Annotated in this window: 50 protein-coding genes and 2 pseudogenes (1 of these 52 only partly in view); 24 read left to right on the top strand and 28 right to left on the bottom strand. The window is 62.5% G+C overall.

All coding sequences use genetic code 11. The features are described from left to right. The 7 genes from tssE to tssA form a co-directional block, all read right to left on the bottom strand. Positions 1–353 carry the 5' portion of a type VI secretion system baseplate subunit TssE gene (gene tssE / locus AB4Z20_RS15430; RefSeq protein ID WP_018611748.1) on the bottom strand. It extends 160 nt beyond the left edge of the window, so the window shows 353 of its 513 coding nt (coding positions 1–353); it begins with the start codon at positions 351–353; its stop codon lies off the left edge, out of view. After that, complete coding sequence (locus tag AB4Z20_RS15425; RefSeq protein ID WP_442090178.1) at positions 347–796, bottom strand: hypothetical protein; 450 nt, start codon at positions 794–796, stop codon at positions 347–349. The genes tssE and AB4Z20_RS15425 overlap by 7 nt, the downstream gene beginning before the upstream one ends. Further along, positions 793–1,248, bottom strand: a complete 456-nt coding sequence (locus AB4Z20_RS15420) for a type VI secretion system amidase effector protein Tae4 (RefSeq protein ID WP_253470431.1) — start codon at positions 1,246–1,248, stop codon at positions 793–795. The genes AB4Z20_RS15425 and AB4Z20_RS15420 overlap by 4 nt, the downstream gene beginning before the upstream one ends. An 81-nt stretch (positions 1,249–1,329) precedes the next feature. Then, complete coding sequence (locus AB4Z20_RS15415) at positions 1,330–1,818, bottom strand: Hcp family type VI secretion system effector (protein ID WP_003206927.1); 489 nt, start codon at positions 1,816–1,818, stop codon at positions 1,330–1,332. 222 nt (positions 1,819–2,040) lie between these two features. After that, on the bottom strand, positions 2,041–3,537 hold the full coding sequence (gene tssC / locus AB4Z20_RS15410) for a type VI secretion system contractile sheath large subunit (protein ID WP_003206925.1): 1,497 nt from the start codon (positions 3,535–3,537) through the stop codon (positions 2,041–2,043). A 2-nt stretch (positions 3,538–3,539) separates the two neighbouring features. After that, the gene (tssB, locus tag AB4Z20_RS15405; protein WP_003206923.1) at positions 3,540–4,046 is read right to left on the bottom strand and encodes a type VI secretion system contractile sheath small subunit; all 507 of its coding nucleotides are present in this window, start codon (positions 4,044–4,046) and stop codon (positions 3,540–3,542) included. An 80-nt stretch (positions 4,047–4,126) separates the two neighbouring features. After that, positions 4,127–5,164: a type VI secretion system protein TssA gene (gene tssA / locus AB4Z20_RS15400; RefSeq protein ID WP_014340885.1), complete on the bottom strand. Its 1,038-nt coding sequence runs from the start codon at positions 5,162–5,164 to the stop codon at positions 4,127–4,129. Positions 5,165–5,579: 415 nt separating this feature from the next. On the opposite strand from tssA, the gene tagH reads away from it, so the two are divergent. The 12 genes from tagH (at position 5,580) to tagQ (ending at position 23,021) form a co-directional block, all read left to right on the top strand. Beyond that, complete coding sequence (tagH, locus tag AB4Z20_RS15395; RefSeq protein ID WP_442090177.1) at positions 5,580–7,148, top strand: type VI secretion system-associated FHA domain protein TagH; 1,569 nt, start codon at positions 5,580–5,582, stop codon at positions 7,146–7,148. A gap of 68 nt (positions 7,149–7,216) precedes the next feature. Beyond that, entirely contained in the window at positions 7,217–7,723 is a 507-nt protein-coding gene (gene tssJ / locus AB4Z20_RS15390) for a type VI secretion system lipoprotein TssJ (RefSeq protein ID WP_214510130.1), read from the top strand. A 15-nt stretch (positions 7,724–7,738) separates the two neighbouring features. Then, on the top strand, positions 7,739–9,073 hold the full coding sequence (gene tssK, locus AB4Z20_RS15385) for a type VI secretion system baseplate subunit TssK (protein ID WP_253470427.1): 1,335 nt from the start codon (positions 7,739–7,741) through the stop codon (positions 9,071–9,073). Positions 9,074–9,079: 6 nt separating this feature from the next. Then, on the top strand, positions 9,080–10,390 hold the full coding sequence (locus AB4Z20_RS15380; RefSeq protein WP_253470425.1) for a DotU family type VI secretion system protein: 1,311 nt from the start codon (positions 9,080–9,082) through the stop codon (positions 10,388–10,390). Beyond that, entirely contained in the window at positions 10,387–13,887 is a 3,501-nt protein-coding gene (gene tssM / locus AB4Z20_RS15375) for a type VI secretion system membrane subunit TssM (protein WP_442090176.1), read from the top strand. The genes AB4Z20_RS15380 and tssM overlap by 4 nt, the downstream gene beginning before the upstream one ends. Next, entirely contained in the window at positions 13,884–14,537 is a 654-nt protein-coding gene (tagF, locus tag AB4Z20_RS15370; RefSeq protein WP_003206910.1) for a type VI secretion system-associated protein TagF, read from the top strand. The genes tssM and tagF overlap by 4 nt, the downstream gene beginning before the upstream one ends. Continuing rightward, a complete protein-coding gene (locus AB4Z20_RS15365) occupies positions 14,538–15,269 on the top strand; it encodes a PP2C family protein-serine/threonine phosphatase (protein ID WP_053190086.1) in 732 nt (243 codons plus the stop codon). Then, positions 15,266–18,364 (top strand): serine/threonine-protein kinase, encoded by a 3,099-nt coding sequence (locus AB4Z20_RS15360; RefSeq protein WP_442090175.1) that lies wholly within the window; start codon positions 15,266–15,268, stop codon positions 18,362–18,364. Before AB4Z20_RS15365 ends, AB4Z20_RS15360 begins: the two co-directional genes overlap by 4 nt. Then, positions 18,364–19,080 carry an ABC transporter ATP-binding protein gene (locus tag AB4Z20_RS15355; protein WP_024619024.1) on the top strand — a complete coding sequence of 239 codons (717 nt, stop codon included), beginning with the start codon at positions 18,364–18,366 and terminating at the stop codon, positions 19,078–19,080. Before AB4Z20_RS15360 ends, AB4Z20_RS15355 begins: the two co-directional genes overlap by 1 nt. Then, entirely contained in the window at positions 19,080–20,276 is a 1,197-nt protein-coding gene (locus AB4Z20_RS15350; protein WP_253470419.1) for an ABC transporter permease, read from the top strand. Before AB4Z20_RS15355 ends, AB4Z20_RS15350 begins: the two co-directional genes overlap by 1 nt. Beyond that, a complete protein-coding gene (locus tag AB4Z20_RS15345; RefSeq protein ID WP_253470417.1) occupies positions 20,269–21,996 on the top strand; it encodes a formylglycine-generating enzyme family protein in 1,728 nt (575 codons plus the stop codon). The genes AB4Z20_RS15350 and AB4Z20_RS15345 overlap by 8 nt, the downstream gene beginning before the upstream one ends. A gap of 86 nt (positions 21,997–22,082) precedes the next feature. Further along, positions 22,083–23,021, top strand: a complete 939-nt coding sequence (gene tagQ / locus AB4Z20_RS15340) for a type VI secretion system-associated lipoprotein TagQ (protein WP_253470416.1) — start codon at positions 22,083–22,085, stop codon at positions 23,019–23,021. 727 nt (positions 23,022–23,748) lie between these two features. Here tagQ and AB4Z20_RS15335 read toward each other — a convergent pair. After that, positions 23,749–24,131: pseudogene (locus AB4Z20_RS15335) on the bottom strand (DUF6124 family protein). 524 nt (positions 24,132–24,655) lie between these two features. Between AB4Z20_RS15335 and AB4Z20_RS15330 the strand changes: the two are divergent. Continuing rightward, positions 24,656–25,033, top strand: a complete 378-nt coding sequence (locus AB4Z20_RS15330) for a helicase (RefSeq protein ID WP_442090174.1) — start codon at positions 24,656–24,658, stop codon at positions 25,031–25,033. A 166-nt stretch (positions 25,034–25,199) separates the two neighbouring features. Here AB4Z20_RS15330 and AB4Z20_RS15325 read toward each other — a convergent pair whose 3' ends face one another. The 6 genes from AB4Z20_RS15325 to exbB all read right to left on the bottom strand — a co-directional run bounded on the left by AB4Z20_RS15325 (position 25,200) and on the right by exbB (position 32,187). Further along, entirely contained in the window at positions 25,200–26,597 is a 1,398-nt protein-coding gene (locus tag AB4Z20_RS15325; RefSeq protein ID WP_253470415.1) for an aminoacyl-tRNA deacylase and HDOD domain-containing protein, read from the bottom strand. A gap of 79 nt (positions 26,598–26,676) precedes the next feature. Then, positions 26,677–28,752, bottom strand: coding sequence for an ATP-dependent DNA helicase RecG (recG, locus tag AB4Z20_RS15320; RefSeq protein WP_253470414.1), 2,076 nt, complete (start codon positions 28,750–28,752; stop codon positions 26,677–26,679). A gap of 9 nt (positions 28,753–28,761) precedes the next feature. Next, a complete protein-coding gene (locus tag AB4Z20_RS15315; protein ID WP_072343175.1) occupies positions 28,762–29,682 on the bottom strand; it encodes a hydrogen peroxide-inducible genes activator in 921 nt (306 codons plus the stop codon). 319 nt (positions 29,683–30,001) lie between these two features. Continuing rightward, on the bottom strand, positions 30,002–30,757 hold the full coding sequence (locus AB4Z20_RS15310) for an energy transducer TonB (protein ID WP_442090173.1): 756 nt from the start codon (positions 30,755–30,757) through the stop codon (positions 30,002–30,004). After that, on the bottom strand, positions 30,754–31,182 hold the full coding sequence (exbD, locus tag AB4Z20_RS15305) for a TonB system transport protein ExbD (RefSeq protein ID WP_003206888.1): 429 nt from the start codon (positions 31,180–31,182) through the stop codon (positions 30,754–30,756). The genes AB4Z20_RS15310 and exbD overlap by 4 nt, the downstream gene beginning before the upstream one ends. A gap of 6 nt (positions 31,183–31,188) precedes the next feature. Next, a complete protein-coding gene (gene exbB, locus AB4Z20_RS15300) occupies positions 31,189–32,187 on the bottom strand; it encodes a tonB-system energizer ExbB (protein WP_442090172.1) in 999 nt (332 codons plus the stop codon). 188 nt (positions 32,188–32,375) lie between these two features. Here exbB and AB4Z20_RS15295 point away from each other — a divergent pair, with 188 nt between their 5' ends. Then, complete coding sequence (locus tag AB4Z20_RS15295) at positions 32,376–33,233, top strand: SDR family oxidoreductase (RefSeq protein ID WP_258689902.1); 858 nt, start codon at positions 32,376–32,378, stop codon at positions 33,231–33,233. Between the two features lie 56 nt (positions 33,234–33,289). Here AB4Z20_RS15295 and AB4Z20_RS15290 read toward each other — a convergent pair whose 3' ends face one another. Further along, a complete protein-coding gene (locus tag AB4Z20_RS15290) occupies positions 33,290–33,415 on the bottom strand; it encodes a hypothetical protein (protein WP_320389623.1) in 126 nt (41 codons plus the stop codon). A 64-nt stretch (positions 33,416–33,479) separates the two neighbouring features. Here AB4Z20_RS15290 and AB4Z20_RS15285 point away from each other — a divergent pair, with 64 nt between their 5' ends. Further along, entirely contained in the window at positions 33,480–34,379 is a 900-nt protein-coding gene (locus AB4Z20_RS15285; RefSeq protein WP_253470404.1) for a DMT family transporter, read from the top strand. 51 nt (positions 34,380–34,430) lie between these two features. Here the strand turns inward: AB4Z20_RS15285 and AB4Z20_RS15280 are convergent, their stop codons facing one another. The 6 genes from AB4Z20_RS15280 to AB4Z20_RS15255 all read right to left on the bottom strand — a co-directional run bounded on the left by AB4Z20_RS15280 (position 34,431) and on the right by AB4Z20_RS15255 (position 39,723). Beyond that, positions 34,431–35,171 carry a hypothetical protein gene (locus AB4Z20_RS15280; RefSeq protein WP_253470402.1) on the bottom strand — a complete coding sequence of 247 codons (741 nt, stop codon included), beginning with the start codon at positions 35,169–35,171 and terminating at the stop codon, positions 34,431–34,433. 55 nt (positions 35,172–35,226) lie between these two features. Then, positions 35,227–35,607 (bottom strand): RidA family protein, encoded by a 381-nt coding sequence (locus tag AB4Z20_RS15275; RefSeq protein ID WP_003206880.1) that lies wholly within the window; start codon positions 35,605–35,607, stop codon positions 35,227–35,229. A 24-nt stretch (positions 35,608–35,631) separates the two neighbouring features. Next, complete coding sequence (spoT, locus tag AB4Z20_RS15270; RefSeq protein WP_053190083.1) at positions 35,632–37,737, bottom strand: bifunctional GTP diphosphokinase/guanosine-3',5'-bis pyrophosphate 3'-pyrophosphohydrolase; 2,106 nt, start codon at positions 37,735–37,737, stop codon at positions 35,632–35,634. 60 nt (positions 37,738–37,797) lie between these two features. After that, positions 37,798–38,061: a DNA-directed RNA polymerase subunit omega gene (gene rpoZ, locus AB4Z20_RS15265; RefSeq protein ID WP_003177259.1), complete on the bottom strand. Its 264-nt coding sequence runs from the start codon at positions 38,059–38,061 to the stop codon at positions 37,798–37,800. 167 nt (positions 38,062–38,228) lie between these two features. Next, positions 38,229–38,849, bottom strand: a complete 621-nt coding sequence (gene gmk / locus AB4Z20_RS15260) for a guanylate kinase (protein WP_003206877.1) — start codon at positions 38,847–38,849, stop codon at positions 38,229–38,231. A gap of 10 nt (positions 38,850–38,859) precedes the next feature. After that, positions 38,860–39,723 (bottom strand): YicC/YloC family endoribonuclease, encoded by an 864-nt coding sequence (locus AB4Z20_RS15255; protein WP_253470400.1) that lies wholly within the window; start codon positions 39,721–39,723, stop codon positions 38,860–38,862. Positions 39,724–39,998: 275 nt separating this feature from the next. Between AB4Z20_RS15255 and rph the strand changes: the two genes are divergently transcribed. The 3 genes from rph (at position 39,999) to gltS (ending at position 42,692) form a co-directional block, all read left to right on the top strand. Then, complete coding sequence (rph, locus tag AB4Z20_RS15250; RefSeq protein ID WP_003177262.1) at positions 39,999–40,721, top strand: ribonuclease PH; 723 nt, start codon at positions 39,999–40,001, stop codon at positions 40,719–40,721. Positions 40,722–40,752: 31 nt separating this feature from the next. Then, positions 40,753–41,121: a DUF4870 domain-containing protein gene (locus tag AB4Z20_RS15245; protein WP_013694558.1), complete on the top strand. Its 369-nt coding sequence runs from the start codon at positions 40,753–40,755 to the stop codon at positions 41,119–41,121. Positions 41,122–41,483: 362 nt separating this feature from the next. Continuing rightward, positions 41,484–42,692, top strand: coding sequence for a sodium/glutamate symporter (gltS, locus tag AB4Z20_RS15240; protein ID WP_442090171.1), 1,209 nt, complete (start codon positions 41,484–41,486; stop codon positions 42,690–42,692). Positions 42,693–42,787: 95 nt separating this feature from the next. Here the strand turns inward: gltS and AB4Z20_RS15235 are convergent, their stop codons facing one another. Beyond that, positions 42,788–43,567, bottom strand: a complete 780-nt coding sequence (locus AB4Z20_RS15235; protein WP_013694557.1) for an exodeoxyribonuclease III — start codon at positions 43,565–43,567, stop codon at positions 42,788–42,790. An 83-nt stretch (positions 43,568–43,650) separates the two neighbouring features. Here AB4Z20_RS15235 and pyrE point away from each other — a divergent pair, with 83 nt between their 5' ends. Beyond that, the gene (pyrE, locus tag AB4Z20_RS15230) at positions 43,651–44,295 is read left to right on the top strand and encodes an orotate phosphoribosyltransferase (RefSeq protein WP_018602506.1); all 645 of its coding nucleotides are present in this window, start codon (positions 43,651–43,653) and stop codon (positions 44,293–44,295) included. Between the two features lie 197 nt (positions 44,296–44,492). On the opposite strand, the gene argB is transcribed toward pyrE, so the two are convergent. The 4 genes and pseudogenes from argB to coaBC form a co-directional block, all read right to left on the bottom strand. Then, entirely contained in the window at positions 44,493–45,398 is a 906-nt protein-coding gene (gene argB / locus AB4Z20_RS15225) for an acetylglutamate kinase (protein ID WP_003206871.1), read from the bottom strand. 27 nt (positions 45,399–45,425) lie between these two features. Further along, positions 45,426–46,829: pseudogene (locus AB4Z20_RS15220) on the bottom strand (phosphomannomutase/phosphoglucomutase); the annotation flags it as partial. A gap of 251 nt (positions 46,830–47,080) precedes the next feature. Continuing rightward, positions 47,081–47,536: a dUTP diphosphatase gene (dut, locus tag AB4Z20_RS15215; RefSeq protein WP_135847774.1), complete on the bottom strand. Its 456-nt coding sequence runs from the start codon at positions 47,534–47,536 to the stop codon at positions 47,081–47,083. Between the two features lie 4 nt (positions 47,537–47,540). Continuing rightward, entirely contained in the window at positions 47,541–48,749 is a 1,209-nt protein-coding gene (coaBC, locus tag AB4Z20_RS15210; protein ID WP_003206865.1) for a bifunctional phosphopantothenoylcysteine decarboxylase/phosphopantothenate--cysteine ligase CoaBC, read from the bottom strand. A gap of 145 nt (positions 48,750–48,894) precedes the next feature. On the opposite strand from coaBC, the gene radC reads away from it, so the two are divergent. Then, the gene (gene radC / locus AB4Z20_RS15205; RefSeq protein ID WP_013694555.1) at positions 48,895–49,569 is read left to right on the top strand and encodes a RadC family protein; all 675 of its coding nucleotides are present in this window, start codon (positions 48,895–48,897) and stop codon (positions 49,567–49,569) included. A gap of 121 nt (positions 49,570–49,690) precedes the next feature. Here the strand turns inward: radC and AB4Z20_RS15200 are convergent, their stop codons facing one another. Continuing rightward, positions 49,691–51,277: an ABC transporter substrate-binding protein gene (locus AB4Z20_RS15200; protein ID WP_253470393.1), complete on the bottom strand. Its 1,587-nt coding sequence runs from the start codon at positions 51,275–51,277 to the stop codon at positions 49,691–49,693. Between the two features lie 437 nt (positions 51,278–51,714). On the opposite strand from AB4Z20_RS15200, the gene rpmB reads away from it, so the two are divergent. Further along, positions 51,715–51,948, top strand: coding sequence for a 50S ribosomal protein L28 (rpmB, locus tag AB4Z20_RS15195; RefSeq protein WP_003177273.1), 234 nt, complete (start codon positions 51,715–51,717; stop codon positions 51,946–51,948). Positions 51,949–51,959: 11 nt separating this feature from the next. Further along, positions 51,960–52,115 (top strand): 50S ribosomal protein L33, encoded by a 156-nt coding sequence (gene rpmG / locus AB4Z20_RS15190; protein ID WP_003177274.1) that lies wholly within the window; start codon positions 51,960–51,962, stop codon positions 52,113–52,115. A gap of 82 nt (positions 52,116–52,197) precedes the next feature. On the opposite strand, the gene AB4Z20_RS15185 is transcribed toward rpmG, so the two are convergent. Then, positions 52,198–52,560, bottom strand: coding sequence for a cupin domain-containing protein (locus AB4Z20_RS15185; RefSeq protein ID WP_442090170.1), 363 nt, complete (start codon positions 52,558–52,560; stop codon positions 52,198–52,200). Positions 52,561–52,794: 234 nt separating this feature from the next. Here AB4Z20_RS15185 and AB4Z20_RS15180 point away from each other — a divergent pair, with 234 nt between their 5' ends. Both AB4Z20_RS15180 and AB4Z20_RS15175 read left to right on the top strand, forming a co-directional pair. Continuing rightward, a complete protein-coding gene (locus AB4Z20_RS15180) occupies positions 52,795–54,288 on the top strand; it encodes an aldehyde dehydrogenase (RefSeq protein ID WP_057449428.1) in 1,494 nt (497 codons plus the stop codon). Between the two features lie 190 nt (positions 54,289–54,478). Continuing rightward, on the top strand, positions 54,479–55,621 hold the full coding sequence (locus AB4Z20_RS15175; protein ID WP_258689879.1) for an MFS transporter: 1,143 nt from the start codon (positions 54,479–54,481) through the stop codon (positions 55,619–55,621). Positions 55,622–55,632 lie beyond the last annotated feature (11 nt).

Here is a 55,632-nt window from a genome sequence, read left to right as displayed (position 1 = left end):
GCCCGCACTCGCAAGCTGTGGCGCAGGATGCGCGGTTCGAAGGTGGCAATGGCCTGGTGGATCAAGGTTTCCAGGGCCGAGACATCGACGTTCGACGCGCTGTTGCCGGCGAGTGCCGGCAGGCCGAAATTCACCACCGACGTGCCTGCCGGGGTATGCAGCGTGGCATCGGCGCTGAGCAATGACGTGGTGTTGAGCAGCCACGCCAGGTCACGCAGCACCGAGGCTTTTAATTGGGTCAAGGAGAGCACGCGCTTATCGGCGCTTTCCTTCGGGTTGGTCGGATCGTCGTCGGTCAACCGGTCCAATAGGGAGGGTTGGAGGCGATCACGGGTGGCGATTTCGGTTACCAAGTGAAAAGGCCTGTGTAATTCTTCTGGTCACCTGTGCCGCGCATGCAACTGGCGTTGCGCGCGATAACCGAGGGTTCGAGCTGCCCATTGATCTGGCGCACGGCGCGGTACTCGGAGCGACATTCCTGATTGTTATGGGGGCCAGCAGATACGTGGACAACGATGACAATAGGCACCCTACCGAAGGTCTCGACGTGGGGTTTGCCTTGTCGATCGACCGTGAACCGGCAGGGCCAAGCCAAGTCGAGTGGCATCAGGGTCTGGTCGGGCTTGCGCAACACGCAGCGCGCCTGGTCGTTTTCCAGCCTCAACGTTTGCCCGCCCATCGAGACGACCTGCTCTACCGCTACGGAGGCCGTTGTCGACGGGGATTGCTGTTGGGCACAGGCGGTCAGGCTGGTCAACAGGCAGCCTACCCATATCGCGCAGTGAGTCTTGATCATACGAGTTCCCAGAACCAGATCGCTCGGGATCGATAGCCCGGATCGTCATACCCGAGGGTTAGGCCACGGTTCCAGAGGTCGATATGATCGCCGGTGCGACCTTCCGAGGCCTCTCCCACTTGCTGGAAACAATCCTTGAAGAAAATCAGGCCGGTCTTGTCTTGCAGCTTGCGTCGGTCCGCGGCAGTTCCACCGAGGATCAACGGGCGACCCAGATGATGTTTCCACAGCCAATTTGCCAATGACTCGGCCCCTCGTGCATGCCCATGGGCGCACTTGGGTTCGGTGTAGGTGGACTTGTTGACTTTGACGGTCAGCTCGGTATTGAGCGTGATGCTCATGCGAATCGCGCATTGGTTTGCCCAAGGACCGTCGCAAGGTTTCGCGTCGGGATAGGTCACCAGCAAATCGGAATAGGCTTTCCACAAATTGATAAACGAAGGCTTGGCCATGGCTCAGACACCGGAAGGGAAAGGATTGGTTGCGAGCAAGCACCAAACACCCCCGGCGCGTGGCACCGGGGGCGTGTTCGATTACACCTTGACGTTCTGACGAATGTTCCAGCCGAACTTGACCGGACCGCCTTCCTTGGTGCCGTCGGCTTTCTGTGGTTGGTAGTCCACCAGCACCTTGGCGAAGTTCAGGGTGACGTTTTCGGTCAGGCGATCATCACCGCCCGAGCCGCCGGTGCTCAGGGACGTAACCAGCACTTCTTCCAGGTTGATGATCATGTACTCGACCTGGCTTTCACCGCCGGCCTTGCGCACGGTCAGCTTGACCTTGTCGATGTGCTTGCCGCTGGCGCAGTGCATCATCAGGTTCGGCGATGCCTTGTCGACGTACTTGGTCAGGGACAGGTCCTGGACGTTGACCTTGCCCGCACCACCGCCGCTGCCCACGTGCATGTTGCCGGACTGGGACATGCCCCAGCTCCAGTTCAGGACATCGATCTCGTCCTTGTGGGCCTTGTCCATGGACTCGCCCTTGATGTCGCCAATCTTGATGAAAATATCAACAGCCATGTTTTCTCCCTGTGTGGTCTCTACCACGTTGTTTGGTTGACGCTGACCTTGCGAAATTGCGTGTGCCGAACGGACCCGATGATCTCCAACCCACTGGAGATCGCCTGTGGGAGCGAGCTTGCTCGCGATAGCGGAGTGTCAGACATACGCATGACAACTGATCCACCGCCATCGCGAGCGAGCTCGCTCCCACATTGGCCTTGCACCGTTCAGTAAATCTTTTTACGCGCCCTTGGCCGAAGGCAGTTTCGATACCAGGCGCAGCGACACGGTCAGCCCTTCGAGCTGATAGTGCGGGCGCAGGTAGAACTTGGAGTTGTAGTACCCCGGGTTGCCTTCGACTTCTTCGACGATCACTTCGGCTGCAGCCAACGGGTGCTGGGCCTTGGTGGTCTCGGTGGAGTGCGCCGGGTCACCGTCGACGTAGTTGAGGATCCAGTCCTGCAACCAGCGCTGCATCTCGTCCTTCTCTTTGAAGGAACCGATCTTGTCGCGCACGATGCACTTGAGGTAATGGGCGAAACGGCAAGTGGCGAACAGGTACGGCAGGCGCGCGGCCAGGTTGGCGTTGGCGGTGGCGTCCGGGTCGTCGTATTCGGCCGGTTTCTGCAACGACTGGGCGCCGATGAACGCGGCGAAGTCGGTGTTTTTCTTGTGCAGCAGCGGCATGAAACCGTTCTTCGCCAGCTCCGCTTCACGGCGGTCCGAGATGGCGATTTCGGTTGGGCACTTCATGTCCACGCCACCGTCGTCGGTCGGGAACGTGTGGGCTGGCAGGTTTTCCACTTCACCGCCGGACTCCACGCCACGGATGCGCGAGCACCAGCCAAAGTGTTTGAACGAACGGTTGATGTTCACCGCCATCGCGTAAGCGGCGTTGGCCCAGGTGTACTTGGAGCTGTCGGCACCGTCGGTGTTTTCTTCGAAGGCGAAGGCTTCTACCGGGTCGGTCTTGGCGCCGTATGGCAGGCGCGCCAGGAAGCGTGGCATGGTCAGGCCGATGTAGCGCGAGTCTTCCGATTCACGCAGCGAACGCCAGCCGGCGTATTCCGGGGTGGTGAAGATCTTGGTCAGGTCGCGCGGGTTCGACAGTTCCTGCCACGAGCCCATGCCCATCACGGTCGGCGATGCCGCAGCGATGAACGGGGAGTGCATGGCCGCGCAGACTTTCGACAGTTCGCCCAGCAGCTCGACATCCGGTGGCGACTGGTCGAAGTAGTAGTCGCCTACCAGGCAGCCGTAAGGCTCGCCGCCGAACTGGCCGTATTCTTCTTCGTACATCTTCTTGAAGATCGGGCTCTGGTCCCACGCGGTGCCCTTGAATTTCTTCAGGGTCTTGTGCAGGTCGGTCTTGGAAATGTTGAGCACACGGATCTTGAGCTGCTCATCGGACTCGGTGTTGTTGACCAGGTAGTGCAGGCCACGCCAGGCGCTTTCCAGTTGCTGGAAGTCGGGGTGGTGGATGACCTGGTTGACCTGGGCGGTGAGCTTGGCGTCGATGGCGGCGATGATCGATTCGATCGACTTGATGGCGTCGTTGGACACCAGGTCGGTCTGCGCCAGGGCCTGTTCGGCCAGGGTGCGTACGGCCGTTTCGACGGCTTCGCGGGCGCGCTCGGTCTTGGGTTTGAATTCTTGCAGCAGCAGGGACGCGAACTCGCTGGTTTCTTCGGTTGCGCCCAGGTTTTGCACGCCTTCGCGAGCTGTATTGTCAGTCATGATCATTGGTCCTGTGCTGGCTTCGGCGCGCTCGCCAGGGCCTGCAACAGCGCTGGGTCCTTGATCGCCTTCATGATGATTTCTTCGGCGCCGGTCTTGCCGTCCATGTAGGTCAGCAGGTTGGCCAATTGGGTGCGCGCTTCGAGCAGTTTGTTCAGCGAGTCGACCTTGCGGGCCACGGCCGCCGGGCTGAAGTCGTCCATGCTTTCGAACGTCAGGTCCAGGCTCAGGTTGCCTTCGCCGGTCAGTTCGTTAGGCACATGGAACGCCACGCGCGGCTGCATGGCCTTGAGGCGCGAGTCGAAGTTGTCGACGTCGATCTCGAGGAACTTGCGATCAGCCACCGCTGCCAGAGGCTCGGCGGGCTTGCCGGCGAGGTCGGCCATCACGCCCATGACGAAGGGCAACTGGACCTTTTTCTCGGCGCCGTAGAGCTCGACGTCGTACTCGATCTGCACTCGAGGCGCGCGGTTGCGCGCGATGAATTTCTGAGAACTTTGCTTCGCCACGTTGCTGCTCCTGGTCGCTTGAGCGACGGTGTTGGCGTCATCGGGGGTACCGGTGACGTGACTGCGTGATCCGTTCGCTTTTATTCGCTGTCTGGGCCGCGCAGGTTTTCAAATTGACTCATGCCGTCGGGAATCAGGTTGCGCACGATGGCCGCGAAGTCGGCGTGCACCAGATTCTTGGCCCGGTTCAACAGCACCGGCAGCGGGCTGGAGGGCTCATGACGGGTGTAGTAAGCGAGAATCCGATCCAGGCTGCGCAGCACGTCGTCGCGGTTGTTGATTTCGCCGCTGACGGTGCTCGTGCTGGTGTTGCGCGGTGTGCTTGGCGCGCTGGCATATTCAGTTGGCGCGGCGCTGTCGTCGCTGACCGGATCGGACAGGGCGCTGTCGCCGCTCTGCGGGGCGAACTGGCCGAGAATCTGCAGGGCCATCTTCAGCGGTTGCTTCAGCGGGCCAAGGTCCACGCCTTGGGCGGAACCGACCTGGTCACTGACCTGTTGTTCGATGGCTTCGGCGGCGCTGCGGGCTTCCAGCAGGGCGGCACGGGTGATTTCCAACTGCTCGGGGTCGCTGTCGAGCAGGGCCCCGGCGAGCTGTTCGGCGCCGAGGTTTTCATCCGGGAAACTTTGCAGGCCGCTGGCGTTGGCGGCGGCGCGCAGGCTGACGGCACCGAAGGTCCGCGAACGGGCCAGGATGCTCTCGCGCAGCAAGCGAATGGTGATGTCGGACGTCAGGCCGGCGAGGGCATTGATGCGCACAGTGGGATCGTTGTCGTCATCGGCGTCCAGGCGCGGATGCAACTCGGCCCAGTATTGCTTGAGCAGTTCGCTGATCAGCGTCAGCACACGGGCCATGCCCGGCAGGCCTTCGAGGGCCAGGGAGCTTTGCAACAGGAAATGGGTGATGCGCAGGTCTTTGCTGCGTTGCAGCAAGTCGAGGCTCTGCTGCTGGATGCTGCGCCACTCAGGAGGCTCGGCAGGCAGGATCGAATCGCCCATGCTGCGTTCGGGCTGGCCCCGGGAGTCGCGTTCCAGGCGCAAGAAATCCGCGTCATATTCCAGATCTTCACCGCACGGCGAAGTCGCGGAAACGGCGGCGAGCAACAAAGGCACATCCACTTGGATCGATCTCCCTATCACCCGCTGAAGAAAGTCGGGCAGTTCACACGCAAGTTTCGGATGAATCTCACATGTTCCTTGACGGTAATGGCCCTTTAGACTTGCACTGATCTTAAAGTGCCATCATGTATATTCAAGAAGTTGTGCATTTTTGGTGTAGTACTTATCGCTTGTCAAGGTAAGCTATTTCACCAATGTATCCCCTCTGTAACAGTTGTGATGGGCTTAACAGCCTGCCCGACCCATCGGTCGAAGCGGCAACTGACGTGGGGTTTTTGTCACGCAAGCCGGTTATGATCAGCAATCATGCTGGCAAAAAGCCGTTTCACGGTAGTTGGCAAAGGTTGCCGGCGGGTAGTCAGGGCTTGAATCCTCACTTCCCGCCCGCGCGCGAAATATTCAGCAAGGAGGCAAGATGCCGCTGTGTTTGACTATCACTAGTTATCACAAGATCACCCCAGGTCAGTGTTCTGAAAAGTCCATGGATCAGGGAGTGATGGCAATTGGCCGTAATTCCGATAATGACTGGGTATTGCCGGACCCTGAGCGCCTGGTTTCCGGCAAACATTGCGTCATCCAATACAAAGACGGGCGTTATTATTTAACTGATAACAGTACTAATGGTGTGGAATTGGTCAAGGCCGGTGTTCGCCTGCGCAAGGGCAACAGCGAACCCCTGCAAGACGGCGAAGTGATCCGCATCGGTGATTATGAGATCCAGGCGCGCGTCGATTTCAGCCTGCCAGTCACCGACAGCAACCCGTTCGCCGAATCGCCCAGCAGTTTCGAGGCCTTGATGGGGCGCCAGGGCGCCGCGGCGCATACACCGTCGCCGCTTCATACGCCGTCGCCGCTTCATACGCCATCGCCGATTCAAGTGTCTGCGCCTGCGCATTTCCAGGGCGGGTCGGCCATGGACACCCTGCCGGACCTGTTCGATTTCTTGACCCCAGCCAGTGTCCCGCCGGCCACCCAGCCTGACCATGTGCCGGCCGAGCAGCACAACTTCCGCCCGCCGACGCCGATTCCCCGGCCGAGCCCGCCGCCCGTGGCCGAACCCGTGATACCGCCGTCTGCCTCGGTGATTCCGGATGACTGGGATCCGTTCAGCGACAAGCCCGCGCCAGTGGCGGTGGCCCCGCTGCCCGTGACCCCGCCGCCTGTGCCGCTACCGCCGGTGGTTGAGCCGGTCGCGACGCCAGCCCCGCAGGCTCCGCTCGTCGACATCTTTGCTGAGATCAGTGCACCGCCGCCGGCACCCGTGCCTGAAGCGTCGGTCACCCGCGTCGAGCCCCCGGTCGCAGCTCCAGTTGCTCCAGTTGCTCCAGTTGCTCCAGTTGCTCCGGTTGCTCCGGTTGCCTCGGTTGTTCCAGTCGCCCCGGTCGAGGCCAACCAACCCGACTTGCTGCAAGCGTTCCTGCGCGGTGCCGGGCTGGACCAGTTGCGCCTGGACAAGGCCAACGCCGAAGCACAGATGGAAAGCATCGGGCGCAGTTACCGGTTGATGGTCGAAGGCCTGATCGACGTCTTGCGCGCCCGCAGCAGCCTCAAGGGTGAGTTCCGTATCCAGCAGACGATGATCCAGCCGGTGGAAAACAACCCGCTGAAATTCGCCCCCAACGTGGATGAAGCCTTGCTGTTGCTGTTGCGCCACGGCAATCAGGCGTTCATGGCCCCGGACGCGGCGGTGCGTGACAGTTTCGATGACTTGCGGGCCCACCAACTGGCGGTGATGGCCGGTGTGGAAGCGGCCATCAAGCATTTGCTGACGCGCTTCGAGCCGGCGCAACTGGAAGAGCGCATGGCCAAGCCCGGTGGGCTCTCGGGTATTTTCAGCGGCTCGCGACAGGCCCAGTACTGGCAGCAGTTCACCGAGCTCTACGGCAACATTTCCCGGGAGGCCCAGGAAGATTTCCAGGACCTGTTCGGTCGCGAGTTCAGCCGCGCCTACGAAGAACACAGTACGCGACAGCGACGCCGCTAAGCGGCGCCGTCCCATAACAAGATTGATCGGCACACAACGGATAGCTCAAACGTCATTGAGGACGCAGGATGATTCCCAGGTTTTTACTCGCAGTCGCCACCGTGCTTCTGCTGACGGCGTGCGCCAAGGATGCGGCCAACCCCCAGCCCGAAGAAGCTGAGGCCGACACCGCCGCCATCGAGCTGCACTTTCACGCCATTGCCGGCCTCAACCCCGGCGCCACCGGCCAGCCGGCCCCGGTCCGGGTGCGCATTTTCGAACTGAAAAATGCCGCGACCTTCGGTCGTGCCGATTATTTCGCCCTGGCCGAACGGGCCCAGGCCACGCTGGGCGCCGACCTGATCGACCAGGACGAAGTGCTGGTCCAGCCCGGCCAGCAACTGAGCCTGCAACGCGACCTCGACCCGGCCACGCGGCACATCGGAATACTGGTGGGCTATCGCGAGCTGGACCAGTCGCTGTGGCGCACGGTGATGAATGTCCCGGCGCGCGAATACACCGAATACCAGATCAGCCTCGATGTGCGCGCCGTGCGCAGCGCCGTCGTCGTCCCCCCATCCAGCCCTGCCCAATAAGCAATCGGAGCCCCCATGTCCTGGAACAATCGCGTGGTCTGGTCGGAAGGCATGTTCATTGGAACGCAGCACTTCCAACAGCATGACCGTTACCTGGAAAACCTCATCGACGCACGCAGCCGCCCGTTGTCGGCCGGCGCCTGGGGTTTTTCCGAATTGCTGATCGACCAGGGCCTGCTGGCCCAGGGCAAGCTGGCGATCATCTCGGCGCGCGGCCTGTTGCCAGACGGTACGCCCTTCAACATTCCCCAGGACGACCTGGCGCCGATCCCATTGAACGTCGACGACAACCTGCGCGATGGCCTGGTGTACCTGGCCCTGCCGCTCAAGCGCGCCGGCGCCCGGGACACCGTGGACGAAGGTGAAGACCTCGGCGCTGCGCGTTATGTGAGCCAGGTGTGCGAAGTGCGCGACGACAACGCACCGTTCGAAAACCGCGCACCGGTGGCCCTCGGCTCGCGGGCGCTGCGGTTGTTGACCGAACAGGATGGCATCGGCGACTACGCCGCCATCGGCGTGGTGCGCATCAAGGAAAAACGCGCCGACCGTGCGTTGGTGCTCGACGATGCCTACATCCCGCCGCTGCTGGATGTGATCGCCTCCAAGCCGCTGGCGGCGTTCCGCAGTGAACTGCTGGGCCTGCTGCATCAACGCGGCGAAGCCCTGGCCGGGCGGGTGGTGGCGTCCGGCGCCGGTGGCGCCTCGGAAATTGCCGATTTCATGCTGTTGCAACTGGTCAACCGCGCCCAGCCGCTGATCCAGCACCTGAGCCAGTTGAGCCCGCTGCATCCCGAGCGTCTCTACAGCGAGCTGGTGAGCCTGGCCGGGGAGTTCTCCACGTTCACCGCGTCCGGGCGACGACCGCAGCAATACCCGCCTTACCAGCACGATGACCTGGCGCTCAGCTACGCGCCCGTGATGCAGGCCCTGCGCGAAGCCCTGTCGATGCTGATCGACAGCAAGGCGACACCGATTCCGATTGTCGAGAAAGCCTACGGCATCCACGTGGCGATGCTGGCCGACAAGACCCTGCTCGACAGCGCCAGCTTCATCCTGGTGGTGCGCGCCGACGTGCCGGCCGAGACCCTGCGCGGCCGCTTCGGCCAGCAGAGCAAGGTCGGTTCGGTGGAGCACATCCGCGACCTGGTCAACCTGCAACTGCCGGGCATTGGCCTGCTGCCGCTGCCGGTGGCGCCACGGCAGCTGCCGTACCACGCCGGCTCCACTTACTACGAGCTCGACCGGGGCAGCGATCACTGGCAGCAGTTGAGCAACTCCGGCGGCTTTGCGTTCCACATCGCCGGCCAGTTCCCAGGGCTGAACCTGGCCTTCTGGGCGATCCGAGGATAAACCGCGATGAGTAACGACGATCGTACCCAGTTCATGCCGACGCCCGGTGGCCGTGGTGGAGATCCCTTCCGCCCGGACGCTGGTCGGCCACAGCCGACGCCTGCGCCTGCACCGTTGGCGATGCCGGCCGCGCCGGTGCTGACCGGCAAGGCCGAGGGCCTCAACCCGCTGGAAAGCGCCGCCGGCCCGCTGCTGGCGCTGTTGACGCGCCTGCGCAACACCATTGCCCACCCGGCGCCGGCCAGTCTGCGCGCACAACTGCTGGCCTACCTGCGCCAGTTCGAAGAGCGCGCCGAGGCCGCCGGCGTGGTGCGCAACGATGTGTTGCTGGCCCGCTACGCCTTGTGCACCGCGCTGGACGAAGCGGTATTGAGCACACCGTGGGGCGGCACCAGCGATTGGGGCAAGCAAAGCCTGTTGATCACCGTGCATAACGAAGCCTGGGGCGGCGAGAAGGTGTTCCAGTTGCTGGAGCATTGCCTGCAAAGCCCGCGCGAGCGCCTGTACCTGCTGGAGCTTTTGTACCTGTGCATGTGCCTGGGTTTCGAAGGGCGCTATCGGGTGATGAACGACGGTCGCAGCCAACTGGAAGCGTTGCGTGAGCGCACCGCCGCCGTCATCCGCAGCGCCCGTGGCGACTACGAGCGCGAGCTTTCGCCGCACTGGCGCGGTGTCACTGTGGCCCGTGATCGGCTGGCGCAATTCATGCCGCCATGGATCGCCGTGGCCATCGGTGCAGCCCTGTTGCTGGCGCTGCTGTTCGGCCTGCGCATGAAACTGGCGTCCGATGCCGAGCCGGTGTTCAAGAACATTCATTTCCTCGGTGAAATCCCGGTGCAGACCATCGACCGCCCTGTGGTGCAGCCGAAAGTGATCGAGCGCCCACGCCTGGCCGGCTTCCTCGCCGATGAAATCCGCGCCAACCGGATTGCCGTGGAAGACGCCGTCGACCGCTCGGTGGTGACCATCCGTGGCGACGAACTGTTCGCCTCGGGCAGCGCCAGCATCAAGGACGATTTCCAGCCGCTGATGCTGCGCATCGCCGAGGCGGTGCGCAAGGTCAAGGGCCAGGTCCTGGTCACCGGGCACAGCGACAATCGCCCGATCGCTACTCTCCGGTTCCCGTCCAACTGGGCGTTGTCCGAAGCGCGGGCGCAATCGGTGCTGCAAATTCTCTCGGCCAAGACTGGCCAGCCCGAGCGCTTCAGCGCCGAAGGCCGCAGCGACACCGAGCCGTTGGCATCCAACGCCACCACAGAGGGGCGTGCGCGCAATCGTCGGGTTGAAATCACAGTATTGGCGGAGGGGGTCGAGTGAAGGCGTTTTTCAGTTTCATGACCCGCTGGGTCATTCCATTGCTGGGGCTGATCGCCCTGAGCCTGATCATCTGGTTCGTGGGCCCGCTGCTCGATTGGCTGGTGCCCGAAGGCCGCCGCTGGGCCTTGATCATCCTGGTGTTCGCGGTATGGATCGCCTACCGGGTGTTCCGCATCATCCAGGCGCGCCGTCAGGCCGCCGAAGTGATGCGCAGCCTGGCCGCGCAAACCCCACCGGACCCGACCAGCATCGCCACCGCCGAAGAGCTCGAAACCTTGCGCCAGCGCATGGACGAAGCCTTGGCCCTGCTCAAGAAAGCCAAGCTGGGCGGTGACGAGCGCCGCAACCTCTACGAGCTGCCGTGGTACGTGATCATCGGCCCACCGGGTTCGGGCAAGACCACCGCGCTGGTCAACTCCGGGCTGCATTTCCCGCTGGCCGCGCAACTGGGCGCCGGTGCGGTACGCGGTGTCGGCGGTACACGCAATTGCGATTGGTGGTTCACCGACCAGGCTGTCCTGCTCGACACCGCCGGCCGCTACACCACCCAGGACAGCGACGCGACCATCGACAAGGCCGCCTGGCTGGGCTTCCTGGGCCTGTTGAAAAAACAACGGGCCCGGCGCCCGATTGACGGGGCGTTCATCGCCATCAGCTTGTCCGACCTGCTGCTGGGCAGCGACGCCGAGCGCGCCGCCCACGCCGCCGCCATCCGGTTGCGGATCCAGGAGCTCTACACCCAACTGGGTGTGCGCTTCCCGATCTACCTGATGCTGACCAAGCTCGACCTCGTGCCGGGGTTCATGGAGTATTTCGATACCCTGAGCAAGGAAGAACGCGCCCAGGTCTGGGGCATGACCTTTGCCCTGGACGATGGCAAGAGCAGCGACAGCCCGCTGGCGCACCTGCAAAGCGAATTCACCGGCCTTGAGCAGCGCCTCAACGACCGCTTGGTGGAACGCCTGCAACAAGAGCGCGACCCGGCGCGGCGCGATCTGATCTACGGCTTTCCGCAGCAGTTCGGCGCCTTGAAAGATTGCCTGCAAAGCTTCCTCGAAGGCGTGTTCAAACCCAACGCCTTCGAAGAGCGCGTGTTGCTGCGCGGCGTGTATTTCACCAGCGGCACCCAGGAAGGCAGCCCGATCGATCGCCTGATCGGCTCCATGGCCCAGAGCATGAACCTGGACCGTCAGCACCTGGCGCGCCAGACCGGCACCGGGCGCAGCTACTTCATCGAAAAACTCTTCACCGCCGTGGCCTTCGCCGAGCGCGGGCTGGTGGGCGTCGATCCGAAAGTCGAGCGGCGGCGCAAGTGGATCGCCCGCGGCGTATTGGCCTCCACCGTGGTGCTGGTGTTGGTGGTCAGCACATTGTGGTGGGTCAGCTACCGCGCCAACCAGGCCTACATCGCCCAGGTCGACCAGAAGGTCGCGCCGTTGGGGCAAACCGTGCAGAACCTCAGCCCGGCGCAACGCGACGTCCTCGCCGTGTTGCCGTTGCTCAACGCCGTGAAACACCTGGCTGGTGACGCACCGAACTGGGCCGAAGGCCTGGGCCTGTACCAGGGCGACATGCTCGAAGCCGAGTCTGGCAGCGTCTATCGCAAGCTGCTGATCGCGGTGTTCGCGCCACGCTTGCTGACGCGCATCGAAGAGCAACTGCACAGCGGCGGCAATTCGGATTTCCTCTACGAAGGCCTGAAGGCCTACCTGATGCTCGCCGACACCGAGCATTACGATGCCGACTTCATCAAGGCCTGGATCGCCCTGGATTGGGACCGCAGCCTGCCGCGGGATTTGCCGGCCGAGCAGCGCCAGGCCCTGACCGCGCATTTGCAGGCGCTGTTCGAACGGCGTCCGCCCCTCGCGCGCCTCGACCCACGCCTGGTCGAAGACCTGCGCCGCCAGTTGCAGCAATTGCCGGTGGCCCAGCGGGTCTACGACCGGATCAAGCGCCAGAAGCTGCCCGAAGGCATCCCGGACTTCCGTATCAACGAAGCCGCCGGGCGTGACGCGGCGCTGGTGTTCAGCCGCAAGAGCGGCAAGCCATTGGGCGAGCCGCTGAGCGGGTTCTTCACCGTCAAGGGCTATCGCCAGGGCTTCCTGCTCACCAGCCTGAGCCAGACCGGCACCCTGGCCGAAGAGCAATGGGTGCTGGGCTCTGAGCAGGCCGATCAGCAGAACGTCGCCAGCCTGGCCGCCGATGTGCGTCGCCTGTACTTCCAGGACTACCTGCGCCAATGGGATGCCTTGCTGGCCGACATCGACTTTGTGCCGATCACCAGCGTGGCCCAGGCCGCCGATGTACTGCGGGTGATTTCCGGGCCGACCTCGCCGTTGAAAAAACTGCTGGTGGCGGTGGCGAAGGAAACCGACCTGCAACAGGACGAACGCCTGCTGGCCGCCCAAGGGGCGCCGGTAGAAGGCGGTGTGGACAAACTCAAGGAGCGCCTGGGCAGCTTGCTCGGCCAGGAGCAGGCGACGCAAAATGCACCGGCGCAAAGCGATGACCCGATCACTGCGCACTTCGCCGAGCTCAACAGCATCGTCAGCAAAAGCGAAGGCGAGCCGGCGGTCATCGACGGTCTGCTGGCGGACATGAACGCCCTGTACGTGCAGGTCAGCGCCATGGTCGGTGCCAGTGGCGACGCCTTGCTCGGCGAAGCCAAGAACCAGGCAGCCGCCGCCGCTACGCGCGTCAGCCTCAACGCCGAACGCCAGCCGCCGCTGGTGCAGGGCCTGGTCAAGTCGGTGGTCAACTCCACCACCAACAGCATGATGGGCGGGGTGCGCAACCAACTGAACGCCGCCTGGACCAGCGAAGTGGTGAACATCTATCGCCAGTCCCTGGCCGGACGCTATCCGATGTCGCCAGGCAGTGCGCGGGACGCGACCCTGGATGACTTCGGCCAGTTCTTCGGCGTCGGCGGAGTGATGGACAACTACTTCCGCAAGTACCTGCAACCCTACGTCGACACCTCGACCCCGACCTGGCGCTGGCAGCCGGGTGCGGCGCAGAAGCTCGGCATCGCCCCTGGCGTGCTGCAGACCTTCCAGCGCGCGGCGACCATCCGCGATGCGTTCTTCCGTTCCGGTGGCACGCAGCCGATGGTGCGTTTCGAGCTCAAGCCGGTGGCGATGGACTCGACCATCACCCAGTTCCTGCTCGACCTCGACGGCCAACAGTTGAGCTACGACCACGGCCCAAGCCGCCCGACCGCGATGCAGTGGCCGAACCCGGGCAGCATCGGCGTGGTGCGGATCTCGATCATGCCGCCGTCGTCCAGCGGTCGCTCCGGCATCACCCTGGACGGGCCGTGGGCCTGGTTCCGGCTGCTGGAACAATCGGACCTGACCGCCGGCAACTCGCCGGATCGCTTCAACCTGCGGCTGCGGGTCGATGGCGCCAGCGCCTCTTATGAGCTGCGGGCCAACAGCGCCTTCAACCCATTCAAGAGCCGGGTGCTCAGCGGCTTCAGCCTGCCGGAGCGGCTATGAGTACACCGGGCTTCTATGGAAAGTTGGCCAGCCGCGGCGATTTCGTCAGCCGTGGCTTGCCCCAGAGTTTTATCGGCCCGTGGGATTCGTGGTTGGCGGCGGGTTTGCTCGCCAGCCAGACCAGCCTCGGCGAGCGCTGGCTGGATGCCTATCTGGTCAGCCCGCTATGGCGCTTCATGGTCGCGCCGGGCGTTTGTGGCCCGGACGCCGCGGTCGGGGTGGTGATGCCGAGCATTGATCGGGTCGGCCGTTATTTCCCGCTGACTGTCGCGATGTTGCTGGAGCCCGACGCGGACCCGGCGTCGGTGGTGGGCGGTGCGGACGAGTGGTTTGAGCGGGTCGAGAACCTGTTGCTGAGTACGCTGAGTGTGGAGGCCAGTTTCGAGGCGTTCAACGAACAGCTGGAGACCCTGGGCAGCCCGATGTACCTGCCGCGCACGCCGAGCAGCCGCTTTGCCAGCCTGCATCGCTTCGATGCCACCGACCCGCAGCGGCGCATGAGCGCCCTCGCCGAGGCGGCCTGCGAAGGCGCAAGCCTGTGGTGGGGCCAGGGATCGGAACGCATTGCCCCGGGTTTGATGCGCTGCCAGGGATTGCCGGCGGCGGCTGATTTTGCGCAATTTTTGCTCGGCCAAGAAGGTGTTGTGTAGATGCGTCCAAGTGCCGGAAAAGCAATCAAGTCTGCAAGCAAGAGCCATGTCGGGATGGTCCGCCAGGTCAACGAAGACGCCTGCCTGGACCTGCCGGAAAACGGCCTCTGGGTGGTGGCCGACGGCATGGGCGGGCACGCGGCGGGCGACTACGTCAGCAGCCTGATCGTCGACAGCCTGCGCGGCATTGCCGTGGGGCGTTCGCTGGACGAATACGTCGCGGCGCTGCAAAGCGACCTGCTGCGGGTCAACGCCGCCGTGCGCGAGGAAACCGCCAACCGTGGCGTGACGATGATGGGCAGCACCGTGGTGGTGTTGGTCGCCCGCGACCTGCGCGGCATGTGCCTGTGGGCCGGTGACAGTCGTTTGTACCGCTTGCGCGACGGCGTGCTCGAAGGCATCTCCCGGGACCACAGCTACGTCCAGGATCTGCAGGACAGCGGCCTGCTCAGCGAAGCCGAGGCGCGGGTGCATCCACGGGCCAACATTGTCACCCGGGCCATTGGCGTCGAGGGGCAACTGAACCTGGCGCTGACCGAGCTGCTGCTGGTGCCCGGCGACAGTTATCTGTTGTGCAGCGACGGGCTGACCAAGACCGTCGAGGACGATGAAATCCGCGAAGTGCTGAGCCACGACGAGCCCGGCGAAATCGCCAGCAGCCTGGTGTCCCTGGGCCTGATGCGCGGCGCGCCGGACAACATCACCGTGGTGGTCGTGAAGGTGCCGTCATGAGCTTGACCCTGAACATTGTCATCCCCGGCTACGACATCGAAGGGCCGATCGGCGAAGGCGCGATGGCCAGCGTGTACCTGGCGACCCAGCGTTCGCTGGAACGCAAGGTCGCGTTGAAAGTGATGGCCGCAGCCCTGGCCGCCGACCCGACCTTCTGCGAGCGTTTCCTGCGCGAAGGCAAGACCCTGGCGCGTCTGTCGCACCCGCACACCGTCACCATCCATGACATCGGCAACGTCGGTGAGCTGTATTACATGGCGATGGAGTACCTGCCCAACGGCACGCTCAAGGAACGCATTGCCGCGGGCCTGACGCCGGAGCAGGGCCTGACCTACATCCGCCAGATCGCCTCGGCCCTGGGTTATGCCCACGGGCTGGGCCTGGTCCACCGTGACGTCAAGCCGGCCAACATCCTGTTCCGCGCCGATGGCACGGCGGTGCTTTCGGACTTCGGCATCGCCAAGTCCCTGGACGACCGCACCCAGTTCACCCAGGCCGGCTTTGCCGTCGGCACGCCCAGCTACATGAGCCCGGAACAGGCCCGTGGCCAAGACATCGACGGCCGCGCCGACCTGTACGCCCTGGGCGTGGTGCTCTACGAAATCCTTGTCGGCAAACTGCCGTATACCGGCAACGACGCACTGTCCACGGCCCTGGCGCACCTGACCGAACCGTTGCCGGAATTGCCGGTGCACCACGGTCGTTACCAGGACGTGTTGCGCAAGCTGCTGGCGAAGGATCCGGCGGAGCGTTTCCCGGACGCGGCGGCGTTGCTGCGGGCGTTGGATAACCTGCCTGAGGAGTCGGCGGAAGCGACGTTGATCCGGCCGTTGTCGTTGCAACTGCCGCAGACGCCGAAACCGGTGGATGACTTGGCGGGTTTGACGCCCATGTCCATCGACATCCCCAGCGGCCCGGCTTACTCACCACCGCCGCCACAATCGCAGTCCAAGCCAGTGCCGCCGCCGATAAAACCGACGGTTCAATCCTCGGTGTCGGAGCAACGCAAGGGGCCGGTGTTCGCCCTGGCTGCCGTTGCGGTCGCCGTGGCGCTGGCGTTGGGTGGCGCGGGTTATTGGTGGTTGTCCGGTGATGACGGCAAAGACGTGAAGACGCCAGTGGCCACGACCACTTCGGTCAAGCCACCGGAAGTGAAGCCGCCGAAGACCCCCGAAGTGACAGCGGTCAAGCCGCCCGTTGCCCCGCCGGCTCAGCCGCCCGTGGCGACCGAAGCCGACGGCGGCCAGCGTCCGTTGTTGATGGCCGGCAAGAAAACCCTGTTCCAGCGCGTGCTCAGCAAACCGGGGGCGAAGCTCGCCGATGCGCCGGGCGCCGCACCGGGCAAGGCACTGCCGGCGTTTTCCGTGCTGTACGTGTACCAGCGCAAGGACGTCGACGGCGGTTCGTGGGTGCGGGTCGGTGCGGCCACTGACGGGCGCAGCGACGGCTGGTTGCCCGCCGCCCAGGTCAGCGACTGGAAGCAAAGCCTGGTGCTCAAGTTCACCGAACGTTCCGGCCGTGCGCCGGTGATGTTCCTGCGTCAGGCCGGTGAAGTGGAAAAGCTCTTGGCTAACCCTTCGGCCGCCAAGAACGTGTTGCTCAAGGCCCAGCAGAGCCCGCGGGAGGACCAGCAAGTGCTGGCCCTGGAGCCGGCCGCCAGCGCGGTGCCGCAGAGCCAGTTCTACCTGTTGCCGATCTTCGATTCCCGCGAAAGCCTGGATGAAAACGGCCAGCCGGTGCAGTTGCTGAACGTGGCGTCCATCGACCCGGGCAACACCCCCAAGGCGTCGAGCAACACGCCGATCACCACCGCCAACGCCGATGCGTTCCGCACGGCTGTGGTGCTGGTGGTGGACACCACCGTGTCGATGCAGCCCTACATCGACCAGGTCCGCGACGTGGTCCACGAACTGCAAACCCGCATCGCCGAGCGCGGCGAGTTGGACAGCGTCAGCTTCGGCATGGTGGGTTTCCGCAGCAGCATCAAGAAAACCCCGGGCCTGGAATACGTCGCCAAGACCTTGATCACCCTGGAGCAGGGCCGCGACCCGCAACGCTTCATGGAGCTGGCGCGGCAGGTCAAGGCATCGACGGTGTCGAGCCATTCGTTCAACGAAGATGCGTTTGCCGGGGTCATGGAAGCCGTCGAAGGCATGGACTGGTCCGGTTACGGCGGGCGTTTGATCCTGTTGGTCACCGACGCTGGGGCCCTGCGCAAGAACGATCCATTTGCCGCCACGCAAATGAACGAGGCCGAAGTGCGCCAGGCCGCACTGGGCAAGCAGATCAAGATCTACGCCTTGCACCTGCTCAGCGACGCCGGCAAGAAAACCCACGCCGGCGCCCAGAGCCAGTACCGCACCCTGACCGCCGACGCCAACCCGCAGATCGGCGACCTGTACATTCCGGTGCCGGGCGCCGACGTGCGCAAGTTTGGTGAGCGCGTCGACGAGATCGGTTCGGTGTTCGCCGACCTGGTGCATCAGGTGCGCAGCAACAAGGCGCAAAGCGTGCCGCTGTTGAGCGCCGTGCCGAGCCTGGCCGACAAGTCGGCCGCGGTCGGCTACGCGATGCACATGGACTTTTTGGGGCGTAAATCCGCCAGCCAGGCGCCGCAACTGGTCAGCGCCTGGACCGCCGACCGCGACCTGACCAACCCGGCACTGCCGGCGTTCCAGGTCTGCGTGATGCTGACCAAGCTGCAACTCAACGACCTGCAACAATCGCTGAAGCTGATCGTCGACGCGGCCCGCAAGACCCAGAGTTCGCCCAAGGATTTCTTCCAGGAAATCGCCAGCGCCAGTGCCTACATGAGCCGCGACCCGTCGGCCCTGCGCAAGGGCGGCAACCTGGCCGACGGCGGGATTCTCGGCGAGTACCTCGAAGGGCTGCCGTACCGCAGCAAGTCGCTGAACATGACCCAGGATCTGTGGCTGTCCTTGAGCGTGGCCGAGCAGGAAGACTTCATCGACGAGCTGGATTCGAAAATCCGTCTCTACGAAACCTTCCACAACGACCTCGCCAACTGGGTGCGCTTCGGCGATGCCGAGCCGGGTGACGCCTTGTACCGCGTTCCATTGTCGACGCTGCCGTGATGTTGACCCTGAACGCCGTGCATAAAAGCCGGGGCGCCGGCAGCCAGCGCTACAGCCTGGTGATTCCACGCCTGCATTTGCGCGGCGGTGAACAACTGGCGGTGGTCGGCCCCAGCGGCTGCGGCAAGAGCACCTTGCTGGACCTGCTGGCGCTGGTGCTGGCGCCGGATCAGGCCGGGCAGTTCGACTTCACGCCGGCCAACACGCCGCTGGACATCGCCAAATTGTGGCGTGCGTCGCAACAGGGCACCTTGGCCGAGCTGCGCAGTCGTTACCTGGGTTATGTTCTGCAAACCGGCGGCCTGTTGGGCTTCCTGGACGTGCGCGGCAACATCGCGTTGTCGCGCAAATTGCTGGGCTTGAAGGATGACGCAAGCGTGACGCGCCTGGCTGGGCAGTTGGACATTGCCGATCAACTGGACAAGAAACCGGCGGACTTGTCTGTCGGCCAACGTCAGCGGGTCAGCTGTGCCCGGGCGTTGGCCCATGGGCCGCGTTTGCTGCTGGCCGATGAACCGACCGCCGCCCTCGACCCGCTGAACGCCGAGCGCGTCATGCAGTTGCTGGTGGCCCAGGCGCGTGAGCACGGCGTGTGCTGTGTGGTCGCGACCCACGACGAGGCGCTGGCCCGCGCCAGCGGTTTGCAGGTGCGGCGCATCAGTTGCCGTCGCGATGTCGACGGCGGTGTCACCGCCACCCTCGGGGAGGCTTGCTGATGCGCGGCGCACTGGTGGCTTCCCTGGCCTGGCAGGATTACCGCAACGATGCCTGGCTGTCGGCTTGCTCGGTGTTGGCGCTGGTGGCCGTGGTGGCGCCGTTGCTGGTGCTGTTCGGCCTGAAGTTCGGCCTGGTCAGCAGCCTCACCGAACGCTTGCAGAACGACCCGGCCACCCGGGAAATCATCCCCTTGGGCGGCGGGCGCTTCAGTGCCGAGTTCGTCGAACAATTGAGCCAGCGCAGCGACGTGGCCTTTGCTTTGCCGCGCACCCGGCAGATCGCCGCCACGGCGGATTTGAGCGGCGATGCGTCGGTCGTCACGGTCGAGATGATTCCCACCGCGGCCAGCGATCCCTTGTTCGATCATTTGCCGGTGCCGCAAGGCCTGGATCAAGTGGTGCTCAGCCAGACCGCCGCTGAAAAGCTCGGCGCCAGGGCCGGCGATTGGTTGCAGGCCAGTTTCGGTCGGCAGGTGGCCGGTCGAAGCGAGGCGCAGCGCACGCGCGTGCAGGTGCTGCACGTGTTGCCATTGGAAGCCTTCGCCCGCGACGGCCTGTTTGCCCCGCTGGCCTTGCTGGAGGCGGCGGAGGATTACCGCGATGGCCGTGCCGTGCCCGCGTTCGGCTGGCCGGGCGATGCGGTGGGCGTGGCCGGGCAACGGGTCTACCCGGCGTTTCGTTTGTATGCCCGCAGCCTTGGCGATGTCGAGCCGCTGCGCCAGTATTTCGCTGGGCAAAACCTGTTGGTATCGACCCAGGCCCAGACCATCGCACAAGTGCAATCGCTGAGCCGCAATCTGTCGATCGTGTTCTGGATCATCGCCGGGTTGGCCTTGGCCGGGGCGTTCGCGGCGATCTTTGCTGGTGCCCTTGCAGCGGTCGAGCGTAAGCGCCGGGAGCTGTCGGTGTTGCGCCTGCTGGGGGTTTCTACCGCGGCGCTGTTGTTGTTCGTGGTGTTGCAGGCGCTCTACAGCGCCACACTTGCGGCCCTGCTCAGTGCCGGCCTGTATGGCCTGGCGCAGTCGGGCCTGAATTATTTATTTGCACAGATGCCCGGCGAATACGCCAGTCATCTGTTGGTGCGTCACTACACCTTGGCCCTGGTGGCCGTGCTCGGCGTCAGCGCCGTCGCGGCGGCGTGTGGTGGCTGGCGGGTGGCGCGCATCCAGGCGTGTGAAGGAATTCGCGATGTATAAGTTATTGGGCGCCGCCGTGGCGCTGAGCCTCGCCGGTTTGGTCTGGGCTGATGAAGGCACGGACAAGCTGGACAACCCCAAGCCGTTGCCCGACGACGTCAGCCTGCCGCTGCCGTGCGAAGGCCAGATGGTGTTTCGCTACGTCTACATCCTCGCCCAGGGCACCCTGGACGACCGCGAGATCAGCCTCGGTTACCCGTTCAGCGAAGACGAGGCGGGCTATCAACAGTCGTTCATTTCCGGCTACCGGCGCGACTTCATCAACGGCCAGTTCACCCTCAAGGATCTGCCCGGGGATTGGAACAAGACCATCACGCCGTTGATGCCCAAGACCGACGCCAAGACGCCGCTCAAGCCGATGCTGTACTTCATCGGCAAGTACGAGGTCACGGCCCGGCAATACGCCCAGGTCATGGCCCAGGCGCAATCGCTGGCCAGCGGCGAAGCGGCGCCGGCCTGCGAAACCTTGCAAGCCGATTTGCCCCAAGGCGTGGCGGGGCGGTTGCCCAAGGTGAAACTGTCGAGGTTCGAGGCCGAGCGCTTCTCGGCGGTGTACAGCGCCTGGCTGATGAAATACCACAAGGACCTGCTGCCGGTGAGCGGTCGCGGGACTTCCGCCGAAGACGGCGGGCTGGGTTTTGTGCGCTTGCCGACGGAAGTCGAGTGGGAATTCGCTGCCCGTGGTGGGCAAGCCGTGAGTCGCCAGGACCTGGAAGGGCGCCTGTTTCCGCGGCGCCTGGAAGGCAGTGAAAGCGACGGGCCGCTGGCCGATTGGGCGGTGTTCAACCAGGTCGCCGGTGGCACAGGCCAGGCGGCGCGGCTGATGCCCATTGGCACCAAGTTGCCGAACCCGATTGGCCTGTTCGACGTGGTCGGCAACGCCGCCGAGATGGTCCAGGAATCCTTCCAATTGGTGCACGCCGGTCGCCGTCAGGGCGCCTATGGCGGCTTCGTGGTCAAGGGCGGCAACTACCTGGAAGGCGAGGGCACGCTGTTCACCGGCATGCGCCGCGAATACCCGTTGTTCGCCGCCGACGGCACCGAGCAAAGCAACGAAACCACCGGTTTTCGCGTGGCCGTCGGTGCGTTGTCGGCGCCGCGTTCGCGCTACAAGGAATTGTTCGTCCAATGGCAGAAAGAAGGTCGGCTCGCGTCGCTGACCGACGCCATCGATGATGCCGATGACCCGACCAAGCGCCTGGACAGCATCATCGCCGCCAGCGTCGACCCGCGCCTGCAAGCCGAACTGGGCCTGGTCAACGAAGAGCTCAAGCGCAACGTCTCGCTCATCGCCCAGCAGCGTGAAGAAGCGGCGGGCAACCTGATTCAGTCGTCGGCCTTGGTGGCCGAGACCGTCAACAACTACAACATTCGCCTGACCAATCTGCAGAACAGTCGGCAAGCCGCCCTGGACGCCAAGGATGAGGCCAGCGCCACGCTGTTCGCCACGGCCATCGATAACGGTCGCAGCGCGCTCGATGGCGCGGTGGCGATTTATATCGACAACCTGGCGACCGGCACGCGCTACACCGATGCCGTGATCCAGGCGCAGTTTCAACGCATCAAGGAAGAGTTGGAGCGCAAGCCGGTATTGGGCAAGAGCCTGGTGGCGCGCGCAACGTTATTCGTTCGTCATGTCGGGGATTATCGTCAGCAAAAACGAGCCGACCCGGCGGCGATATTGAAGGAATTGCTCGCATCGAACGCTCAGCGGTCTTGAGCGTTCGCTGTCAGCGAGCTTGGAAGGGACTCAGGCGGCGATAGGGCTGCGCTGAGCTGGTCAAAACTTAAAACGAGAACACAACTATGCTTTTCTCCCGTAAACCTTTTGCTTCGGGTTCCAAGCGTCACTTGCTGATGGTCGCTGTCGGCTTCAGCACCGTGCTGACCGGCTGCGCCACGTCGCCGACCTCCAAGGTCGCCTCGAGCACCAAAGTCGAGTACTACCCGAACTGCTACGAGCCGGTGCAGCACCTGCGCTCCACCGAAGGCAACATGACCAAGTCGGTAGTCACCGGCGCGGCCGTCGGCGCCGTCGGCGGTGCACTGCTGGGCGTCCTGACCGCCGATAAGGAAGACCGTGGCCGCAACGCCGCCATTGGTGCCGCGGGCGGCGCCCTGGCCGGTGGTGCAGCCGGTTACTACACCGAGCGCCAGAAACAGATCGCCGATGACAACCAGCGCATCGCGTCCTACGCCGCCGACGTCAACAAAAGCGTCACCGACATCGACCGCAGCACGGCCTACGCCAAGACGTCGCAGCAGTGCTACCAGAACGCGTTCAGCAAACTGGTTGCCGACCGCAAGGCCAAGACTGTCAACGACACTGAAGGCCGCAAGCGCCTGGCAGAAATCGTCGCCGGCCTGAAAGAGTCGAACGACCTGATCGTCGCGGTCAACGGTAAAGCGTCCGAAGACCTGAACAACTACACCCAGGCTTACGAGAAAGATCTGCAGCAAGTGGGTGTGCAGCGTACTGACGTGGTGACCGTGGCCACTGCCGATACCACACCGGTCGTGGCTCAGACCACCACCAAGACCAAGAAGAAAGTGACGCCGGCGAAGAAGAAAGAACTGCCAACCGTGCCGAAAGAAGCGGTGACCACCGAGAAAACCCTGCAGACCGCCAAGGCCAAGCAGGATGAAAGCAAGCAGGTTGCCAGCGCGGGTACCACTCAGGTCAACAGCATGTGCAAAAACCCGGACCTGGGCGACTGGGCACCGGTTCCTTGCCCGAATGTTTGATTGAGTGATGGTTGCTGGTCATTGATCAGCAGCCAAAACCCAAAACCTTGTGGGAGCGAGCCTGCTCGCGATAGCGTCGGTTCAGTTGGCATCCATGTCGACTGAACCGGCGCCATCGCGAGCAAGCTCGCTCCCACTGTTGTTTTTGGGGGCATATCCGTTGTTGCGGTAACGGCTACTTAGGGTTCCGCTCTTACAGCGGGTCACTTTCGAAAAGCGCGAAAGTAACCAAAGCGCTTTATGCCCCACCACTTGGTGCCTCGCTTAGGCTCGGCATGCCCTCACTCCGGCATTGCTCCGTGGGCCCGCCGCGAAGGGCCATCCATGGCCCAGCGCGGCTATCCCGGCATCCATGCCGGGATGCCCACTCCACAATACCTGCGTTCGGCCATCGTGGTTAACGGGGCGCCGAGATCAACGTCCACGCCGAGGCGGCCTAACAGCCGACCTGGCTCTCTCGGTCGTACATCCGTCAGATCTGTTTGAGCAGGGCCTGTGGGAGCAAAGCTTGCTCGCGAGGCGGCCTTATAGCCGACCTGTCTCTCCCGGTCGTACACCCATCAGATCTGTTTGAGCAGGACCTGTGGGAGCAAAGCTTGCTCGCGAGGCGGCCTGACAGACGACCTGTCTCTCCCGGTCGTACCCCCGTCAGATCTGTTTGAGCAGGACCTGTGGGAGCAAAGCTTGCTCGCGATGGCGCCGGTTCAGCCTGCATCAATGCAAAGCTCTACACCTTGGCGCCGGGCGCCACCGCCTCCTTGGTTTCCAGATGATCCAACGCCCGCTCAACCAACAACTGCACCCCATCGGCCATACGGCTGATCGCCAGGGCGACGCAGCGGCGAGAGTCATCCACGTCGTCAGCCAGGTCGGCGGCGATGGTGCTGATGGAGAGCAGGTCTTCGGAGGCTAGGCCAGCAGGGTTTCGGTGTCGATGTGGGGGGCGACGATGAACAGCTTGGTGCTGTCGGGTTCGGGCGGTGAGGCGGGCTTGGGGTTGAGGTAGTAGTCGAGGGCGCGGGTGGCGGCGTCATCGAGCTTTTTTTCTTCCTGCGCTTGGACGCGGGATTTGTGGCCGTTTTGCGGCGGATTGGGAGTGACCTTGAACATATTATTTTTCCGGTATTGGGGCTGACATCCTCTCGCTTGCATTCGAAAAGGGTGGCAACTGTGCGTAAGTGTGCAAGACCGGCCCGGAGTATCCGGCAGACCCGAAGGTCTCCCACGCACAGTTGCCATAACGGGGCGCGAGCATAAAAAAATGCTCGTCCAATAGCTATAACCAATTGTGCTCCAGGTCGGACTTGCACGTCCGTGTCACCGTTTTTTGGTGACGAACAGAGGTTAGCGGCCCACGCCCACCGCGCCTAGTTCATGAACAGCCCGGCGTGTTGAAGGAAATGTCCGAGGAACAGGAGAGCAAAAAGATCAAAAGACCGCAGCCTTCGGCAGCTCCTACGGAAATCGACGTAGGAGCTGCCGGAGGCTGCGATCTTTTACTTTTGAGTTTTGTGACTTGGCAGTCATCTTTCGCGAAAACCAGCTTATCTTCCGCTAAAGCGTTCCGATGATGGCGTTTCGCCGAAGAATCGCTAAACTGCCAGCCAATCATCTTTCATCACGAGGCTGTGCCCATGAAATTTCGTTTTCTGCTGTGGGTGCTGGGGTTGTTGATGGGCAAGGCCAGTCGGACCAATCCGGCGTTCCAGCAGCAGTTGGGCGACAAGGAATTGGTGTTTCAGCTGCAAACCCTGGACGGCAAGGTCGCCCGGCATTTCACGGTGAAAAACCAGCGGATCACTAGCCAGTCCGGCACTTACCCGGAGCCTGCGTTCGCCATCGCCTTCAAGGACGCCGCCTATGGCTTCGCCACGATGCAGGCGAAGAACAAGCAGCTGGCGTTCATGACGGGGATTCAGGACAAGTCGATCCAGATCAAGGGCAACCCGGCACTGGTGATCTGGTTCCAGGGGCTGACCAAGTATTTGAAGCCGAGGAAGCCTAAAGCCTAGTGATTCCCCTGTGGCGAGGGAGCTTGCTCCCGCTGGGCTGCGAAGCGGCCCCAAATGGATTGACGCGGTCCTCCAGGCGGATCGCGTCGGCAGGTTTTGCGTCTGCTGCGCAGCCGAGCGGGAGCAAGCTCCCTCGCCACAAAAGCTCAGCTGCCTGCGTCAGCAATCAATGGCTGAACTGCGAAGCCAGTTCCCGCAGCAGCACTTCCGCTTCCAGCACTTTGCTGACTACATCGTTGACCTTGTCCCGAGACAGGCCTACGCGCTCGAGCAATGCATCGGGAATTTCCTCGTCCGGGCCGGAGCCGATTCCTCGCGAGCGCAGCAGGCGTACGGCCAGGCATACCAGGTTCGGGTAGGCGGCGTATTCGCCGTCGTAGTGCGGGTCGTGCTGGAAACGCAGGGCGGTGGCCAGTTCGTCGGGCATGTCCCAGTAGCGCATCAGCCAGGCGCCGATCTGTTCGCGACTGATGCCCAGCAGGTGCTGTTCCACGTAGCTGTGGCACAGGTGCGGGTTGACCTCCAGGTGCCGGCAGATCAGCGAGAAGTGCGGCGGGAACACGTGGGCCAGCAGCAGATAACCGAAGTTGTGCAGCAGGCCGGACAGGTAGGTCAGGCCGCCTTCGGGACGCTGGGCGCGCGGCATGGCGCGGGTCAGGCCTTCGATGACGGCGGCGGTGTAGATCGACTGGTGCCAGTACGGCGTGGTGTGTTGCGGATGGTCCTTGGGCAGGCTCAGGGTCTTGCCCAGGGCCAGGCCCAGCGCCAGGTTGATCACCAAGTCGAAGCCCAGCACCCGCACGATGGCATCTTCCACCGAACGAATCTTGCCGGGTGATGCGTAGTAGGGCGAGGCGGCCCAGCTCACCACTTGCGCGGCCAGGGCCGGGTCGGTTTCCACCACGCCGGTGATGTCATCGATGGTCGCGTCGGGGTCGACCCGCAGCTTGATGATTTTCTGCGCGGTTTCGGCCAGCGGCGGGATCTCGATGGTTTCTTCCAGCCGTTGCTGGATACGCCGGGCGGTGAACGCCTGTACAGCCTGGGTGATTTCCTTGCGGTCGTCGTGCGGGCGGTCCAGGTTGGGGGTGATGTTGCTCACGGCTTCGCCGAACGTCGCGGCGCTGGCCTTGGTGAGCATGGTCTTGAATGCTTCGCTGGTGACTTCCAGCAACAGCCCCGGCTCACCGGAGTTGATCAGCAACTTCGGTTCGCGCAGCAGGCTTTCTTCGTACAGGCACGGTGAGCTGGTCAGCGCCGGCAGGCCGGGCAGCAGGCTCAGGCTATGTTTGCCGAGCATGCGCTCCAGGCGTTCGGTCGGCACCGCCGTGAGCTTGCGTCCGGTGAGTTCGGCCAGGCGGTTGAGGTCCAGCAGCTGACTTTGCGGAAACAGCACCATCAGCGCGCCAACGGCATCGTGCAGCAACACCGCCTGTACTTTGCGGGCTGGGTTCAGGCCGGGGCGTTCGAGTACTTCGTCATAGCCGATGCCCAATTTCTCGAGCAACAGCCGAATAACAGACGGAGCGTGCGGGGCTTCGGGGACGAGGGCAGCTTCTGTCATGGTCTGTATCCGTTTTCATACAAGTTGGTCAGTATAACCAGCTTGTCCGGCACGCGGGTCTTGAAAACTGAGCGCGTGCTCACACTTGGCCGTATTGCTGCCCGTGACGCAGCCAGCGATCCAGCAGCGGGCTGACGTGGTCGGGCCAGCGTTCCAGCAGGGCCTGGGCGGCGTCGCGTACGGCGGGGAGCAGATCGGCGTCGCGCATCAGGTCGGCTACCTTGAATTGAAGCAGACCGGTCTGGCGTGTGCCGAGCATTTCACCGGGGCCGCGCAATTCGAGGTCTTTTTCGGCAATGACGAAACCGTCGTTGGTTTCGCGCATGATCCCCAGCCGCTGGCGGCCGATCTGCGACAACGGCGGGTGATAGAGCAGGACGCAATGGCTGGCGGCGCTGCCCCGGCCCACCCGGCCGCGCAGTTGGTGCAGCTGCGCCAGGCCCAGGCGCTCGGGGTTCTCGATGATCATCAGGCTGGCATTGGGCACGTCGACGCCCACCTCGATCACCGTGGTTGCGACCAGCAGTTGCAGGGCGCCGGCCTTGAACTCAGCCATGACGGCGGCTTTCTCGGCGGGCTTCATGCGGCCGTGGATCAGCCCGACCTTCAACTCGCCGAGGGCGGCGGTGAGGTCTTCATAGGTGGTTTCGGCCGCCTGGCAGGTCAGTTCTTCCGACTCTTCGATCAGCGTGCACACCCAATAAGCCTGCCGCCCTTCGGCGCAGGCGCTACGCACGCGCTCGATCACCTCCACTCGTCGGGTGTCGGTGACCAGCACGGTATTGACTGGTGTGCGGCCGGGCGGCAGTTCGTCGAGGATCGAGGTGTCGAGGTCGGCGTAGGCGCTCATCGCCAGGGTCCGCGGGATTGGCGTCGCGGTCATGATCAATTGATGAGGGCACATCCGCCCACCCACGCCTTTCTGCCGCAGGGCCAGGCGCTGTTGCACGCCGAAGCGGTGCTGTTCGTCGATGATCACCAGGGCCAGGTTCTTGAACTGCACTTCGTCCTGGAACAGCGCATGGGTGCCGACCACCATCGGTGCGCCTTCGGCGATCTGTGCCAGGGCGGCGACGCGGTTCTTGCCCTTGAGCTTGCCGGCCAGCCAGGCGACTTCGATGCCCAACGGTTCGAGCCAGCGCTGGAAGGTGATGAAATGTTGTTCGGCGAGGATCTCGGTGGGCGCCATCAGCGCCACCTGATAACCGGCCTCCAAGGCTTGCAGCGCCGCAAGGGCGGCGACCACGGTCTTGCCGGCGCCGACATCACCCTGGATCAGCCGCAGCATCGGCTCCGGCTGGCTCAGGTCGTAGGCAATTTCGTTGCCGACCCGTTGCTGGGCGCCCGTGGGGGCGAAACCGAGGTTGGCCAGGTAGCGGGCCGGCAGATCCCTGGCCTTGGGCATGGCCGGGGCGCGCAGGGAACGCAGGCTTTCGCGCAGGCGTTGCTGCGACAGTTGATGGGTCAGCAGTTCTTCGAACGCCAGGCGATGCTGGGCCCAGTGATGGCCGAGGGCGAGTTCGTCGACGTCGGCATCGGCGGGCGGATGGTGCAGGTAGCGGATCGCGTCGGCCAGGGGCGCCAGGTGGTAATCCCGGGCCAGTTCCGTGGGCAGCCAGTCGGGCAGGCTGCTGGGGCCGAGCAGGGTCAGGGTTTGTTGGCAGAGCTGGCGCAGACGTTGTTGGGTCAGGCCTTCGGTGAGCGGATAGACCGGGGTCAGGGTTTCATCCACGGGCGGCGGTTCGTCACCGGTAATGCTGCGGTATTCCGGGTGATAGATCTCCAGCCCCGACGCACCGGGCCGTGCCTCGCCGTAGCAGCGCACGCGGGTGCCACGCTTGAGGCCTTCCTTTTGCGCATTGCTGAAATGATAGAAGCGCAGGCTGAGCCCGCCGGTGCCGTCCTGCAGGCGTACCACCAGGCTGCGCCGACGACCCATGACCACGTCGGCGCCGCTGACGGTGCCTTCGATCACCGCATCCTGGCCCGGGCGCAAATGGCCGATAGGCACCACACGGGTGCGGTCCTGGTAACGCAGGGGCAGGTGGAACAGCACGTCCTGGAGGTTTTCCAGGCCGACCTTGGCCAGTTTTTCGGCCATGGCTTCACCGACACCCTTGAGTGTCGTGACCGGCACTTTCGACAGCTCCGTCATGGCCGTGGCTTACTTGCCAGCGGGCGGCTTGGCCACGGAGCACAGACGGATCGAGTCAGCGAGGATCTCGATGGCCTTGGGCCGCGGGAAACTGGCGCGCCAGGCGATGGCGACGGTGCGGAACGGCACGGGCGGCGTCAGCGGGCGGACTTCGATCACGCCCGGGGAGTAATGATGGCTGTCCACCGCCGACAGCGGCAGGATCGAAATGCCCAGGCCCGAGGCGACCATGTGGCGGATGGTTTCCAGGGAACTGGACTCCACCGTGGTGTGCTTGGCGCCTTCGCTGCCCTTGGTCAGGGTTGGGCAGGCTTCGAGCACCTGGTCGCGGAAGCAGTGGCCTTCGCCGAGCAACAGCAGGCTCTTGTCGTTGAGCAGGGCGGCGTCGATGGTCTTTTTCTGGGTCCAGGGGTGCTGGGCCGGCATCAGGACGTAGAACGGTTCGTCGTAGAGCGGCAGGGTCAGGACGTCGGCTTCGTTGAACGGCAGGGCGATGATGATCGCGTCCAGCTCGCCGTTGCGCAGCTTGTCGCGCAGCACATGGGTGAAGTTTTCTTCGATGTACAACGGCATCTGCGGGGCGACCCGGTGCAGTTGCGGAATCAGGTGCGGGAACAGGTACGGGCCGACGGTGTAGATCGCGCCGACTTTCAGCGGGGCGGTCAGTTGGTTCTTGCCGGCCTGGGCGAGTTCGCGAATGCCCTGGGCCTGCTCCAGGACCTTTTGTGCCTGGGCCACGATGCCTTCGCCCACGGGGGTCAGGCGCACGGCGCTTTTGCTGCGCTCGAAAATCAGCACACCGAGTTCGTCTTCAAGCTTTTTCACGCCCACCGACAACGTCGGCTGGCTGACGTGGCAACGCTCGGCCGCATGGCCGAAATGCTGCTCTTGGGCGAGGGTCACGATGTAGCGTAATTCTGTGAGGGTCATGGCGAGCGTCCGTGAAGTTGCGAGCCAAGCATACCGGCTGCAATCGATAGACGCACGTTATCAGACTGGGGGCGGGGTGTGACACTGTCCAATGTCTGTGTGGTCAGGGATTATTTAAGAATGTGGAGCTTCTGTGGGAGCAAGGCTTGCCCGCGATGAAGTTAACGCGGTGTTCGCTGGAACCGAGGTGCCTGTATCGCGAGCAAGCTTTGCTCCCACAGATGCCCTGGCTCCACAGATGGCTTTGCTCCCAATCCCCTGTGCTCCAAAACGCTTACCAGGAACAGCAAGCCCCTGTTACAGGGGCTGGTAATTGGGATCAGCGCCGGCGCTTGTCGATGGAGTACACAAACGGTGCCGTCAGTTCGATGGTGCCGTTGGTCAGCAGCTCGGCCGGTGGCTTGGGCAGCGGTTGGGCTTTGCGGATCATTTCCAGGGTGGCCTTGTCCAGCGAGTCCGTGCCGGAGCTGCCCACCAGTTCGAATGACAACACGTTGCCTTCGGCATCCACCACGAAACGCAGGCGGTTGGTGCCTTCCTTGTTCATCTGCTGGGCCCTGGGCGGGTACTTCTTGTACTTGCCCAGGTGCGCCAGCAGCGTGCCCTGCCAATTGGCCTTGGCAGCCGATTGTGCAGGCGACGGGCCAGGAGCCGGTTGCGCGGACTTCTCGGCCACTGACTGGGTTGGCGGGGTGTCGCTGGGCTTCTGCTCCGACGGCTGTTCCTTCGGCGGCTCGGGCTTTTTCTCCACCGGTTTGGGCTTGGGCGGTTGCGGCTTTGGCTTGGGCTTGACCGGCTTGGGCACGGAAATCTCCGGCTTCGGCGCTTCGGCAAGCTTGGGCAGCGGCAATTCTTCGACCGGCTCGGGAGGTTGCGGCGGTGTGACGACTTTGGGCGGTGCCGGTGGCGGCGGGGCTGGTACCGGCGCCAGCTCGACCATCATCGCCTGGGGAGGCAATTCGATGGGCGGGCGCGATGTCCAGTTCAGCGCCAGGGCGATGGCGAGCGCATGCGCGCCCAGCACCACTGCCAGGCTACCGCTGTAACGCGTCAGCTTTTGGCGCGTCGTGATCATTTTTTGGGCGCCGTCTCGAGTCCGACCAAACCGACCTTCAGGTAGCCGGCGCCCCGCAGCGCGTCCATCACGCTCATCAGGTCGCCGTAGTCCACGCCTTTGTCGGCCTGGAAGAAGATCGTCGTGTCTTTCTTGCCTTGGGTCTTGGCGTCGAGGGTCGCGCCGAGGGTTTCGGCCTTGACCTCGTCTTCACCCAGGAACAGCCGCTGGTCAGCCTTGACGCTGAGGAACACCGGTTTCTCCGGCCGTGGCGAAGGCTTGGCCGTCGACGCTGGCAGGTCAACCTTGATGTCCACGGTGGCGAGCGGGGCGGCCACCATGAAGATGATCAACAGCACCAGCATCACGTCGATGAACGGCGTGACGTTGATTTCGTGGTTCTCGGCCAGATCGTCGTCTGCGCCTTCTTTCAAATGCAGGCCCATGGCCGATTACCCCACTTTCACCATGTGCGGTTGCGAGCTGCGCTCGGTCGGCTGGTGGTCGAGGTCACGGCTGACCAGCAGCAGGACTTCGGCCGAAGCATCGGAGACCTGGGCCTTGTAGCCGGCAATGGAGCGGGCGAAAACGTTGTAGATCACGACGGCCGGGATCGCTGCGACCAGGCCCAAGGCCGTTGCAAGCAAGGCTTCGGCGATGCCGGGTGCGACGACGGCGAGGTTGGTGGTCTGGGTCTTGGCGATGCCGATGAAGCTGTTCATGATGCCCCACACGGTGCCGAACAGGCCGACGAATGGCGCGGTAGAGCCGATGGTGGCGAGCACGCCGGTGCCGCTGCTCATGCTGCGACCACAGGCGGCGACCAGGCGCTCGAGGCGGAAGCTCACGCGCTCCTTGATGCCTTCTTTCTCGCGGCTGTTGGCCGACAGGCGCATCTCTTCGAGTGCGTCATGCACCAGCAGGTTGGCAAGAGTGCCTGCCTTCGCGGCGGTGGCGCTGGCTTCCTTGAGGGTGGTGGCTTTTTTCAGGGCGGCGATTTCACCACGCAAGCGACGCTTGGCACCCAGTAGCTCGAAGCCTTTGGCAATCCAGATGGTCCAGGTGATGATCGAGGCGATGGCCAGGCCGATCATCACGATTTTCACGATGATGTCGGCGTTCTTGTACATGCCCCATGGCGACAGGTCGTGGGCCATGCCCAGGGAGTTGTCGGCATTTTGCTGTTCTTCTTCCATCTTCTTTGCCGCTTCGCCGAACTCGGACAATGCCTTTTGGACTTCTGGAGGAAGTGACGAGGTGTCCACGCTGCCGTCAGGGTTGCGCGGTACTTGCGGCGTGCTTGCAGCGGGTTCGCTAGTGGTTGCGGGAGCGGACGCTTGATCGGCGAATGCGGCGGCAGGTGCCAGCAGCAGGCTGAACAGCAGGGCGGCTACCGTGCCCCAGGCACGAGGTCGATTGGTTGGCGAAGCGGGGGATAGAGAGCGTTTCATGCTGGCCGGACCTGAGAGAAAAAAGAAGGTTGATGTTCTTCCAGGCCTCGGGGGCCGAGAACAAAAGTGGTGGGCATTATTGCAATTAATTCTTGTTAACAAAAGTAATACAGTTACTTTTTTTGTCCCATGGCTAGCCGCTCGTCCCCTGCGAAGGCTAGTCTGCGGCTTTGCCAGAGGAGTTCTTGATGTCCGCGCCTTCTGTTTTGATCGCCGGCTGCGGTGATATCGGCGGCCGCCTGGCCAGCCAGTTAGTGGCCGAACATTGGCAAGTCCATGGCCTGCGGCGCACGGTTTCGAACCTGCCGGCGGGCGTCATCGGGGTGGCGGGGGATTTGTTCAGCGAGCAATGCCCCGCCGCCTGGCCCACCGGGTCACTGGATTACCTGGTGTACAGCGCCGCGGCCACCGACCATGACGAAGCGGGTTATCGCACGGCTTATGTCGAGGGGTTGCAGCACGTGTTGAGCTGGTTGAAGCAGCATGGGCAGCAGCCCAAGCGTCTGCTGTTTGTGTCCAGCAGCAGTGTGTATGGGCAACAGCAGGGCGAATGGGTGGATGAAACTTCGCCAACCGTGGCCGGCGGGTATTCCGGTCGCCTGATGCTCGAAGCCGAGCAAGTGGCCTTGGACAGTGGCATCCCGGCCAGTCGCGTGCGCCTGACCGGCATCTATGGGCCGGGTCGGGAATGGTTGCTGAGCCAGGTGCGCCAAGGCTATCGCGTCGTGATCGACCCGCCGCTGTACGCCAATCGCATCCACGCCGATGATGCGGCCGGCTTGCTGGCGTTCCTGCTGGAGGCCGATCGCCAGGGCCAGGTGCTGGACGATTGCTACATCGGCGTCGACGACGCCCCTGCGCCGCTGGCCGAGGTGGTGGGCTGGTTGCGTGAATACATGGGCGTCACCCAGTGGGCCGAAGACGCCAGCGTGCGTCGTGCCGGCAGCAAGCGCTGCAGCAATGCCCGGGCGAAGGCCTTGGGATGGACGCCGCGGTATCCGAGTTTTCGCGAGGGGTATGCGGCGATTCTGGAAGGGCGCTGCTGACACGGGCCTGCTCGGCATGTGCTCGATGATGGGGTTCGGCGCCAAGGGCTAGTTCTCTATGGGCTCTTGCCGCCCTGAGTACCTTCCAGGTCTTGACTTGGTTCATCGAGCTCGCCGAGCATTAACCGCTGCTTGCCGAAGCCAAGAGTGATCTGCAGGCCACCCGCAACCGTTTCAGTCATCTTTTGCGTCGTCGGTGGGCCAACATCCTGTCGAACGACCTAACAGCGACAAGGACCGTCATCAATGCAAGCCAGTTTCAGCAAAGGCGTTATCTTTGCACTCTCCGCCGCCGCACTTAACGCCACGATAGGCGTGCTCAGCAAAGTGCTCATGAGCAATGGTTTCACCGCCAGCAGTGTCGCCGTCATAAAGACGGTCCTGGGTTGTCTGCTGCTCTCGGCCTTGCTGCTGTTTATCAAGCGTCCGGCGACGACGGCCAAATGGACCCAGGCGGCGATCTGCGCGTTTCTCGGTATCTTTGTGCTGTTCCACTTCGAAACGGCTGCCTATCGGCATTACGCTGCGGCGGGTGTAGTCGTGATGCTGATGGCCAGTGCTTCCATTTCCTCGATTGTGCTCGGACGCATAATCCTCAAGGATCCGATCACCGCGAACGCCACTGTGGGTGCCGCCTTGGCGATCGCCGGAATCGCGGTGATCTTTGGCGCCGATCTGCAGCAGGGCTTCACGCTCCAGGGCGTTGCGCTCGCGTCCATGGCGGGCTGCGGCTATGGGGCGTTTTCGGTAGCCATGAAGCGGATGGGCGTGTCCGGTGGGCTGCACTTCACTCGTCAGTTGCTGTTCTTCGGCAGCCTGTACTTGCTGATGCCGGCTTCGGCCGACGGCTTTGTGATCGGTGAGCTGTCGCCCTGGGCGATTGGCGCACTGCTGGCGTTGGCCGCGCTGCCGACCATCCTCGGTTTTTTCTGCACCACCAAGGCAATCGAGTACCTCAAGCCATCCCAGGTGCAAGCCTTGGAGCTGACCGAGCCGCTGTTCGCCGCACTGCTGGCATTTGTTGTGCTCAATGAGGTGCCGCGCGAAAGCCTGTACCCGGGCGCACTGCTGATCATCATTGGGCTGTGTTTCTCCAATGAGCTGATCCGCCTGGGTAGAAAAAAGCCAGTTCCGTCTCGCGCGTGAACCTTTGCCGGGAGGGGGCGCTCGTACAGTTACTTCAAGGCGCCCTGTCTCTTACTGCTTTTCCAGCAACCACTGCCGAGTGCCCGGCGTGAACGAAGGCATTTCATCGGCCAGCGCGGCGTTGACGGTCTGGAAGATCTCCAGCTTCTTGCCGTCGCGGGCAAAGATCCAGGTGTTGCCCTGGCCGTTCTGTTGCAGCCAGATGTTGTCGTTGCCACCGCTCATGGAGGCGCAATCGCCGGCCAGGCACAAGGCATAGCGATCGGCACCCGGAAGGCCGCTGACCTGGCCGTCGGGCTGGAATTGCACGGTGGCGCCCTGGCCGGGGCCGCTGGCGATGTTCCAGGTGCCGCCCAGGTAGGCGGCATACAGCGCACGCTCGAAACTGGCACCGATGGGCGCGCCTTCCGGGACCTGGACTTGTGCGCGATCGAAGACCTGCTGCGGTTCGTTCTCGGTGGCGGCCTGGCTCAACTGGTCGCCGTCGCGCTTGAGTTCGCTGGCGGAGCTGCCGTAGAAATCGACTTTCCAGGCGCCGTCTTCTTCGCCCAGCAATTTGCCTTCGACGTTTTCAAAACCGTTGGTGTAGCGCGCCTGGCCGGCCCGGGTGTTGACGTCCCATTCCAGGTTCGGGCCATAGCCCTGCAGCGCTTCGCGAAGCGGGCCGCCCTTGGCGGCAGCGTCGATGGCTGCCTGGTTGATCCAGGTGCCGCTGATGTCACGGTCGGCAGGGTCGCTGGCGCAGCCGCCCAGAAGCAGGGCAGCCAGCGAGAGAGCAAGCGCTTTGCGCATGGTGGAATCCTTTCAAGACGAAAACGGCGCAGCGGGGGAGGCTGCGCCGGCCTTATTACTCGATGACCAGGATGGCATCCATCTCAACCTGAGCGCCCTTGGGCAGGGCAGCCACGCCGATGGCGGCGCGGGCAGGGTAAGGCTGGTCGAAGTACTTGCCCATCACCTCGTTGACCTTGGCGAAGTGGCTCAGGTCGGTGAGGAAGATGTTCAGCTTGACGATGTCCTTGAACGAACCACCGGCGGCCTCGGCCACGGCCTTGAGGTTTTCGAACACCTGCACGGTCTGGGCTTCGAAGCCTTCCACCAGCTCCATGGTCTTGGGGTCCAGTGGAATCTGGCCCGACATGTACACGGTGTTGCCAGCCTTGATCGCCTGGGAATAAGTACCGATGGCGGCCGGGGCCTTGTCGCTGGTGATAACAGTCTTGGTCATGAATGACTCCTGATAACGAATGGGCTACGCGCGCATGCGGGTGATGCGGATAACGCCGGTCAGGGCGCGCAGTTTCTTGATCACGCGGGCCAGGTGCACACGGTCGTGTACGCTGACCACCAATTGAACGACGCTGATGCGGCCATCGCGTTCATCCATGCTGATTTTTTCGATATTGCCGTCGGCGGCATTGACGCTGCTGGCCAGCAGGGCGATCAGGCCGCGCTGGTGCTCCAGCTCGACCCGCAGCTCGACGTTGAATTCGCCGGTGACATCCTTGGCCCAGGAGAGCTGGATGCATTTTTCCGGGTTGTGCCGGATTTCGCTGATGTTGCGGCAGTTGTCCAGGTGCACGACCATCCCTTTGCCGGCGGACAAATGGCCGACAATCGGGTCGCCCGGGATCGGCGTGCAACACTTGGCATAACTGAGCACCAGGCCCTCGGTGCCGCGAATCGCCAGCGGGCCTTCGGGGCTTGGCAACTGTTCGCCTTCGCCGAGCAGGCGACGGGCAACGACGTAGGCCATGCGATTGCCCAGGCCGATGTCTTCGAGCAGGTCTTCGATCAATTCGAGACGGTATTCGTGGAGCATCAGTTGCACGCGCTCGGCCGGGATCTTGTCCAGCGAGCTGTCGAAACCGTTCAGCACCTTGTTCAGCAGGCGTTCGCCGAGGCTGATGGATTCGGAGCGGCGTTGCAGTTTCAGGGCGTGACGGATATGGGTGCGGGCCTTGCCGGTGACCACGAAATTGAGCCATGCCGGGTTGGGTCGTGCGCCCGGGGCGCTGACGATTTCAACCGTGGAGCCGCTTTGCAGCGGTTCGGACAACGGTGCCAGGCGGCGGTTGATCCGGCACGCGATGCAACTGTTGCCGACGTCGGTGTGCACCGCATAGGCAAAGTCCACGGCCGTGGAGCCTTTGGGCAGCTCCATGATCCGGCCCTTGGGCGTGAAGACGTAGACCTCGTCCGGGAACAGATCGATCTTCACGCTCTCGATGAATTCCAGGGAGTTGCCGGCACGCTGCTGCATTTCCAGCACGCCCTTGACCCACTGCCGGGCACGGGCGTGGGTGCTCTTGGGTTGTTCGTCACCGCTGGATTTGTACAGCCAGTGAGCGGCGATGCCATTATTGGCCATCTCTTCCATTTCGCGGGTGCGGATCTGGATTTCGATGGGTACGCCGTGCATGCCGAACAGCGTGGTGTGCAGCGACTGATAGCCGTTGGCCTTGGGGATCGCGATGTAATCCTTGAAGCGCCCCGGCAACGGTTTGTACAAATTATGTACAGCGCCCAGCACGCGGTAGCAGGTATCGACCTTGTCGACGATGATCCGGAACGCGTAGACGTCCATGATTTCGTTGAAGGCCCGACGCTTGCCGCGCATTTTCTTGTAGATGCCGTAGAGGTGTTTCTGCCGCCCGCTGACTTCGCCTTCGATGCCGTCGATGGCCAGGCAGTGGCTCAGGGACTCTTCGATCTTGTTGACGATTTCCTTGCGGTTGCCCCGGGCGCGCTTGACGGCCTGGTTGATCCGCGCCGAACGCATCGGGTGCATGGCCTTGAAACCGAGGTCTTCGAACTCGATGCGGATCGCGTGCATGCCCAGGCGGTTGGCGATGGGGGCGTAGATTTCCAGGGTTTCCTTGGCGATGCGCCGGCGTTTTTCGCCGGACAGCACTTCCAGGGTGCGCATGTTGTGCAGGCGGTCGGCGAGCTTGACCAGGATCACGCGAATGTCGCGGGCCATGGCCATGGCCATTTTCTGGAAGTTCTCGGCCTGGGCCTCGGCCTTGGTCTCGAAGTTCATCTGGGTCAGCTTGCTGACCCCGTCGACCAGTTCGGCCACGGTTTCGCCGAACTGCGCTTGCAGCGCTTCCTTGGCAATGCCGGTGTCTTCGATCACGTCATGCAGCATCGCCGCCATCAGGCTCTGATGGTCCATGTGCATGTCGGCAAGAATATTCGCCACCGCAAGGGGATGCGTGACGTACGCCTCGCCGCTGCGGCGGCGTTGGCCGTCGTGGGCTTGTTCGGCGTAGAAATAGGCTCGGCGGACCAGGTTGACCTGGTCCGTGCCGAGGTAGGCCGATAAGCGATCGGCGAGGGCGTCTATGCTCGGCATGATGATGACTCCTGCCGTTTGCTGTGACCCCGCGCCGTGCTACGTCGACCAGGCATAGGCTTAGACCGCCTCGTTGGACTCGTCCTCGAACGCTGCGAACAGCGGTTCGTCTTCGACGATTTCAGCGTTGGCGATGAACTCGTAGCTCATCAGGCCTTCGGCGATTTCACGCAGCGCTACTACGGTAGGCTTGTCGTTTTCCCACTGGACCAACGGCTCTTTGCCACCGGTGGCCAGTTGACGGGCACGCTTGGTAGAGAGCATGACCAGCTCAAAGCGGTTTTCCACGTGTTCTAGGCAGTCTTCAACGGTTACGCGGGCCATGGTATTCCTCGGAGCGAATGCAATATGCGCGCTGCCCGGTTGGGCGAGCGGACTCGACAGTTTAAAAAAACACCAGCGTTTAGGGAAGCGCTGATTTTTTAACCAAACCCCTCGGCGCGCTGCGACTACCAATGTAAAGCCGTCGCAGCGGTTTTGGGAAGAGCTGTTCAGCCCAACAATTCGGCCAATAATTTGCCGAAACGTTGCTGCTGGCGTTTCTGCTGCAGCTGGCTGGCGCGGAAAATCGCCTTCAGGTCGTCCAGCGCGTGGGCGAAATCGTCGTTGATGATCAGGTAATCATAGTCGACGTAGTGACTCATCTCGCTGACCGCTTCGCGCATCCGGCCCTCGATGATGTCGTCGCTGTCCTGGCCACGGTTGGTCAGGCGCTGGCGCAGGGCCTGCTGGCTCGGCGGCAGGATGAAGATCGAACGGGCCTGGGGCATCAGCTTGCGCACCTGCTCGGCGCCTTGCCAGTCGATTTCCAGGATCAGGTCGTGACCTTCGTCCAGGGTCTGCTGCAAGTAGCTTTGTGAAGTGCCATAAAGGTTGCCGAAAACTTCGGCGCGCTCCAGGAAGTCGCCGTGTTCGGCCATCTTCACGAACTCTTCGCGGTCGACGAAGTGATAGTTCACACCATTCACTTCGCCCGGACGCATGGCGCGGGTGGTGTGCGAGACCGAGACGCGGATCTGCGGTTCGGCATCGATCAGTGCCTTGACCAGGCTGGTCTTGCCGGCGCCCGAGGGCGCGGAAATGATGTAGAGGGTGCCGGTGCTGTGGGTCATGTCGTTAGCCTTACTCAATGTTTTGCACTTGTTCGCGCATTTGTTCGATCAACACCTTGAGGTTGACCGCCGCCTGGGTGCTGCGCGGGTCGAAGGCCTTGGAGCCCAGTGTATTGGCCTCGCGGTTGAGCTCCTGCATCAGGAAGTCGAGGCGGCGACCGGCCGCACCGCCGGACTTGAGCACCCGGCGAACTTCGATGATGTGGGTGCTCAGGCGATCCAGTTCTTCGGCCACGTCGCTCTTTTGCGCGAGCATGACCATTTCCTGTTCCAGGCGTTGCGGGTCCAGCTCGGCCTTCATGTCGGTGAAGCGGTCGAGGACCTTCTGGCGCTGGGTGGCGAGCATCTGCGGGACCAGTTCGCGCAGGGTGCTGACGTCTTCTTCGATGGAGGTCAGGCGCTCGTTGATCAGCCGGGCCAGCTCCGCACCTTCGCGCTCGCGGCCGGCCTTGAGTTCCTTGAGTCCTTCATTGAACAGCGCCATCGCCTCGGCGTTCAGCGCCTGCGGGTCGCTCGCGTCACCCACCAGCACGCCGGGCCAGCCCAGGACTTCCAGTGGGTTCAGGGCGGCAGGGTGCTTGATCAGGCTGGCGACGGTTTCGGCGGCGGCGACCAGTTGCGCGGCGCGCTCGCGGTCCACCTGCAAGGCTTTGCCAGTGTTTTCTTCGGTGAAGCGCAGGGTGCATTCCAGCTTGCCCCGGGACAGGCCCTGGCGCAGCGCCTCGCGCACGCCGCCTTCGAGGTCGCGGAAAGACTCGGGCAGGCGCAGGTGCGGCTCCAGGTAGCGGCTGTTGACCGAGCGCAGTTCCCAGCTCAGCGTGCCTTGGGCCCCGGCTTTTTCGACGCGGGCGAAGGCGGTCATGCTGTGCACCATGGAGGATCCTCGCAATGCAGGCGGCCACAACGGGTGGTCGTGGGGCCTGGAATCTGTGAATAAAAGCCGAAGGGCAGCAAAGGCGCAGGATTGTAGCGCAGTGAAGCGCATGCCCCCAACCGCGCTTGCGACAAAGCGCAGCAGCCCGTCGGGCGGGCCTTTGCGCGGCCTCGCTCGCGCCGGCTTTTTAGAACCGAGCGACGTTTAACTGCCCTATGACGATTCACGGCTCTATAATGCTCGGCAGTTTTCCGTCCTCCGTACAGGTATTCCCTATGAAACGTCCAAGTGGTCGCGCTGCCGATCAGCTTCGCTCGATCCGCATTACCCGCAACTACACCAAACACGCCGAGGGATCTGTACTGGTCGAATTCGGTGATACCAAAGTCATCTGCACTGTCAGTGTCGAAAACGGCGTGCCACGGTTCCTCAAGGGTCAGGGCCAGGGCTGGTTGACGGCCGAATACGGCATGCTGCCGCGCGCCACCGGTGAGCGGAACCAGCGTGAGGCCAGCCGTGGCAAGCAAGGCGGCCGTACCCTGGAAATCCAACGTTTGATCGGCCGTTCGCTGCGTGCTGCCCTGGACATGTCCAAGTTGGGCGACGTAACGCTGTATGTCGATTGCGACGTGATCCAGGCCGACGGCGGTACCCGTACTGCCTCCATCACCGGGGCTATGGTCGCCCTGGTCGATGCCTTGAAAGTGATCAAGAAGCGCGGCGGCCTCAAGGGCGGCGACCCGCTCAAGCAAATGATCGCCGCTGTGTCCGTGGGCATGTACCAGGGCGAGCCGGTGCTGGACCTGGATTACCTGGAAGACTCCGCTGCCGAGACTGACCTGAACGTGGTCATGACCAGTGCCGGCGGTTTCATCGAAGTCCAGGGCACCGCCGAGGGCGCACCGTTCCAGCCGGAAGAATTGAACGCTATGCTGGAGTTGGCGAAGAAAGGCATGAACGAAATCTTCGAACTGCAAAAGGCCGCCTTGGCTGACTGATCGATTCCCGCTTCAAGACAAGGAGAGCGTCATGAGTGATGAGCAAATCCTACTGCCCCAGCCGAGCAAAGAGGCGCGTCAATGGGCAATGTTTTGTCACCTGTCCGCCTTGTTGGGGATCTGGATTCCGTTCGGCACGCTGATCGGGCCGCTGGTGCTCTGGCAGCTCAAGCGTGAGTCCGACCCGTTCATCGATGCCCAGGGCAAGGAAGCGCTGAACTTCCAGATCACCGTGGCGATTGCCTCGGCGATCAGCCTGCTGCTGATGGTCGTGGTGATCGGCTTCTTCCTGTTCGGCCTGGTGGCCATCGGTGCGCTGGTGCTGACGATCATTGGTGGCGTGAAGGCCAATGAAGGGCAGCCGTATCGGTATCCGTTTACCTGGCGCTTGGTCAAATAACGATCAGCGCTGCGATTCAAGGACAATGCCCCGGCTTATCGGGGCATTGTCTTTTTTGAAGTCATGAATGTTTCTCTTTATGTGCAGTCTTCCATTGCGTAGCGAGTGAGTGTGCGCATATTCCGCTCTTACACTTCTAGTCACAACTGCACAGTTTTAGTGCGGTCTCTATGCTTGGCAATAAGACACTTCGATTGATAGAGTTGCGCCAAGTTATATTCCTCCAGAAATATTTCGATATATTCAGACCATTGAAGGTCCTTGAATTCAAAGCCAATCAGTGTTGAGACAATCAACTTGTTCAAGAGGCGTGTCCAGGTAAAAAGTTCGCCCCTGAATATATGTTCAAAGAATAAACACTCATGTTTCAGCTCGATTTCTATGGAACACTTGTCGCCGCCTCTCTAGTGCTTTTGCTGGGGCGCGGACTTGTTACACGTGTTGGTTTTCTACGCGCCTACAATATCCCTGAGCCTGTAGCGGGCGGGCTGGTAGTTGCCCTGGTGCTCCTGGCTTTGCGGGGGCTTGAAGTTGAAGTTCGATTTGATACTTCATTGCAGACACCGTTGATGCTGGCATTTTTTGCCACGATTGGCCTGAGCGCAGACTTCGCGAGCCTGAAGAAAGGCGGGCGCGTAGTTGGGATTTTCCTGCTGGCGGTCGTCGGCCTGTTGGTGGTCCAGAATGCCATGGGCATCGGGCTCGCAAAAGCGCTGGGGCTCGATCCGCTAATGGGGTTGCTGACTGGCTCGATCAGCTTGGCGGGCGGTCACGGTACCGGCGCGGCGTGGGGGACGGTGTTCAGTGAGAAGTACGGTCTGGCTTCCGCCTCCGAACTTGCGATGGCTTCCGCGACGTTTGGTTTGGTGTTGGGTGGCTTGATCGGTGGACCGGTTGCGCGCCTGCTCATCAAGCGTGTCCAGTCACCCGGCGGCCTTGAATCAGAAAAGCCCCGGATACCCAAGGGCTTCGAACAGCCGAACAAAGAGCGCTCGATTACACCGTTTTCGTTTATCGAGACGCTGGCGCTGATTGCGGTCAGCCTGTTGGTCGGTACGCTCTTGAATGGGCAGCTCCACGACACCGCATTCGAGTTGCCGACATTCGTTTGTGTCTTGTTCGTGGGGGTGGTCCTGCGTAATGGACTTTCGGCACTCGGCTTGTATCAGGTCTTTGAGCGAGAAGTGTCCGTACTTGGCAATGTCAGCCTGTCACTGTTCCTGGCGATCGCCTTGATGTCACTCAAGTTGTGGGAGCTGGCGTCGCTGGCCTTGCCGATATTCATTATCCTGGCGGCCCAGACATTGGTCATGGCGCTGTTTGCGATTTTCGTGACGTTCAGAATCATGGGCAGTCATTACGATGCAGCCGTCTTGGCGGCAGGGCATTGCGGTTTTGGGTTGGGCGCCACGCCGACGGCCATCGCCAACATGCAGGCAGTGACGCAGCGCTATGGGCCTTCACAGATAGCGTTTCTGGTGGTGCCGATGGTGGGAGCGTTCTTCATCGATATCATTAACGTCATCGTCATCAAGTTGTACCTTGCCCTGCCGTTTTTTGCCGTGGCTTGAGGTTCTGCGCGGTAGCGTTCGCCATAAAAAATGCCCGTATCTTGCGATACGGGCATTTTCTTTGGTCGGTCGACCTGGGGATGTCGCCGGGACGTTTAGATGGTCAGCGTCCAGTCGTAATCCACGATCAGCGGCGCATGCTGCGAGAACCGTGGCTGACGCGGCAGGCGGGCGCTGCGTACGAAGCGGCGCAGCCCAGGTGTCAGCAACTGGTAGTCGAAGCGCCAGCCAAGGTTGAGCATCTCGGCCTGTTCGTTGTCCGGCCACCAGCTGTACTGGTCGCCTTCACGGCTGACTTCGCGCAGGGCGTCGACATAACCCATGTTGCCAATGATCTCGTCCATCCAGGCCCGTTCCGGCGCCAGGAAACCAGGAGATTGCTGGCTGTCACGCCAGTTCTTGATATCCAGTTTCTGTTGCGCCACGTACAGCGAGCCACAATAGATGTACTCGCGACGTTTGCGCCGCTGTTTATCCAGATAACGGGCGAAGTCGTCCATCAACTTGAATTTCTGATTCAAATCTTCATCGCCGTTCTGCCCCGAAGGGAGCAGTAAGGTCGCGATGCTGACCTTGTCGAAATCGGCTTGCAGGTAGCGCCCGTAGCGGTCCGCCGTCTCGAAACCGAGACCGTTGATGACAGCCTTCGGTTGCAGCCGCGAGTACAAAGCCACGCCACCCTGGGCGGGGACTTCGGCATCGCAGGCATAAAGGAAGTAACCATCCAGTTGGAAGGCTGCATCGTCCAGTTCAAAGGCGGAGGCGCGGGTGTCCTGCAGGCAGATGACGTCGGCATTCTGTGCTTGCAGCCAACTGAGCAAACCACGCTCGACTGCAGCCTGAATACCATTGACGTTCACACTGATGATCCGCATAAATGGCCCCAAAAATCACGTGCGTGTATGATACACGCCGTGTACCTATTTAGCTAAATCCGCGGTATTTGAGGCTTTTTTTCATGCAGGCGTATCAGCGCGATTTCATTCGCTTTGCCATCGATCGCGGCGTTTTGCGCTTCGGTGAGTTCACCCTCAAGTCCGGGCGCACCAGCCCGTACTTCTTCAATGCCGGCCTGTTCAACACCGGTTCCGCCCTGGCGCAACTGGGTCGTTTCTATGCGGCGGCCATCGTTGAGAGCGGTATCCCGTTCGATGTGCTGTTCGGCCCGGCCTACAAAGGCATCCCGCTGGCCGCCACCACTGCTGTCGCCCTGGCCGAACACCACGGCCGCGACCTGCCTTGGTGCTTCAACCGCAAGGAAGCCAAGGCCCATGGCGAAGGCGGCAGCCTGGTGGGTGCAGCGCTGACCGGCGACGTGTTGATCATCGACGACGTCATCACTGCCGGTACTGCCATTCGCGAAGTGATGCAGATCATCGGTTCCCAGGAAGGCGCCAAGGCCGCTGGCGTGCTGATCGCCCTGAACCGCCAGGAGCGCGGCAACGGTGAGCTGTCGGCGATCCAGGAAGTGGAGCGTGACTTCGGCATTCCGGTGATCAGCATTGTGTCGCTGAACCAAGTGCTGGAGTTTTTGGCCGACGATCCGCAGCTCAAGCAGCATTTGCCGGCGGTTGAGGCTTATCGGGCGCAGTTCGGCGTCTAAGAAGCCCGCTGATTTTGATCTTGTGGCGAGGGAGCTTGCTCCCGCTGGGCTGCGCAGCGGCCCCAACATTTTTGCGGTCGCTGCGCGACCGAGCGGGAGCAAGCTCCCTCGCCACAAAAAACATCATCTGAAAAAGAGGCGCAAAAAAAAGACCCCGCTCAGTCTGGCTGAGCAGGGTCTTTTTTTACCGGTATCGCTTAAGGACGCTTGCGATTGCTGATCAACGTACCCACGCCGGTGTCGGTGAAGATCTCCAGCAGGATCGCATTCGGTACCCGGCCGTCGATGATCAGCGAGCTGCCGACGCCGCCTTGTACCGCTTCCAGCGCGCAACGAATCTTCGGCAGCATGCCGCCGTAGATGGTGCCGTCGGCGATCAGGTCATCGACCTGCTGGGTCGACAGTCCGGTCAGGACTTTGCCCGACTTGTCCATCAAGCCGGCGATGTTGGTCAGCAGCATCAGCTTTTCAGCTTTCAGTGCCTCGGCAACCTTGCCCGCCACCAAATCGGCGTTGATGTTGTACGACTCACCGTTGGCGCCCACGCCGATGGGCGCGATGACCGGGATGAAGTCGCCCTTGACCAGCAGGTTCAGCAGGTCGGTGTTGATGCCGACCACTTCGCCCACATGACCGATGTCGATGATTTCCGGCTGGGTCATCTCCGGTGTCTGGCGGGTAACGGTGAGTTTCTTCGCCCGGATCAGCTCGGCGTCCTTGCCTGTCAGGCCGATGGCGCTGCCGCCATGACGGTTGATCAGGTTGACGATGTCCTTGTTGACCTGGCCACCCAGGACCATTTCCACCACATCCATGGTCTGCGCGTCGGTCACGCGCATGCCATCGATGAAGTGGCTTTCGATCGACAGGCGCTTGAGCAGGTCACCGATCTGCGGGCCACCACCGTGTACCACCACCGGGTTGATGCCCACGGCCTTCATCAGCACGATGTCGCGGGCGAAGCCGGTCTTGAGCTCCTCGCTTTCCATCGCGTTGCCGCCGTATTTGATCACCAGGGTCTTGCCGACGTAGCGTCGGATATAAGGCAACGCTTCGGACAGGACCTTGGCGGTGTTGGCGGCGGCTTCGCGTTCGAGGGTCATTCAGGGCTCCGGTAGTGCTTCAAAAAATCAAAACGGTAGTTGGAGATCAGGTGCAACACGTTTGAGTTGGGTGTGGAACACATCCTTGATGCGCTGCAGTTCGGCCTCGTTGTCGGCCTCGAAACGCAGTACCAGCACCGGTGTGGTGTTGGATGCGCGAACCAGGCCCCAGCCTTGGGGATAGTCGACCCGCACACCATCGATGGTGGTCAGTTCGGCGCCTTCGCCCCATTGAGCGTCGTGCAGTGCATCAATGATGCTGAATTTGCTCTCTTCGGTCACATGGATATTGATTTCTGGCGTAGAAATATCGTTCGGGAAGGTTGCGAACAGCTCTTCGGCCGTGGATTTCTCCTTGCTGAGGATTTCCAGCAGGCGCGCGGCGCTGTAGATGCCGTCGTCAAAACCGAACCAGCGTTCCTTGAAGAAGATGTGGCCGCTCATTTCGCCGGCCAGCAGGGCGCCGCTTTGTTTCATTTTCTTCTTGATCAACGAATGACCGGTTTTCCACATCAGTGGGCGACCGCCATATTCCTTGATCAGCGGCACCAGGCGACGGGTGCATTTGACGTCGAAAATGATCTCGGCATTCGGGTTGCGCGCCACCACGTCCTTGGCAAACAGCATCAGCAGGCGGTCGGGGAACACCACGCTGCCGGTATTGGTCACCACGCCCACGCGGTCGCCGTCGCCGTCGAAGGCCAGGCCCAGGTCGGCGTTGGTTTCCTTGACCTTGGCGATCAGGTCTTCGAGGTTTTCCAGCTTGCCCGGATCCGGGTGGTGGTTAGGGAAGTTGCCGTCCACGTCGCAGAACAGCGGGATGACTTCGCAGTTCAGGGCTTCGATCAGTTGCGGGGCGATCACGCCAGCCGCGCCGTTGCCGCAATCGACCACCACTTTCAGGCGACGGGCGAGTTTCACGTCCTTGACGATCTCGTCGTTGTAGCGAGGAAGGATATCGACCTTGGTCACGCTGCCCTGGCCGCTGCTCAGGTCGTTGGTCTTGAGGCGGGTGTGCAGGGCCTGGATCTGCTCGTTGGCGAGGGTGTCGCCGGCGATGACGATCTTGAAGCCGTTGTAGTTCGATGGGTTGTGGCTGCCGGTGAGCATCACCCCGGACTTGCCGGCCAACACGTTGGCGGCGTAGTACAGCGCCGGGGTCGGCACCAGGCCTACGTCGCTGACGTGGCAGCCACTGTCGGCAACGCCTTTGATCAGTTGTTCGACCAGCTCGGGGCCCGACAAGCGGCCATCACGGCCGACGCTCACATTCGGTTCGCCCTGGGCCAGGCTTTGGGAGCCGATGGCGCGGCCGATCCAGTAGGCGGTTTCGGCGGTGAGGGTTTCCGGTACCACGCCACGGATGTCGTAGGCGCGGAAGATGCTGTCAGGGAAGATCGGGGCGATTGCGGCTGGGGTGTTCATGGGCGGGGCGCTCTATCAGGAAAGTGACTGGACAGGCCGACGGGTAGCGTCGGCAGGCTCAAGCTGAAGGGTATGACGGCGTTTTTGACAGAGAGTTCGTGGTGGGAAAGTGCCATGAGACAGCGTTACCCTGGCCTCGCTCGCCTAATACATTGATTCCGGGTGGGAAACCTAGCAGAAAGCCATTGCGCATTTTTTGTCCTGAAACACAAGCTTCACAAACGAGCCGGGCAGGACGCCCGGCCTGTAACCACCGGTCAATGGCTGCCGGAGTGCCCGAAACCACCCGCGCCGCGCTGGCTCTCGTCGAATTCCTCGACCAGTTCGAAGTGGGCCTGGACCACCGGCACCAGGACCAGCTGCGCGATGCGTTCGCCCACGACAATGTTGAAGGCTGTTTGGCCGCGGTTCCAGCACGACACCATCAGTTCGCCCTGGTAGTCAGAATCGATCAGGCCCACCAGGTTGCCCAGCACGATGCCGTGCTTATGGCCCAGGCCCGAGCGCGGCAGGATCAGCGCGGCCAGGCCCGGATCGCCGATGTACACCGACAGGCCGGTAGGAATCAGCAGGGTCTGGCCCGGCTCCAGGATCGTGTCCTGCTTGAGCATCGCCCGCAGGTCGAGGCCGGCGGAGCCCGGTGTGGCGTATTGCGGCAGCGGGAATTCGTTGCCGATGCGTGGGTCGAGGATCTTGGCTTGTAGGGCGTGCATGACATTAAACCTGGTTCAGACGTTCGGCGATAAAGGTGATCAGCTGACGGGCAATCTTGCTCTTGCTGGTCTGGGCGAAAAGTGTGGCGTGCAACTGGCGGTCGATCACGCTGCAGGCGTTTTCTTCGCTGTTGAAGCCGATGCTCGGGTTGGCCACGTCGTTGGCGACGATCAAGTCGAGGTTCTTGTCCTTGAGCTTGCGTGCGGCGTAATCGAGCAGGTGTTCGGTCTCGGCGGCAAAGCCGACACTGAACGGGCGGTCGGGGCGGGTGGCGATGCTGGCCAGGATGTCCGGGTTGCGCACCATTTGCAGTAGCAGGCCGTCGCCGCTTGTAGGGTCTTTCTTCAATTTTTGCGGGGCAACGACTTCGGGGCGGTAGTCCGCCACCGCCGCCGAGGCGATGAACAGGTCGCAGGGGATGGCTGCTTCACAGGCTGCGAGCATGTCCCGGGCGCTGACCACGTCGATGCGCGTGACCCGGTCCGGGGTCGGCAAGTGCACGGGACCGGTGATCAGCGTCACCCGGGCGCCGGCTTCCACGGCGGCTTCGGCCAGGGCGAAGCCCATTTTCCCGGAGCTGTGGTTGGTGATGTAGCGCACCGGGTCGATGTTTTCCTGGGTCGGTCCGGCGGTGATCAGCACGTGCTTGCCGGTCAGGGCCTGGCGCTGGAAGCAGTCGGCGGCGCACTGGGCGAGGTCGGTGGCTTCGAGCATGCGGCCCATGCCGACATCGCCGCAGGCCTGGCTTCCGGAGGCTGGGCCGAAGACTTTCAGGGCGCGGCTTTCCAGCAGTTGCAGGTTGGCCTGGGTGGCCGGGTCGCGCCACATGGCCTGGTTCATGGCCGGCGCCACGGCGACCACCGCGTCGGTGGCGAGCACCAGGGTGGTCAGCAGGTCGTCGGCGATGCCTTGGGCCAAGCGGGCGATCAGGTCGGCCGTGGCCGGGGCGATCAGCACCAGGTCGGCCCACTTGGCCAATTCGATATGACCCATGGCGGCTTCGGCCGCCGGGTCGAGCAAATCCAGGTGGACCGGGTGCCCGGACAGGGCTTGCATGGTCAGCGGGGTGATGAACTCGCTGCCACCGCGGGTCATGACGACCCGAACTTCCGCGCCCTGGTCGATAAGCCTGCGAACCAGCTCGGCGCTCTTGTAGGCGGCAATGCCGCCGCCGACGCCCAGAACGATGCGTTTCCGATACAGCCGCTGCATAGGCCTGCCTTTCGATTTCAGTGGTCAGTGCAGGGCGAACCCCTTGGCAGCCGCCTGCCAGGGTGCAAATCGCCTGCAAAAAAGATGGGCTACGATATCACAGCGACCGCTACGGAACAGCGGCGCCCACAATCAGGGAGATGCCATGAGTATTCGCGATTGGCCCGCGGCCGAGCGGCCACGGGAGCGGTTATTGGCGCTAGGGGCGGGGAGTCTATCGGACGCCGAGCTGCTGGCGATTTTTTTACGAACCGGTGTGTCGGGCAAAAGCGCGGTAGATCTGGCGCGACAACTATTGATTCAATTTGGCAGCCTGCGCGCGCTGCTTGAAGCCGATCAGATCACATTCAGTAATCATATGGGGCTCGGGCCGGCGAAGTTTGCCCAGCTGCAAGCGGCTCAGGAAATGAGTCGTCGGCATTTGGCTGAGCAGGCGCGGGAAAAAACGTCGCTGGAAAGCCCGTTCGCGGTGCGTGAGTACCTGAAGTCGATGCTGCGCCACGAACCCCACGAGGTTTTCGGTTGCCTGTTTCTCAATTCCAAGCACCAGGTGTTGACCTTCGAGGCGCTGTTCCGCGGCTCTATCGACAGCGCCAGTGTCCATCCCCGGCAGGTCGTCAAGCGCGCCCTGGCCCACAACGCCGCAGCGTTGATCCTGTGCCACAACCACCCCTCCGGCAACACCGAGCCCAGCCAGGCCGACCGGGTGCTCACTGAGCGGCTTCAGGAGGCGTTGGAACTGATCGATGTGCGGGTGCTCGACCACTTCATCGTTGGCGATGGGGAGCCGTTGTCGATGGCGGAGCGTGGGTGGATGTAGGTCGTCGCTGACGAGTCTAGGCCCTGTGTGGGAGCGAGCTTGCTCGCGATAGCGGTCGGTCAGTCAACATTGATGTTATCTGGCTAGCCGCCATCGCGAGCGCTCCCACAGGGGGCTGTGGTTATTTGATGTTGACCTTGGAGTAATCCTGGCGCCCAAACGGGCTGACCGAATAACCCTGCACATCCTTGCGGGTCAGGGCGAACGCGGTCGGGTGCGCCAGGGGCAGCCACAGGGCCTGTTGCTGGATCTGGGCCTGGGCCTGCTCGTAGAGCTTGGCCCGCACGCCTTGTTCGCCGGTGGTCTTGCCGGCGCTGATCAGTTTGTCCAGGTCGGCGTTGCAGTAGCGGGCGAAGTTGGTGCCGGACTTGACCGCCGCGCAGGAAAACTGTGGCGTGAGGAAGTTGTCCGGGTCGCCATTGTCGCCGGCCCAACCCATGAACAGCAAATCATGTTCGCCGGCCTTGGCGCGACGGATCAGTTCGCCCCATTCGATCACCCGGATCTCGGCCTGGATGCCGATCTGCGCCAGGTCGGACTGCAGCAGTTGTGCGCCAACGCTGGGGTTGGGGTTCAGCAGGCTGCCGGAAGGGCGGGTCCAGATGGTGGTCTGGAAGCCTTCCTTCAAGCCGGCCTTGGCCAACAGGTCGCGGGCCTTGGCCTGGTCATGGGCGTAGCCGGGCAGGCTTTTGGCGTAGCTCCAGGTGTTGGGCGGGTAGGGGCCATTGGCGGCTTCGGCGGTGCCTTCGAAGACGGTCTTCAGGTAGCTGGCCTTGTCGAAGGCCAGGTTGATGGCTTGGCGCACCTCAGGCTTGTCCAGCGGCGGATGCTGGCTGTTGATCGCCACGAACGCGGTCATGAACGCGTCGGTCTGCTCGACCTTCAGCGTAGGTTCTTGCTTGGCGGCTTGTACGTCCAACGGCTTGGGCGACAGGGCGATCTGACATTCGTTGCGACGCAATTTCTGCAGGCGTACGTTGGCGTCCGGCGTGATGGCGAAGACCAGCGGGTCCACTTGGGGCTTGCCGCCGAAATAGGTGTCGTTGGCCTTGTAGCGAATCGAGGCGTCCTTCTGGAACCGGCTGAAAATGAACGGGCCGGTGCCGATCGGCAGGCTGTTGAGCTTTTCCGGCGTGCCGGCCTTCATCAACTGATCGGCGTATTCGGCCGAATAAATGGAGGCAAAACCCATGCTCAACGTCGCCAGGAAGGTCGAGTCGGCGTGATCGAGGGTGAAGCGCACGGTCAGCGGGTCCAGTGCGTCGACTTTCTTGATCAGCGCTGGCAGTTGCATGGACTGGGCGTGGGGGAAGCCGCTTTGCGCCACCTTGTGCCAGGGGTTCGCCGGGTCGAGCATGCGCTCGAAGCTGAACTTCACGTCCTCGGCGGTCAGGTCGCGGCGTGGCGTGAAGTAGTCGGTGTGGTGGAACTTGACCTGTGGCCGCAGCTTGAACACGTAGGCCAGGCCATCGGTGGAGACTTCCCAGCGCTCGGCCAGGCTGGGGACCACTTTGCCGCTGGCGGTGTCGAAGTCCACCAGGCGGTTCATCAGCACGTCGGCGGAGGCGTTGGTGGTCGTCAGGGAGTTGTACTGGACGACATCGAACCCTTCCGGGCTGGCTTCGGTGCAGACGCTCAGGGCGGCGGCCAAGGCCTGCGGGGTGATCAGCAGAGGGGCGAGCAACAATGGTAGGGCAGCGAGGCGCATGGTCGGTTTCCTGTGCAAGTCGAAGGCCCATCTGCGAGTGCAGTCTGGAAAAGGCCTACCCTAGTGGGCTCGCCGCTAAATGACTATCCCCTTTTTGCATTTTCCGGCACTCTGCGCCGACGCGTTGAAGGACTAAAAATCGCCGCGGGAGAAAAAAACCTGCGTTCAGCGACGAGCGGTAAGGGGCTGCGCCAGCCTCTGCCCCCGCCGCCCGGGGCGGTTGGCCGATGATTCGCCATGAAGACAAATCACATCGGCTGTTGTTGCACCGTGGTCTTTCTGGTATAAAGCAGCGCTCTTTTCTAGGGGCCCGGTTCCTTCACTGTAGGTGTAGCCGGTAAGACCCTTAAAGAAACGCGGCGCCTGGCGCCAAATGACTGAGAGATTAAGCGGCCAACCCATGCCGGGTTGGGCATGTGGTTTTAGAGGGCTGAGGCATGTCGAGAGTCTGTCAAGTTACCGGTAAGGGTCCGGTGACTGGGAATAACATTTCCCACGCAAACAACAAAACCCGTCGTCGTTTCCTGCCGAACCTGCAGCATCACCGCTTCTGGGTTGAAGAAGAGAAACGTTTTGTGCGTCTGCGCGTATCTGCCAAGGGCATGCGTATCATCGACAAGCGTGGCATCAGTGTCGTGCTGGCCGAACTTCGTCGCGATGGCAAGGTTTAAGGGAGCTAATCATGCGTGAATTGATTCGTTTGATCTCGAGCGCCGGTACTGGTCACTTCTACACTACCGACAAGAACAAGCGTACTACCCCGGACAAAATCGAGATCAAGAAATATGATCCGGTTGTTCGCAAGCACGTGATCTACAAGGAAGGCAAAATCAAGTAATTGATTTTTCCCTTCTTACGAAAAAGGCCCGTATCGCGAGATACGGGCCTTTTTTGTTGCCTTGTGAGGGCCTCACAAATCCTCAAGCCTTCTGTTCGAACACCACGTAAATCTTGCGGCACGGTTCCAACACTTCCCAAGTGCCCTTGAATCCCGCTGGAATCACGAAACGGTCGCCGGCTCGCAACGTCTTGGCATTGCCATCGTCGTCCCGCAGCACGGAAACGCCCTGGACGATCTCGCAATATTCATGCTCGGTGTAATTGACCGTCCACTGGCCGACGGCGCCTTCCCATACGCCCGCGTTCATTTGCCCGCAGGGGCTGCTGTAGTGGTTGAACACGGTTTGCTCGGGATCGCCCTTGAACACCTTGGCCGGGGCCGGGCGATAACGTTCGGCGGCGGTATTGGCCTGGCTGAAATCGACGATGTCCTGAATGCTCATGCGGGTGATCCCCAGTGATCGCTTGGAAGGCCTCGAGTCTATGTTTATTAAAACGAACATCGCAAGGTCGTTTGCCAGCGTTGTGTCAAATATATTGAAACATGACCAGCCGCTGGTTTAGGGTGGCGGGTGCCCTATGCCGAAAACGGCGCCGAAACCAGGCTGGTTGGGCAGAATTCTTTTGAGCGCTGCGCACCGCGCGGCGTTCGTACTCAATAAGAGGAGGACACACGCATGACCACCCTGACTCGTGCCGACTGGGAACAACGCGCCCGCGACCTGAAGATCGAAGGCCGCGCCTTCATCAACGGCGAGTACACCGATGCGGTGTCCGGCGAAACCTTCGATTGCCTCAGCCCGGTCGATGGCCGCCTGCTGGGCAAGATCGCCAGCTGTGACGTCGCCGACGCCCAGCGTGCGGTCGAAAACGCCCGCGCCACATTCAGTTCCGGCGTCTGGTCGCGCCTGGCACCCAGCAAGCGCAAAGCCACCATGATTCGTTTTGCCGGCCTGCTCAAGCAGCATGCCGAAGAACTGGCCCTGCTCGAAACCCTGGACATGGGCAAGCCGATCAGTGATTCCCTGAACATCGACGTTCCCGGCGCGGCGCAAGCCTTGAGCTGGAGCGGTGAAGCCATCGACAAGCTCTACGACGAAGTGGCGGCTACGCCGCACGATCAGTTGGGCCTGGTAACCCGTGAGCCGGTGGGTGTCGTGGGCGCTATCGTGCCTTGGAACTTTCCGTTGATGATGGCCTGCTGGAAGCTCGGCCCGGCGCTGTCCACCGGTAACTCGGTGGTGCTCAAACCGTCGGAAAAATCCCCGCTGACCGCTATCCGCATCGCCGCACTGGCGATCGAGGCCGGCATTCCGAAAGGCGTGCTGAACGTGCTGCCAGGCTATGGCCACACCGTCGGCAAGGCCCTGGCCCTGCATATGGACGTCGATACGCTGGTGTTCACCGGCTCTACCAAGATCGCCAAGCAACTGATGATTTACTCCGGCGAATCCAACATGAAGCGTATCTGGCTGGAAGCTGGCGGCAAGAGCCCGAACATCGTGTTCGCCGATGCCCCGGACCTGCAAGCCGCCGCGGAATCCGCCGCCAGCGCCATCGCCTTCAACCAGGGCGAGGTCTGCACCGCCGGCTCGCGGCTGTTGGTGGAGCGTTCCATCAAGGACACATTCCTGCCACTGGTGATCGAAGCCCTCAAGGGCTGGAAGCCGGGCAATCCCCTGGACCCGGCCACCAACGTCGGCGCCCTGGTCGATACCCAGCAGATGAACACCGTGCTGTCCTACATCGAGGCCGGGCACAGCGACGGCGCCAAACTGGTGGCCGGCGGCAAGCGCATCCTTGAGGAAACGGGCGGTACATACGTCGAGCCGACGATTTTCGATGGTGTGAGCAACGCGATGAAAATCGCCCAGGAAGAGATTTTCGGCCCGGTGTTGTCGGTCATTGCCTTCGACACCGCCGAGCAGGCCATCGAGATTGCCAACGACACGCCGTACGGCCTGGCCGCGGCGGTATGGACCAAGGACATCTCCAAGGCCCACCTGACCGCCAAGGCCCTGCGCGCCGGTAGCGTCTGGGTCAACCAGTACGACGGCGGCGACATGACCGCGCCGTTCGGTGGTTTCAAGCAGTCGGGCAACGGTCGCGACAAGTCGCTGCATGCGTTCGACAAGTACACCGAGCTGAAGTCGACCTGGATCAAGCTCTGAAGATGATGGCCCCGGATCCTGTCCGGGGCTTCAAACAGCGCTGATCCCCCCTGTGGGAGCGAGCTTGCTCGCGATAGCGGTATGACAGTCGACGACTTTGTTGAATGTTGCGCCGCTATCGCGAGCAAGCTCGCTCCCACAGTGTTTTTGGGGATGGCTGAGATTGATGACCCTCCACAGGAGCGTGGAAATGCGTTGGGCGACCTATTTCGCCGTATTGGCGTCTGTCCTGAGTGTCGGCCTGGCCCTGGGCGTGAGCATGCCGCTGGTGTCGCTGCGCCTGGAGGGCTGGGGCTATGGCTCGTTCGCCATTGGCGTGATGGCCGCCATGCCGGCCGTGGGGGTGTTGCTCGGGGCCAAGGTGTCCAGCCGGCTGGCGGCGCGGTTTGGCACGGCGGCGTTGATGCGTCTGTGCCTGTGGGGTGGCGCGGTGTCCATCGGGTTGCTGGCGCTGTTGCCCAGCTATCCGGTCTGGTTGCTGTTGCGCCTGGTGATTGGCGTGGTCCTGACCCTGGTGTTCATTCTGGGTGAAAGCTGGATCAATCAACTGGTCATTGAGAAATGGCGTGGGCGACTGGTGGCGCTGTACGGCAGCAGCTACGCCCTGAGCCAGTTATCCGGCCCGCTGCTGCTGGGCGCACTGGGGACCGATCATGACTACGGGTTCTGGGTGGGCGTCGGTTTGCTGCTGATCGCACCCTTGCTGTTGCTGGGCCGTAGCGGTGCGCCGAGCAGCGAGGCCGGCAGCGTTACGTTTGGCGACCTGTGGACGTTTTGCCGAGGCTTGCCGGCGATTGCCTGGGCGGTCTCGTTGTTCGCCGCGTTCGAGGCCATGATCCTCACGTTGCTTCCGGTGTATTGTCTGCGCCAGGGCTTCACCGCCGACATCGCGTTGGCGATGGTCAGCACCGTGGTGGTCGGTGATGCCCTGTTGCAGTTGCCCATCGGCGCCCTGGCCGATCGCGTGTCTCGCCGGGCGCTGTTGACGGGTTGCGCGGTGGCACTGACGTTGTCGAGCCTGGCGGTTCCGCTGTTGATCGATACCCTGTTGATCTGGCCGCTGTGGGTGCTGTTCGGCGCCAGTGCCGGCGGTTTGTTCACGTTGTCGCTGATCCTGATCGGCGAACGTTACCGCGACGATGCGCTGGTGCGGGCCAACGCCCACGTCGCGCAACTGTGGGGCCTTGGTTGCCTGATCGGCCCACTGGCCGCGGGAGCAGGCAGCCAGTGGGTCAGCGGGCATGCGCTGCCTTTGTTCATGGCCGCCGGGGCGTTCGGGCTGGTGATCCTGTTGTTGCGTCAAGGGGCGTTTGGGGCGACAGAACCCGCTTGAAAACCCCGAAA

It is taken from the genome of Pseudomonas sp. KB_12, assembly GCF_052114545.1.
GTDB lineage: Bacteria > Pseudomonadota > Gammaproteobacteria > Pseudomonadales > Pseudomonadaceae > Aquipseudomonas > Aquipseudomonas brassicacearum.
Note: the sequence above shows the minus strand (reverse complement) of the source record. Positions and strands in the feature narration are given on the sequence as shown.

What these genes read in the sequence shown, in the direction of transcription:
- rpmG (WP_003177274.1), top strand. Translation starts at nt 51,960, where the DNA reads ATGCGTGAATTGATTCGTTTGATCTCGAGCGCCGGTACTGGTCACTTC.
- rpoZ (WP_003177259.1), bottom strand. Translation starts at nt 38,061, where the DNA reads ATGGCCCGCGTAACCGTTGAAGACTGCCTAGAACACGTGGAAAACCGC.
- AB4Z20_RS15295 (WP_258689902.1), top strand. Translation starts at nt 32,376, where the DNA reads ATGTCCGCGCCTTCTGTTTTGATCGCCGGCTGCGGTGATATCGGCGGC.
- tagF (WP_003206910.1), top strand. Translation starts at nt 13,884, where the DNA reads ATGAGTACACCGGGCTTCTATGGAAAGTTGGCCAGCCGCGGCGATTTC.
- tssK (WP_253470427.1), top strand. Translation starts at nt 7,739, where the DNA reads ATGTCCTGGAACAATCGCGTGGTCTGGTCGGAAGGCATGTTCATTGGA.
- AB4Z20_RS15345 (WP_253470417.1), top strand. Translation starts at nt 20,269, where the DNA reads ATGTATAAGTTATTGGGCGCCGCCGTGGCGCTGAGCCTCGCCGGTTTG.
- radC (WP_013694555.1), top strand. Translation starts at nt 48,895, where the DNA reads ATGAGTATTCGCGATTGGCCCGCGGCCGAGCGGCCACGGGAGCGGTTA.
- dut (WP_135847774.1), bottom strand. Translation starts at nt 47,536, where the DNA reads ATGCACGCCCTACAAGCCAAGATCCTCGACCCACGCATCGGCAACGAA.
- exbD (WP_003206888.1), bottom strand. Translation starts at nt 31,182, where the DNA reads ATGGGCCTGCATTTGAAAGAAGGCGCAGACGACGATCTGGCCGAGAAC.
- AB4Z20_RS15365 (WP_053190086.1), top strand. Translation starts at nt 14,538, where the DNA reads ATGCGTCCAAGTGCCGGAAAAGCAATCAAGTCTGCAAGCAAGAGCCAT.
- AB4Z20_RS15380 (WP_253470425.1), top strand. Translation starts at nt 9,080, where the DNA reads ATGAGTAACGACGATCGTACCCAGTTCATGCCGACGCCCGGTGGCCGT.
- AB4Z20_RS15325 (WP_253470415.1), bottom strand. Translation starts at nt 26,597, where the DNA reads ATGACAGAAGCTGCCCTCGTCCCCGAAGCCCCGCACGCTCCGTCTGTT.
- AB4Z20_RS15315 (WP_072343175.1), bottom strand. Translation starts at nt 29,682, where the DNA reads ATGACCCTCACAGAATTACGCTACATCGTGACCCTCGCCCAAGAGCAG.
- AB4Z20_RS15285 (WP_253470404.1), top strand. Translation starts at nt 33,480, where the DNA reads ATGCAAGCCAGTTTCAGCAAAGGCGTTATCTTTGCACTCTCCGCCGCC.
- coaBC (WP_003206865.1), bottom strand. Translation starts at nt 48,749, where the DNA reads ATGCAGCGGCTGTATCGGAAACGCATCGTTCTGGGCGTCGGCGGCGGC.
- AB4Z20_RS15415 (WP_003206927.1), bottom strand. Translation starts at nt 1,818, where the DNA reads ATGGCTGTTGATATTTTCATCAAGATTGGCGACATCAAGGGCGAGTCC.
- AB4Z20_RS15350 (WP_253470419.1), top strand. Translation starts at nt 19,080, where the DNA reads ATGCGCGGCGCACTGGTGGCTTCCCTGGCCTGGCAGGATTACCGCAAC.
- tagQ (WP_253470416.1), top strand. Translation starts at nt 22,083, where the DNA reads ATGCTTTTCTCCCGTAAACCTTTTGCTTCGGGTTCCAAGCGTCACTTG.
- spoT (WP_053190083.1), bottom strand. Translation starts at nt 37,737, where the DNA reads ATGCCGAGCATAGACGCCCTCGCCGATCGCTTATCGGCCTACCTCGGC.
- AB4Z20_RS15245 (WP_013694558.1), top strand. Translation starts at nt 40,753, where the DNA reads ATGAGTGATGAGCAAATCCTACTGCCCCAGCCGAGCAAAGAGGCGCGT.
- AB4Z20_RS15310 (WP_442090173.1), bottom strand. Translation starts at nt 30,757, where the DNA reads ATGATCACGACGCGCCAAAAGCTGACGCGTTACAGCGGTAGCCTGGCA.
- argB (WP_003206871.1), bottom strand. Translation starts at nt 45,398, where the DNA reads ATGACCCTCGAACGCGAAGCCGCCGCCAACACCGCCAAGGTCCTGTCC.
- AB4Z20_RS15200 (WP_253470393.1), bottom strand. Translation starts at nt 51,277, where the DNA reads ATGCGCCTCGCTGCCCTACCATTGTTGCTCGCCCCTCTGCTGATCACC.
- pyrE (WP_018602506.1), top strand. Translation starts at nt 43,651, where the DNA reads ATGCAGGCGTATCAGCGCGATTTCATTCGCTTTGCCATCGATCGCGGC.
- tagH (WP_442090177.1), top strand. Translation starts at nt 5,580, where the DNA reads ATGCCGCTGTGTTTGACTATCACTAGTTATCACAAGATCACCCCAGGT.
- AB4Z20_RS15175 (WP_258689879.1), top strand. Translation starts at nt 54,479, where the DNA reads ATGCGTTGGGCGACCTATTTCGCCGTATTGGCGTCTGTCCTGAGTGTC.
- gltS (WP_442090171.1), top strand. Translation starts at nt 41,484, where the DNA reads ATGTTTCAGCTCGATTTCTATGGAACACTTGTCGCCGCCTCTCTAGTG.
- AB4Z20_RS15255 (WP_253470400.1), bottom strand. Translation starts at nt 39,723, where the DNA reads ATGGTGCACAGCATGACCGCCTTCGCCCGCGTCGAAAAAGCCGGGGCC.
- tssJ (WP_214510130.1), top strand. Translation starts at nt 7,217, where the DNA reads ATGATTCCCAGGTTTTTACTCGCAGTCGCCACCGTGCTTCTGCTGACG.
- AB4Z20_RS15425 (WP_442090178.1), bottom strand. Translation starts at nt 796, where the DNA reads ATGATCAAGACTCACTGCGCGATATGGGTAGGCTGCCTGTTGACCAGC.
- gmk (WP_003206877.1), bottom strand. Translation starts at nt 38,849, where the DNA reads ATGACCCACAGCACCGGCACCCTCTACATCATTTCCGCGCCCTCGGGC.
- AB4Z20_RS15355 (WP_024619024.1), top strand. Translation starts at nt 18,364, where the DNA reads ATGTTGACCCTGAACGCCGTGCATAAAAGCCGGGGCGCCGGCAGCCAG.
- AB4Z20_RS15185 (WP_442090170.1), bottom strand. Translation starts at nt 52,560, where the DNA reads ATGAGCATTCAGGACATCGTCGATTTCAGCCAGGCCAATACCGCCGCC.
- AB4Z20_RS15330 (WP_442090174.1), top strand. Translation starts at nt 24,656, where the DNA reads ATGAAATTTCGTTTTCTGCTGTGGGTGCTGGGGTTGTTGATGGGCAAG.
- recG (WP_253470414.1), bottom strand. Translation starts at nt 28,752, where the DNA reads ATGACGGAGCTGTCGAAAGTGCCGGTCACGACACTCAAGGGTGTCGGT.
- AB4Z20_RS15420 (WP_253470431.1), bottom strand. Translation starts at nt 1,248, where the DNA reads ATGGCCAAGCCTTCGTTTATCAATTTGTGGAAAGCCTATTCCGATTTG.
- tssC (WP_003206925.1), bottom strand. Translation starts at nt 3,537, where the DNA reads ATGACTGACAATACAGCTCGCGAAGGCGTGCAAAACCTGGGCGCAACC.
- rpmB (WP_003177273.1), top strand. Translation starts at nt 51,715, where the DNA reads ATGTCGAGAGTCTGTCAAGTTACCGGTAAGGGTCCGGTGACTGGGAAT.
- exbB (WP_442090172.1), bottom strand. Translation starts at nt 32,187, where the DNA reads ATGAAACGCTCTCTATCCCCCGCTTCGCCAACCAATCGACCTCGTGCC.
- AB4Z20_RS15360 (WP_442090175.1), top strand. Translation starts at nt 15,266, where the DNA reads ATGAGCTTGACCCTGAACATTGTCATCCCCGGCTACGACATCGAAGGG.
- AB4Z20_RS15290 (WP_320389623.1), bottom strand. Translation starts at nt 33,415, where the DNA reads ATGACTGAAACGGTTGCGGGTGGCCTGCAGATCACTCTTGGCTTCGGC.
- AB4Z20_RS15280 (WP_253470402.1), bottom strand. Translation starts at nt 35,171, where the DNA reads ATGCGCAAAGCGCTTGCTCTCTCGCTGGCTGCCCTGCTTCTGGGCGGC.
- rph (WP_003177262.1), top strand. Translation starts at nt 39,999, where the DNA reads ATGAAACGTCCAAGTGGTCGCGCTGCCGATCAGCTTCGCTCGATCCGC.
- AB4Z20_RS15275 (WP_003206880.1), bottom strand. Translation starts at nt 35,607, where the DNA reads ATGACCAAGACTGTTATCACCAGCGACAAGGCCCCGGCCGCCATCGGT.
- AB4Z20_RS15180 (WP_057449428.1), top strand. Translation starts at nt 52,795, where the DNA reads ATGACCACCCTGACTCGTGCCGACTGGGAACAACGCGCCCGCGACCTG.
- AB4Z20_RS15235 (WP_013694557.1), bottom strand. Translation starts at nt 43,567, where the DNA reads ATGCGGATCATCAGTGTGAACGTCAATGGTATTCAGGCTGCAGTCGAG.